Genomic DNA, 55,480 nt, shown 5'->3' with positions numbered 1-55,480 from the left:
GAGAGGGTGCGGGACAGGGCCTGCGTGGGCGCCTGGTTCTCGACCACGCCGATGACGCGGGCGGTGACGTGGTTGGCGCCCTGGGGCGCGGCGATCTCGAAATCCTGGGCGGAGAGGTCGCGGGCCATGTTCACCGTCTGTCGCGCGCTGTCGGGCCAGTCGTAATGCGGGCAGTCCACGGTGCAGGTGCCGTCGGTCGCCACGACCTGCCCGCGCGCGATCACCGTCTCGATCGGCAGGGTTGCGAGGTCGGAGGTCAGGATCACGTCGGCGCGGCGACCGGGCGCGATGGAGCCCAGTTCGCGTTCCAGCCCGAAATGGGTGGCGGTGTTGAGCGTCGCCATCTGCAGCGCCACCAGCGGGTCACAGCCGCAATCGATCGCGTGGCGCACCACGCGGTTCATATGGCCGTCATTGACCAGCGTGCCGGAATGGCAATCGTCGGTGCACAGGATGAACCCGCGCGGGTCGAGCCCCTTTTCGGTAATGGCGGTGATCTGTGCCTCGACATCGTACCACGCGCTGCCCAGCCGCAGCATCGCGCGCATGCCCTGCCGGGCGCGGGCGATGGCGTCGGCCTCTTGCGTGCCTTCGTGGTCATCCGCCGGGCCACCCGCCGCGTAGGCGTGGAAGGCGGGGCCGAGGTCGGGGGAGGCATAATGCCCGCCGATCGTCTTGCCCGCGGCGGAGGTCGCGGCCATTTCCGCCAGCATCTTGTCGTCGCCGGCGACCACGCCGGGGAAGTTCATCATCTCTCCCAACCCGATGATGCCGGGCCAAGTCATCGCCTCGGCCACGTCGGCGGGCGTGATTTCGTGGCCCGTCGTCTCAAGCCCCGGCGCGGAGGGCGCGCAGGAGGGCATCTGGGTGAAGATGTTGATCGGTTGCAGCGCGGCCTCGTCATGCATCATGCGCACGCCGTCGAGGCCCAGCACGTTGGCGATTTCATGCGGGTCGGTGAACATCGTGGTGGTGCCGTGGGGGATCACCGCGCGGGCAAACTCGGCCGGGGTCAGCATGCCCGACTCGATGTGCATGTGCCCGTCGCAGAGGCCCGGCACCATGTAGCGCCCGCGCGCCTCGATCACCGTGGTGTCGGGGCCGGTGCAGTGCGACGCGTCCGGCCCGACATAGGCGATGCGCCCGCGGGCGATGGCGATGTCATGGTCGGGGAGGGCTTCGCGCGTGTGGACATTGACCCAGATGCCGCCCCTGATCACGGTGTCGGCAGGCGCGCGGCCCGCCGCGACAGCGACCAGATCGGCGGCACATTCGGCCCATGTGGGAAAAGTCGTCGGCTCCATGTCGTAAACTGGCATGGGGCCAGCGCGGGTTCAAGCGATGCTGGCCGCGTGTCATGGAGGTTTCATGGATTACGAGACGATCTCTGCCGAGGCGTTTGGTGCGGGCCTGACGGGGTTCGGCGTGAACCTGCTGGTGCGCGATGTCGTGGCCGAGGTTGCCTTCCTGCGGGACGTGTTCGGGATCGTGGCGCATCGGGTGAGCGCGGATTTCGCCATCCTCGCCTATCACGGGCATGTCCTGCAGCTGCATTCCGACGGCACCTATCATTCCAACCCGCTGCCGTCGCTTCTGCCCGAAGCGGGCGCAAGGGGTGGCGGGATCGAGTTGCGGCTGTTCCACACCGACCCGGACGAGGCGGTGAAAAAGGCGAGGGCGGCGGGCGCGATGATCCTCGCGGAGGCGGAAAACAAGCCACATGGCTTGCGCGAGGCCTATATCCTCGACGACAACGGGTATGCGTGGGTGCCAAGCCGCCCGACAGACGACGAGTGACCAGAAACGCAGCAGGGAGGGTGCGATGGCCGTAACCGAGTTGAGACCGAACATGGATCACTGGCAGGAGCGGGTCGATCTGGCCGCAGCGTTCCGCTGGACCGCGCGGCTGAACATGCACGAGGCCGTGGCCAACCATTTCTCGTTGTCGGTGAACGAGGACGGGACGCAGTTCCTGATGAACCCCAACCAGGTGCATTTCAGCCGGGTGCGCGCGTCGGACATGCTGTTCCTCGATGCCAACGATCCCGACACGCTGAAAGGCCCCGACGCGCCCGATCCGACGGCTTGGGGGCTGCATGGCAGCATCCACCGGCGCTGCCCCCATGCGCGCTGCGCGATGCATGTCCATTCGGTTCATGCGACGGTGCTGGCCTGCCTGCAGGACAAGATCCTGCCGCCGCTCGATCAGAATGCGGCGATGTTCTATGACCGGCAGGTCGTGGATGACGAATATGGCGGGCTCGCGTTCGAGGAAGAGGGGGAGCGCTGCGCCGCCCTGTTCGCGGACCCGAAGAAGACGGTGATGGTGATGGGCAATCACGGCATCATGGTGATCGGCCAGACCGTCGCGCAGACCTTCAACCGGATGTATTTCTTCGAACGCGCGAGCGAGGTCTATGTCCGCGCATTGCAGACCGGCCGCCCGCTGGCGATCCTGCCGGACGAGATTGCGGCCAAGACGGCCGACGAGATCGAGAACTATCCCGAACAGGACATCCGCCATCTGGCAGAGCTGAAGGCGATCCTTGACGCGGAAGGGTCGGACTATGCCGCGTGAGCGCCTATGACGTGGTCATCGTGGGGGCCGGGTCGGCAGGCTCGGTCCTTGCCAACCGGCTGAGCGAGGACCCGACGCGGAGCGTGCTGGTGCTGGAGGCCGGGCCGGTCGACCGGGACCTGATGATCCATATCCCGGCAGGCGTGCATTCGGTATGGCACAAGCCGGGGCTCAACTGGAACGACACGTCCGAGGCGCAGGAGGCTCTGGGAGGGCGTGGCGTGTTCCAGCCACGGGGCCGGGTTCTGGGCGGATCGTCTTCGATCAACTCGATGGTCTACATGCGCGGGCATCCGCGCGATTACGACGAATGGGCGCAGGCGGGGCTGACCGGGTGGTCCTATGATCGCTGCCTGCCCTATTTCCGCGCGGGCGAGGCGCGGGCCGAGGGTGGCGATGCCTGGCGCGGGGCCGACGGGCCGCTGGGCGTGTGCCGGTCGTCCTATGACAACCCGTTATACGATGCGTTTCTGGAGGCGGGAGCGCAGGCCGGGCAGGGCCGGTCCGACGATCTGAACGGGTATCAGCCCGAAGGCGTCGCGCGGTTCGACGCGACCAAGCGGCACGGGCGGAGGTGCAGCGCGGCGGTGGCGCATCTGCGCCCGGCCCTGCGGCGGCCCAACCTGACGCTGAAGACCGGCGCGCAGGTGGACCGGGTGGAGATCGAGAACGGTCGCGCGGTTGCGGTCCGCTTTCACCATCGCGGGCGCGCGGAACGGGTGGAGGCGGGGGAGGTCATCCTGTCGGGCGGGGCCTTCAACTCGCCTCAGCTTCTGATGCTGTCGGGCGTGGGGCCCGCCGATCATCTGGCCGAACACGGGATCGACGTGGTGGCCGACCTGCCGGGCGTGGGCGGGAACCTGATGGATCACGCGACGGTCGTGGTGCAGTTCGAATGCCGTAAACATTTTCCCATTCACCGCATCGACCAACCCCTGCCCAAGCTGCGCGCCGGTGCGCGGTGGGTGTTCTTCCGCGACGGGGTGGCAGCGTCGAACATCTGGGAGGCGGGTGGCATCGTGCGCGGCAACGACCGGGTCGCGCGGGGCAACCTGCAATACCATTTCGCGCCGGTCGGTTTCGCCTACGAGGGCGACCGCCTGAGCGTCAGCCAGGCCTTTGCCGTGCATATCGACCTCTTACGCCCCGAAAGCCGGGGGGAGGTGCGGTTGGCCTCTGCCGATCCACGGGCGCGGCCGGCGCTGCGGTTCAACTACCTCGACCAGGCGGAAGACCTGCGGCAACTGGTCGAAGGGGTGCGGGCCTTGCGTGCGCTGGTGTCGCAACCGGCGTTCCACGGCCTTGCCGGGGCCGAGATCGCGCCGGGGGCCGGGGCGACGACGGATGCCGACATCGCCGCATGGGTGCGCCGCGCGCTGGAAACCGATTTCCACCCCTGCGGGACCTGCGCGATGGGTGACGTGGTGGATGACGAGATGCGGGTGCGGGGGGTCGCGGGCCTGCGGGTTGTCGATGCCTCGGTTATGCCGCGGATCGTGGGAGGCAACCTCAACGCGCCGGTGCAGATGATCGCGGCGCGGGCGGCGGACATGATCCGGGGCCGCGCGCAATTGCCGCCCGAACGCCCGCCCTTCGCGTTCGACAGCGACACCAAGGTCGCATCCTGACAGGCGCACCCCGGACCGTGCGGCGCAGGATGGCCCGGAACGGAAGGGAGGACGCACCATGAGCGACACGTCACTGGGCACCGAGACGGACCGCTGGAACCACCATCCGGGGCGCGTGGCGCTGAACCCGCTGTTCAGCTGGCCTCCACGCCCGATGGCGGTGCTGCGCTGGTACGCGGCCTATTGGCTGGTGGTGTCGACGACGACGCTGGCGGTTGCCTTGGCCTTTGCCTTCTACTGGCTGCTGTTGCCGCCCTTGGCCGAGATGCAGACATGGGCGCCGGGCTGGATGCTGCACGTCTGGCTCGCCAACCTGATCCCGCATTGCACGCTCGCCGGGGTGCTGCACCTGTGGCTCTACCGATGGCGCGCGCAGGAGAAGCGGTTCAAGTTCGATCCGCGCGACCCGGCGACGGACAATGGCAGCTTCACATTCCGCAACCAGGTGCATGACAACATGTTCTGGACCATCGCCAGCGGCATCACGCTGTGGACGGTGGCGCAATGGTTGGTCTTCTGGGCGATGGCAAACGGCTGGGCGCCGGTGATCCATCCGCGCGAGAACCCGGTCTGGTTCGTGGCGATGTTCCCGGTGCTCGTTGTCTGGAGCTCGTTCCACTTTTACTGGGTGCACCGGCTGCTGCACGTGCCGGTCGTCTACAAGCGCGCGCATGCGCTGCACCATCGGAACGTGAACGTGGGGCCGTGGTCGGGCATCTCGATGCATCCGCTGGAACACCTGCTGTTCTACACGAACTTTGCGATCCACCTCGTCCTGCCGTCCTCACCAATCCACGTGCTGTTCCATGGCTACATGCAGTCGGTGCACCCGATCTTTTCCCATTCGGGGTTCGAGCAGTTGTACGTCGCCGATGCGAAGCGGGCGAAAATGGGGGATTTCTTCCACCAGCTGCACCACCGCTATTTCGAGTGCAATTACGGCACGGTGGAGATGCCGTGGGACCGCTGGTTCGGGTCGTTCCATGACGGGTCGGAAGAGGCCACGCGGGAGACGCGGGCGCGGAAGACGCAGATGTATACCTGAGGCCGCGCGCCCGTCAGCGGTCGGTCAACATCGTCCAGCCATAGGCGGGCCACAGAAGGTGGCGGCGGAATCGCCCGCCCGGAAAGCGGGGCGGCGGTTGTGACAGGAAGGCGGCATGGGCGCGGTCGGTGCGGCCACCTGTCACCATGTCGGCAAGGATCGCGCCGCAATGGCTGCCCATCGCCACCCCGTTGCCGTGGTAGTTGAGCGCGGCCCACAGCCCCGGCTGGTCGGGCACCGGCCCGCAGAAGGGCGCCATGCGGGCGGACAGGCTCACCAGTCCCGACCAGACGTGCCGGGCGGGGAGTTGCGCGAAGCGGGGAAACAGGGCGGCGAAGTGCCGGCGCAGGCGTGCCTCGGCCCGTGCATCGGCGCGGGTGCTGGACAGGAGCGAGCCGCGCATCCCGAACAGCATCCGCCCGCAAGGCATCCGCCGCAGGTAGTGCAGGAAGGTGCGCGTGGTGTAGGCCATCTGGCCGCTCGTCCAGCCCTGTTCGGTTGCGATGTCGTCGGGGATCGGATCGGTCACCAGCACCGCCGATTGCGCGGGCAGGAAGCGCCCGCGCAGCCAGTCGGGCAGGTCGTCCGAGGAATAACCGTTGGTGGCGACGATCACCTGATCGGCGGTGATCTCGCCACGCGGCGTCGTCACCCGCCAGCCGCCGGACTGCCGGGTGATGCCCGTCGCGGGCGTGTCGCCAGACAGGCGTGCCCCGGCAGAGGTGGCGGCGCGGGCGAGGCCGGTGAGGTATTTGAGCGGGTTCAGACCAAAGCCGATGGGCACGGTCAGCGCCCCGTGAAACGGCCCGGCCATGCCGGCGGCGTGCATTGCGTCTGGCGGGATCAGTTCCGGCGTGATGTCGTGCAGGGCGGCAACCTCCTCTGCGTGCCTGCGCGTTTCGTCCCATGCGCGGGGTGAATGGGCGAGCATCGTCTCCCCCCGTGAGTGGCGGTCGATGTCGAGAGAGAGGCGGGTGACGAGCGCATCCACCGTGGCGACCGCGTCGCGTTCGGTTGCGGCCCAGTCGCGCCCCGCGCCGTCGCCGAACTGCCTGTCCATCTGCGCGTGGGGCAGCATCGCGCCGCCAAGGCAGCAGAACCCGCCGTTGCGCCCGGACGCGCCCCAGCCGGGCTGCCGCGCGTCGACCAGCGCGACCGACACGCCCTGTTCGACGAGGTGCAGCGCGGCGGAAAGGCCGGTGAAGCCTCCGCCGATGATGGCGACATCGGCCTGTGCGGGGCCGTCCAGCGGCGACCATACGGGAGCGTCGATGGTCGTGGGCCAGTAGCAGGCGGCGCGCGGGGCGTCGCCATAGGCATGGGCGGGATAGGGCCGCCTCACGCGCGGGCGGCGGCCGCGTCGTCCCGCGCGCGCGCCACTGCCGCGCGTTTCGAGACGAGCGAGGCGATGATGACCCCCACCGTCACGACGGCGATCATCAGGGTCGACAGCGCGTTGATCTCGGGGCTGACGCCCAGGCGGACGGCCGAGAAGATCTTGATCGGGAGGGTCGTCGCGGCAGGGCCTGACGTGAACGAGGCGATCACGAGGTCGTCGAGCGAGAGCGTAAAGGCCAGCAGCCAGCCCGAGATGACGGCAGGCGCGATGATCGGCAGGGTCACCAGCCGGAAGGCCTGGAACGGTGTGCAGCCAAGGTCCAGCGCGGCTTCTTCCAGCGAGCGGTCGAACGAGGTCAGGCGCGAGGACACCACGACCGACACGTAGCACATCGAGAAGGTGGTATGCGCCAGCACGATGGTCAGCACGCCCCGGTCCAGCCCGATCCCGATGAAGAGCAGCAAAAGCGACAGGCCGGTGATGACTTCGGGCATGACGAGCGGAGCGTAGATCATGCCAGTGAAGAGCGTGCGTCCGGTGAACCGCCCGGCCCGGACCAAGAGGTAGGCGGCCATGGTGCCGAGCACGGTGGCAATGGTCGACGACATGACCGCGACCTTGATCGTGACCCACGCGGCGTCGAGAAACGCCTCGTTCTGCATCAACTCGCCGTACCAGCGGGTCGAGAAGCCCGCCCAGACGGTCACCAGTTTGGAAGCGTTGAACGAGTAGATCACGAGGATGACCATGGGCAGGTAGAGAAACGCGAAGCCCAGCGTCAGGGACGTGGCGTTGAACCATGTGAAGCGCTTCATTCGTCCATCTCCCGCGCGCGCTGTTCGTTGCGCTGAAACAGGATGATCGGGACGATCAGGATCAGAAGCAGGATCACGGCGACGGCCGAGGCGACGGGCCAGTCGCGGTTGTTGAAGAACTCCTCCCACAGGACCTTGCCGATCATCAGCGTCCCCGACCCGCCAAGAAGCGAGGGGATGACGAATTCGCCGATCACCGGGATGAAGACGAGGAAGCACCCGGCGATGATCCCGTTCTTCGATAAAGGTATCGTGACCAGCCAGAAGGCCGACATGCGCGAGCAGCCGAGGTCGGTCGCGGCCTCGATCAGGCTGTCGTCCATCCGTTCAAGGGCGGCATAGATCGGCAGGATCATGAAGGGCAGGTAGGTGTAGACGATGCCGATATACACGGCGGTGTTGGTGTTCAGGATCGTGAGCGGTTCCGAGATGATGCCGGTCCAGAGCAAGAGCTGGTTGAGCAGCCCTTCCTGCGCGAGGATGCCCATCCACGCGTAGACGCGGATGAGGAAGGACGTCCAGAAGGGCAGGATCACCAGCATCAGGAGCGTCGCGCGCCATTCGTCGGGCGAGCGGGCCATGGCGTAGGCGATGGGGTAGCCGACGACCAGCGTGATGGCGGTGGACGATGCCGCGATCCAGAGCGAGGAGAGGTAGGCTTTCCAGTAGAGGTCATCCTCAGTTAGCCAGACGAAGTTCTCGAAATCGAGGCCGGTGAGGAAGGCGCGGAAGCTGGCCCATCCTTCGGACAGGTCGATGGTGGGCGTATAGGGCGGGATCGCCAGCGCCGTGTCGCTGAGAGAGATCTTCAGGACGATCAGGAACGGGACGAGGAAAAGGGCGAGCAGCCACAGGTAGGGGATCGCGATCAGGAGGCGGCGCATGGGTGGGCCTCCGTTCGCAATGGAGCCGGGTGCAAGCCGTGGCATTGACGGGCCGCGGCGCGTCGATCCGACCGTGACGCGAAGCGATTTATGTCAGCCGGATCCTTCTGGCTTTCCCGCGATCTTGCAGCACCAGCCAAATCGACGTGCCGTGGAGGCGGCCCGTCGATGGCGCGGCGGCCTGCGGCCTTGATTCCGCGCCGAATGGGTGGCGCGCATGTCATCTCAAAAGCACCACGCCTGCCGTATCGGTCCAGCCGATCCAGACGGTATCGTCCCACGTGAAGGCGCGGGCCGATATGCGGCGGGTGTTGGCGGTCTGCGCCTTGACGATCTGCCCGGTGGGAAGTTCGACATGGTAGGTCGACACGTTGCCGAGATAGGCGATGTCGATCACCTTGCCCTGGAACGCGTTCGGCAGGTCGGGCCGGTCGGCGCTGACGGCGATCTTCTCGGGGCGGATGGCGAAGGTGACGGCACCGCCATCGAGCCCTTCGGTCGCGTTCGACACGACGATCGGGTCGGCGCCTTCGGCCCAGTCGATTTCCAACCCGTCGGGGCGGGGCAAGAGCGCGGGTCCGTCGGGCGCGCCGGACTTGCCGTCCGCACCCTCCCCGAAGATCGGGCTGAGGCGGGAGACGAGCCACCCGGCAGCCTCGTTCGCGGGCGGCTGGGACTCGGACTTCGCGGCGGCGGGTGCCGTGCCGTCCGGTGGTGCGGGCGGGTCGGTGCGACGGGCGGTGCCGGGGAACAGGTTGATCTCCCCGATGAAGTCCGCGACGTAGGTGGAATTCGGCAACTCGTAGATACGGTCGGGCGTGTCCACCTGCTCGATCCGGCCCTCGTTCATCACCGCGACGCGGGAGGCGACGGTCATCGCCTCTTCCTGGTCATGGGTGACAATGACGAAGGTGGTCCCGGTCGTTTCCTGGATTTCCATCAGCTCGAACTGCGTGTCCTGCCGCAGTTTCTTGTCGAGCGCGCCCAGGGGTTCGTCCAGAAGCAGGAGCTTGGGCGCCTTGGCCAGCGACCGGGCCAGCGCCACGCGCTGTCGCTGACCGCCCGAGATCTGGTGCGGCTTGCGCGCGCCGAAGCGTTCGAGCCGGGTGAGTTTCAGCATCTCGTCCACGCGGGCCGCGATGAAGGCCGCATCGCGGCCTTCGCGTTTCAGCCCGAATGCGATGTTGTCGCGCACGGTGAGATGCGGGAACAGCGCGTAGGACTGGAACATCATGTTCACGGGTCGCTTGTTCGCGGGGCGGTTTGCCATGTCCTCTCCACCCAGCGTGATGGTGCCGGAGGTCGGGGCTTCGAACCCGGCGAGCATCCGCATCAGGGTGGTCTTGCCACAGCCCGACGGGCCGAGAAGGGCGAAGAATTCCTGTTCGTAGATGTCGATGGTCAGGTCGTCGATGGCGGTGAATTCGCCGAACCGTTTGGTGACGTTCTGGAAGCGGATCAGCGGGACGGCGTCAGGGTCCGACCATGGTTCGAACTCGGCGGCATTGACCATGCAGGGCAGCGTCCTTGAAGTGCTGGGATCGGGGCGGCGCGCGGCCGCCCCGGAGGATCAGGCTCAGGTGCCCGATTTCACCTTGGTCCACAGGCGCGTCACGACGCGCTGGGTTTTCGCGTCATAGGGCGTCGTGGTGTAGAGGTTTTCGAGCGTCGCCGCGTCCGGGTAGATCGCGGTGTCGCCGATCACGTCCTCTTCCAGCATCGGCTGCGAGGCGAGGTTGCCGTTGGCGTAGTAGACGTAGTTCGACGCCGCCGCCATGTTCTCGGCGTCCATGATGAAGTTCAGGAACTTGTGCGCGCCGTCGGGGTTCGGTGCGTCGGCGGGGATCGCCATCTGGTCGAACCACATCAGGGCACCTTCGGAGGGCGCGTTATACGCGATCTCGACGCCGTTATCGGCCTCGGCCGCGCGGTCGCGGGCCTGCAGGATGTCACCCGACCAGCCGAAGGCGACGCAGATTTCGCCGTTCGCCAGCGCGTTGATGTATTCCGACGAGTGGAATTTCTGCACGTAGGGGCGGATGCCGGCAAAGACCGCTTCAGTCATCTCGATATCGGCCTTGTCGTGGCTGTCGGGGTTCTTGCCCAGGTATGCCAGCGCGGCCGGGATCATCTCGGCCGGGGCGTCGAGGAAGTGCACGCCGCATTCGGCCAGCTTTTCCATGTTGGCCGGGTCGAAGATCAGCGACAGCGAGCCCATGGGCGCGTCCTCGCCCAAAATTTCCTTTACCTTGCCGACGTTCACGCCGATCCCGGTCGAGCCCCACATGTAGTTGATCGAATACTCGTTGCCGGGGTCGTACTGCGCGGTGCGCGCTTCGATCACGTCCCACATGTTGTCGGCGTTGGGCAATTTCGACATGTCGAGTTTCTGGAACGCGCCTGCCGCGATCTGGCGTTGCAGGAAGGTGCCCGAGGGTACGACGACGTCATAGCCCGAGCCGCCGGCCAGCATCTTGGTTTCCAGCAGTTCGTTGGAATCGAACACGTCGTAGATCAGGTCGATCCCGGTCTCTTCCTCAAACTTGGTCAGCAGGTCCTCGTCGATATAGTCGGACCAGTTGTAGACGCGGACCTCTTCGGCGAAGGCCGCGGTGGCGAGCGCCAGCGTGGAGGCGGCGCAGAGTGCCAGGTGTTTCATGTAAGTCTCCCCTTGTCGCCGGGCGCGTTGTGCCGGCCCGAATCCTGCCTGATAACATCAAAGTAGCAGGCGCTTCGCAATGGGAAGCGGTGGCGAGGTCCGCAATGGTGCCGTGGATGGTTCGAAATACGTGCACCGCGGGATGCGCATCAGTCGGACGCGGGCGGGCCGAGAAGCTGGTGCAGGGCGTGGGCCATGACCTTGGCGCTGTCGATCATGTCGTCGACGCCGACCCATTCATCGGGCTTGTGCGCCAGTTCCAGAACGCCGGGGCCGTAAGCGATGCAGTTCTGCAGCTTGCCGATCCGGTCGATGTGCTTCTGATCATAGGTGCCGGGTGAGGCCACGTAGTCGGGCGCACGGCCCAGCACCTCTTCAATCGCCTTGTGCACCGTCGTCACCACGGGTGCATCCCGGTCGGTCATCGACGGGGCGACGTGGTTGATCTCGTCCAGCGTGTAGTCGAATTTCGGGCGGCTTGTTTTCAGCCCGTCCAGAAGCGCCTCCACTTCGCCCCTGACACTGTCATAGCTTTCCTCGGCCAGGTAGCGGCGGTCGATCTGGATGCGGCAGCGGTCGGGGACGTTGTGGGCGGGCAATCCGGTGAAATCGGCATCCTGTTCGGGCTGGCCGCCGTGGATGGCGTTGATGTTCATGGTTGATGACCGCGCGCCTTCGGGCACCACGGGCATGTCGGTGCGGCGCCGGGCCATGGCGGGAAAGAGCTTGTCCTCGAACTCGGCCAGCACCGCGCCCATGTGGCGCACGGCGCAATCGCCGAGGAAGGGCATGGAGCCGTGTGCGATCTCTCCCTTGGTCTCGATCTCGGCCCACCAGCCGCCCCTGTGGCCCAGGCAGATGCGGTCCTTGTGCAGGGGCTCGGGGATGATGACGTGATCGACATGGGCGTAATGGCCCTGTTCGGCGAGGTAGGCGACGCCGCCATAGCCCCCGGATTCCTCGTCTGCCGTTGCGCTGATCTCGACCGCGCCCTGCCAGTCGGGGCAGGCGGCGATGAAGGCTTCGGCCGCGATGATCGACGCGGCCAGCCCGCCCTTCATGTCGCATGCGCCCCGGCCATAGATGCGTCCGTCGATCAGGGGGGCGGTGAAGGGATCGTGGGTCCAGCCTTCGCCGACGGCGACGACGTCGTGATGGGAGTTGAAATGCACGCAAGGCCCGCCGCGCGCGCCTTCGCGCCGGGCGACGATGTTCCAGCGGGGGTAGCGGTCGCTGTCTCCCGGCGTGCCGGTGGCGCGGATCATGCGGGTTTCGAACCCGGCGCCGCGCAGTCGGTGGTCGAGGTATTCGCAGATCTCGAGATACGCGTGACCCGGCGGGTTCAGCGTGGGGATGCGGATCAGGTCCTGCGTCAGCGCGATCAGGTCGTCGCGGGCGGCGTCTATGCGGGCGAAGGTCGCGGCGGTCATGTCCGCAGCGTGGCGCGCGGCGAGGCCAAGATCAAGCGCGCCGCCATGCTCTCTTGACGGCGGGGCGGGGCGGCTCTCATATCGGCGCGACTGGAGGCACCATGAACAAGATCACCAACCACCTGCCCACGGCGGAATTGCAGGCGCTGGACGCCGCGCATCACATGCATCCCTTCACGGCCAATGCCGAGCTGGCGGCCAAGGGCGCGCGGGTGATCAAAAGCGCGTCGGGCGTGTGGCTGACGGACAGCGACGGCAACCGCTACCTTGATGCGATGGCGGGGCTGTGGTGCGTGAACCTTGGCTATGGCCGCCACGAACTGGCCGAGGTCGCCGCCGCGCAGATGCGCGAACTGCCCTATTACAACACCTTTTTCCAGACGACCCACGTGCCCGCCATCGCGCTGGCCGAACGGCTGGCGGAACTGGCGCCCGGCGATCTGAACCACGTCTTCTTCGCCGCCGGCGGGTCCGAGGCGAACGACACCAATATCCGCCTTGTCCGCACCTACTGGGCGGCGCAGGGCAAGCCCGAGAAGCAGGTCATCATCTCGCGCAAGAACGCCTATCACGGGTCGTCGATGGGGTCGGCCTCGCTGGGCGGGATGACCTACATGCACGAACAGGGGGCGATGCCCATTCCGGGGATCGTGCATATCGACCAGCCCCATTGGTGGGCCGAGGGCGGCGACATGAGCCCCGAGGAGTTCGGGATCGCAAGGGCGCGGCAGCTGGCCGAAAAGATCGACGAGATCGGCGAGGACAAGGTCGCCGCCTTCATCGCCGAACCGATCCAGGGCGCGGGGGGCGTGATTGTCCCGCCCGACAGCTACTGGCCCGAGGTGAAGCGCATCCTGGCCGAGCGTGACATCCTGTTCATCGCGGACGAGGTGATCTGCGGCTTCGGGCGCACCGGCAACTGGTTCGGCAGCCAGACGCTCGACCTGCAACCCGACATCATGACCATCGCCAAGGGCCTGTCATCGGGCTACCAGCCGATCGGCGGATCGATCGTCAGCGACCGCGTGGCCGAAGGTCTGTCGCGGACCGAGTTCAACCACGGCTACACCTATTCCGGACACCCCGTCGCTTCGGCCGTGGCGCTGGAGAACCTGCGCATCCTCGACGAGGAAGGCATTGTCGAGCGGGTGGGGACCGACACCGCGCCCTATCTTGCCGAGCGCTGGGCGACATTGGCCGAGCACCCGCTGGTCGGTGAGGCGCGCATCTGCGGGATGATGGGATCGCTGGCGCTGACCCCCGACAAGGCAGCGCGCGCGCCTTTTGCCAAGGTGGGCGAGGCTGGAATGGCGGTGCGGGAGGCCTGTTTCGCCAATGGCCTCGTGATGCGGGCGGTGGGCGACCGGATGATCATCTCTCCGCCGCTGATCATCAGCCGGGACGAGATCGACCTGCTGATCGCGCGGGCGACCATGGCGCTGGATGACGGACAGGCGGAACTGTCGCGGCGCGGAATGCTGTGACGCGATAATCGCGATTGCCCGAGGCGCGCGCACGCCGCTAAGGTTGCGGCATGACGGGGGCGCGGGCATGATCGGACGTCTGACGGGATTTCTTCTGGGTTTGAGCCTTGCGGGCGCGGCCAGCGCCGATGCCTTTGACGAAAGCCGTGCCAAGCTGGCGGCGGAGGATATCCACGTCACGACAGGTGCGGCCGCGGGATACGTGCCCGATGAGACCTGTGAATTGTGTCACGAGGGGATCGCGGCGAGTTATGCCGAGGTCGGGATGGCCCGCGCCTTTCACAAACCGCGCCGGTCGCGGGTGATCGAGGACCTTGAAGCGATCCCGTTCGTGCACGAGGCCACGGGGCATCGGTACACGATGCGCTGGCAGGACGGGACCTACCTGTTCTCGCGCTGGCGGGAGGCGGCGGACGGGACCGAGCTTGACCGGTTCGACGCACCCGTCGACTGGGTCATGGGATCGGGTAATCACAGTCGGGTCTACCTGATCCAGGAACCGAGCGGGAAGCTCCTGCAGCTGCCGCTGGCGTGGTACAGTCAAAGCGGGACATGGGCGATGCCGCCGGGGTTCGAGGATGCCAACCACGCGGGCCTTGCCCGTCCGGTGCAGCGCAACTGTATGACCTGTCACAACGCCTATGCCGAGGTGCCCGAGACCGCGGACCGGGCCGGGTATCCAAACGTCTTCCCGACCGCTCTGCCCGAGGGGCTGGGGTGCCAGCGGTGTCACGGGCCGGGGGCCGATCACGTGCGGCTGGCGCTGGTCGACAAGGCCCCGATCGCCGAGACGATCGCCGCCATTGTCGATCCCGCCGACCTGCCGCGCGACCGGGCGCGGGACGTCTGTTATGCCTGCCACCTGCAACCCGGTGTGACGATCCAGGGACAGGTGCGGCACGGGCAGGGCTTTTACAGCTTCCGCCCCGGCGATACGCTGACCGATCACTTCCTCAACATGGATTTTCAGGATGGCGACCGGGAGAAGGCCGACCGGTTCGACATCAACCACCATCCCTACCGGCTGGAACAGTCGGCGTGCTTCATCGAAAGTGAAGGCGAGTTGGGGTGCACCACCTGCCACAACCCGCACCGCAAGATCGCGGTGGAGGATCGCGCGGAGTATTACCGGACCAAGTGCCTGAGTTGTCACGAAACGGATACCGAGGGCTTGCCGGTGATGGCGAGCGCGGAGCCGCATCCCGCCGTCGCGGCGGACGCGGATTGCACCACCTGCCACATGCCCGAACGCCGGACCGAGGACGTGATCGAGGTGACGATGACCGATCATCTGGTCACCCGCGATCCCGGCCCGCTGGAGGCGCTGGTCGCGCGGCTGCCGAAACACGCGCCGCAGGTCGTCAACGTCGATCTGCATGATGCGCTGCCCGGCATGGAGCAGAACACGCGGATGCAATACATCCTGAGTTCGATCCTGACCTATGACGGCGCGCGCCAGACCGGCGCAGCCACCACGCTGGCCAACCTGATCCGGTCAGAGAAGACGACCGCCTATGAACCGTGGTTGCTGGCGTTGAAGTCGCTGGTGAAGCAGAAGCGGTATCGCGACGCGGCGGCCATCGCCGACGAGGTGCTGGCCCGCGCGCCCGACGTGCCCGACGTGATCGCCAATGTGGGGCTGGTCCGCTATGCGGCGGGGCGCAAGGCGGAGGGCAAGCGGATGCTGGCCGATCTGGCCCGGACGCATCCCGAGATGACCACGCCCTTGATGAACCTCGCCTCGATTCTGCGGCAAGAGCAGCAACTGGGTGACGCGCGTACCATCCTCAACCAGGTTCTGGCGCAAGAGCCGACGAACTGGCGGGCGTGGGCGATGCTGGGCCTGATCGAGCGGACGGTGGGCAATGAAGGTGCGGCGATCGAGGCCTATTTCGCCTCTCTCCGCATCGAACCGCGGGCAAAAGGGAATCGCGCGGCGCTGGCCGATCTGCTGGATCGGGTGGGCCGCGCAGGGGAGGCTCGACTTTACCGCGAGTAGCCGTGGGCAGGCGTTCGCCCTGAAATCCAACAATGCGCGGGCAATCTGCCCAAAGCGCGGATGAAAACTTGCCATTCGGGTCAACAGGCGTTCTATTCCCCTGCAGCGAGGCGCGCAGACCACGCGAACAGGGGAGAACCACTTGACCGACACCGCTTTCGTCGAATTCGATCGCGTGCAGAAAAGCTATGACGGCGAAGTGCTTGTCGTCAAAGACCTGAACCTGACGATGCCCAAGGGCGAGTTCCTGACGATGCTGGGGCCGTCCGGTTCCGGCAAGACGACCTGCCTCATGATGCTCGCCGGGTTCGAGACCGCGACGCATGGTGAAATCCGCCTCGACGGGCAGGAGATCAACAACATCCCGCCGCACAAGCGCGGCATCGGCATGGTGTTCCAGAACTACGCCCTGTTCCCGCACATGACGGTGAACGAGAACCTCGCCTTTCCGCTGGAAGTGCGCGGCATGGAAAAGTCCGTGCGCGAGGACAAGGTGCGCCGCGCGCTCGACATGGTGCAGATGGGCGCGTTCGGCAATCGCCGCCCGGCGCAGCTGTCAGGTGGCCAGCAGCAGCGGATCGCACTGGCGCGCGCGCTGGTATTCGAGCCCGAGCTTGTCCTGATGGACGAACCGCTGGGTGCGCTCGACAAGCAGTTGCGCGAACAGATGCAGTTCGAGATCACGCGCCTTGCGCATGACCTGGGGATCACCACCGTCTACGTGACCCACGACCAGACCGAGGCGTTGACGATGTCCGACCGCGTCGCGGTGTTCAACGATGGCGTGATCCAGCAACTCGCCCCGCCCGACCAGCTGTACGAAGAGCCGGAAAACAGCTTCGTCGCCCAGTTTATCGGCGAGAACAACACGTTGGAAGGCCGCGTGAAGGCGATCAGCGGCGGCATCGCCGAGGTCGAGCTGCACGATGGCCGGATCATCGACGCCAAGCCGGTCAACGTGCACAATCCCGGCGAGCGCACGCGCGTGTCGATCCGTCCCGAACGGGTGGAGATGAACACGGCGCGGCTGCCCGAGGGTGCGCACACGCTGGAGGCCGAGGTGCAGGAATTCATCTACATGGGTGATATCTTCCGCACGCGCCTGTCCGTCGCGGGCAACGACGATTTCATCGTCAAGACCCGCAACGCGCCCGGACAGACCCGCATGGAGCCGGGTCAGAAGATCCAGATCGGCTGGCTGGCCGAGGATTGCCGCGCGCTCGACGCGGCCTGAGTTCACTTGCGCGGGCGGGGTCCACTTCCCCGCGCGCCGTTCACGACCGGGGCCATGCAGCCCAGACCCGGTCAGACGTTCCAAGGGCTGCAAAGGGAGAAGACAATGAAACTCAAGACTGCATTGCTGGCGACCGCGCTTGGCGGTGTTGCCTTCGGCGCAGCGGCACAGGAAGTGACCGTTATGTCGTGGGGCGGCGCCTACACGAAGTCGCAGGTTGAAGCCTATCACAAGCCGTTCACCGCGGAATTCGGCATCGCCGTGAACTCGGTCGACAGCGACAACCCGGCGACCCCGATCAAGGCGCAGGTCGAAGCGGGCAACGTGACCGTGGACGTGGCCGACGTGGAATTCTCGGACGCCGTGCGTCTGTGTGACGAAGGCCTTCTGGAAGAGATCGACCTGTCGATCCTGCCCGACGCGCCCGACGGCACCTCGGCCGAGGACGACTTCATCGAAGGCGCGCTGCAGGATTGCGCGGTGGCCAACATCGTGTGGTCGACCGTCTATGCCTACAACACCGCCAACGTCGACGGCACGCCGACTACCATCGGTGATTTCTTCGACACCGCGAAATTCCCCGGCAAGCGCGGCCTGCGCAAGTCGGCCAAGGCAACGCTGGAAATGGCCCTGATGGCCGATGGCGTGCCCGCGGGCGAAGTCTATGACCTTCTGGAAACCGACGAAGGCGTCGACCGTGCATTCGCCAAGCTTGATTCGATCAAGGGCGACATCGTCTGGTGGGAAGCCGGCGCACAGCCGCCGCAACTGCTGGCAGACGGCGAAGTCGTCATGTCGACCGCGTATAACGGCCGTATCTTCAACGCCGCCGTGGCCGAAGGCCAGCCGCTCGAAGTGGTCTGGGACGGTCAGATCCTCGACTTCGACCTGTTCGTGATCCCGAAAGGCGCGCCGAACAAGGAAGAAGCGCTGAAGTTCATCGCCTTCTCGACCGACACGCAGCGCCTGGCCGACCAGGCGTCGTGGATCTCCTACGGTCCCGCGCGTAAGTCGTCCGGTGCTCTGGTGGGCCTCTTCAACGACGGCAAGACCGAGATGGCTCCGCACATGCCCACGGCAGCGGCCAACCTCGAGAACGCCCTCGTGAACAACTTCGAGTTCTGGGTCGACAACGACGCCGAGCTGAACGAGCGCTTCAACGCCTGGCTCTCGCAATAATCCCGGTTGGGGCAGGCCCGTGCGGCCTGCCCCTCCTTCGCCGTGGAGCGCGTGTCGCTCCATCGCCAAGGACGCCATCCGGAGGCCCACATGGCCGACATGACCGCCGATGTCGCGCAGATGCGCGGATCACAGGAAAAGCTGACAACTGCCGACGGCAAGCCGCTCAAGGTCGCGTTGGCCGCGGCGCAGGCGCGCTCCAAACGCCGCGCGTTCTACCTTGTCGCGCCGCTGCTGTTCTTTGTCCTGCTGACCTTCGTCGTGCCCATCGGGCAGATGTTGCACCAGTCGGTCTACAACCCCGATTTCGTCTACAAGACGGACGTGACGACCAAGGAAACGACGCCCATCATGGTCAACCTGCGCAACTGGTTCGACGAGAACCCGCGCGGGACCGAACCGGAAGAGGCGGCTTACGAGGCGCTGGCCAAGGACCTCGTCGTGCTGCGCGAGGTCAAGGCGGCGGGCATCGCGGGCACGCGGATCAACTACGAACGCTCCGGCTCGCGGTCGCTGTTCACCAAGTCCGCGCGCAAGGCCAAGAAGCTGGAAGCGCCCTACAAGGAGGCGCTGCTCGACGTCGATGACGAATGGGCCGATCCCACGGTCTGGGCCGCGATGCGCAACGCCTCCTCGGCCTACACGATGAACTTCTACCTCGCCGCCATCGACAAGGCCCGCGCCGTCGACGGATCGGTCGAGGCGGTGGACGAGAAACGCAAGCTCTACGTCAAGCTGTTCATGCGCACGCTGATGCTGTCGATCCTCATCACCTTCCTGACCTTCGTCCTCGGCTATCCGATCGCCCACATGCTGGCGACGCTGCCGCTGCGCTACTCGAACCTGTTGATGATCCTCGTCCTCCTGCCCTTCTGGACGTCGCTGCTGGTGCGGACGACGTCATGGATGGTGCTGCTGCAAAGCCAGGGAGTGGTGAACGACGCGCTGGTGGGCACAGGCCTGCTCGCGGACGAGAACCGCATCCAGATGATGTACAACCAGATCGGCACGATCATCGCGATGACGCATATCCTGCTGCCCTTCATGGTGCTGCCGCTCTACTCGGTCATGCGGCCGATCAACCCGTCCTATGTCCGCGCCGCGCGGTCGCTGGGCGCGACTTCGTGGACGGCGTTCCGGCGCATCTACTTCCCGCAGACGATCCCCGGCATCGGCGCCGGTGCGCTGCTCGTCTTCATCCTCGCGGTCGGCTACTACATCACCCCCGCCCTCGTGGGCGGCGCCGATGGCCAGCTGATCTCGAACCTGATCGCCTTCCACATGACGAAATCGCTCAACTGGTCGCTCGCCGCCGCGCTTGCGGGTCTGTTGCTGGCGGGGATCCTTGTCCTCTACTGGCTCTACGACCTGCTGATCGGCATCGACAACCTCAAGCTGGGATAACCAAGATGCGCGCGTCCGTCCTTCTTCGGTTCAGAAATACCTCGGGGTCCGGGGCAGCGCCCCGGCGCTCGCAACAGGGAGCCTGCTGATGGCCCTTCCGACCCACGCCTCCACGCTCGAACGCGTCTGGCACCGCGCCTACCAGGTGATCTGCGCGCTGATTTTCCTGTTCCTGATCGCGCCGATCCTCATCGTGATCCCGCTCAGCTTCAACGCCGAGCCGTACTTCACCTTCACCGAGGGCATGCTGAAGCTCGATCCCGAGGCGTATTCGACCCGCTGGTACGACCTGCTGCTGACCTTCGGGATGCAGGCGCCCGAGGCACCGCGGGACGGCAACTGGTGGTCGGATGCGTGGGAGAATGCACAGTGGATCAACGCTGCGAAGAACTCGGTCATCATCGGCTTCTTCTCGACGCTGGTGGCCACGGCGCTGGGCACGTTGGCGGCGCTTGGCCTGTCGCGTCCTGAAATGCCGTTCCGCCGCGCCATCATGGCAGTGCTGATCTCGCCCATGATCGTGCCGATCATCATCACGGCGACGGGGCTGTTCTTCTTCTACTCCAAGACCGGGCTGGCCAACTCCTATGCCGGGATCATCCTTGCGCACGCGACGCTGGGTATCCCGTTCGTGATCATCACGGTGACGGCGACGCTGGTGGGGTTCGACCATTCGCTGACCCGCGCGGCGGCGTCGCTGGGCGCATCGCCGTCGAAGACCTTCTTCTCGATCACCCTGCCGCTGATCCTGCCGGGCGTGATCTCGGGTGCGCTCTTTGCCTTCGTGACCTCGTTCGACGAGGTGGTGGTGGTGCTGTTCATCGCGGCGCATGACCAGCAGACGATCCCGCGCCAGATGTGGAATGGCATCCGCGAACAGATCAGCCCCGCGATCCTGTCGGTTGCGACGCTGCTCGTGATCATCTCGATCGCATTGCTGACGACGGTGGAACTGCTTCGCCGCCGCTCTGAACGTCTGCGCGGGCTGTCTCCGGGCTAGGTTGGGTGCGCGGCGCGCGCGCACCCCGCCTGTTTCAGACGTTCAGCTTGCGGCGCATCCGGCTGATCTTGCCCTTGAACGCGTTGCCCTTCTTGGCCTTCGTGTCGTCCTTGATCGGCTGAAGCCGCCACCAGTCGGTATCGTCGTTCCAGCGGCGCCAGATGTTGCCCTCGGCATCGGTGACATGGGCGATACAGTTCGGGCGGTCTCCGGGTTTGGACCCGACGCCGCTGCCTTCCTTCCAGAACCATGTCAGGTTGGAGCAGATCACGCCCTTCTTGACCGACCATTTGCCCACCGCGACCGCGGGGCCCTGCTTGTTGCAATAGGCCGTGGCCTCGAACCCGCCGCCGAAATAGACCCCGCCCTTGCAACCGGTCCAGATGCGCGAGGTCCCGGCGTAGAAATTGGCGACCGTCTGGCTGTCGGTGATCTTGGCGTTCTTGGGCTTGGGGTCGGCAAAGGCCGTGGCGGCGCCGAGAACCAAGGCGGCGGAAATGATTGAAATCCTGGTAATGGACATGGCGAACCCTTTCTTGAAAATGTGGGTTCAGTGTACGCCAGAGGCCGTTTTCCCGCCACGCACCCCGCGGCAAGCGTGAATACAGCGTGAATCCGGCGGTCCGCGCCGGAGCCGCTCAGGCGGTGTTCAGTCCACGACAAGGCATGTTGCGTCCAACTGGCACGAGTTGCGCCAAGCCATTGATGTCTCGGGCCGCATCTGCGCCCCGAGACCAGTTTCACAAACCTGCGGCGGGTTATTCCGCGGCGCGTTTGGGCAGCACCCAGTTCGGGCGCGGGAAGTGGCAGGTGTAGCCGTTGGGGAAGCGTTCCAGGTAATCCTGGTGCTCCGGCTCGGCCTCCCAGAAATCGCCCACGGGTTCGACCTCGGTCACCACCTTGCCGGGCCAGATGCCGCTGGCATTGACGTCGGCGATGGTGTCGAGCGCGGTCTCTTTCTGGGCCTCGTCGGCATAGTAGATGGCCGAGCGATAGCTCATGCCCACGTCGTTGCCCTGCCGGTTCAGCGTGGTCGGGTCGTGGATCTGGAAGAAAAATTCCAGCAGTTCGCGGAAGCTGATCCTCGACGGGTCGAAGATGATCTCGATCCCCTCGGCATGGGTACCGTGGTTGCGGTAGGTCGCGTTCGGCACGTCGCCGCCGGTATAGCCCACCCGCGTCTTTTCTACCCCCGGCAGCCTGCGGATCAGGTCCTGCATGCCCCAGAAGCAGCCTCCTGCCAGAACGGCGCGTTCGGTCGTCATGTCACGTCCTCCACTTGGTCGAGATACTTGCCATAGCCTTCGGCTTCCATGTCATCGCGGTGAATGAAGCGCAGCGAGGCCGAGTTGATGCAATAGCGCAGCCCGCCCCGGTCCTGCGGTCCGTCGGGGAAGACGTGGCCGAGGTGGCTGTCGCCGTGTTTCGAACGCACCTCGACCCGGACCATGCCGTGGCTGAGGTCGCGGTGTTCGGTCACGTTGTCGATCGGCTTGGTAAAGGACGGCCATCCGCAGCCCGACTCGTACTTGTCGGACGACGCGAACAGCGGCTCGCCCGAGACGATGTCGACATAGATGCCCGGCTCCTTGTTGTTCAGAAGCTGGCCCGTGCCCGGACGCTCGGTGCCGCTTTCCTGCGTGACCCAGTATTGCTCTTCGGTCAGCGCGGCGATGGCGTCGGGGTCCTTGTGGTAGTCGGTCATGCAGCCCTCCTTCGGCGGTCGCCTCATTATGTGGCGTGGCGGAGCGAATTTCCAAGCGGCGATCACGCCGGGGTGAGGTCAGCGTTTGCGCCGCCCGCCGGTCGTGCGCGACGCGAAGGATGGCGGGCGCTTGGCCACCCAAGCCGCGAATTTCGCAAGCCGGGGATGGGCGCGCAACGCTTCGGGCGTGGCATAGTCGCGGGCCAGTTCCGCCTCGGTCAGGGTGGCGTGGATCTCGCGGTGGCAGATGTGGTGCAACAGCACCGTCGGCCCGCCCTTGCCGCCTTTCAGCTTGGGGACCAGGTGGTGCAGCGATTGCGGAACGCCGGGCGGGATCGGGCGCAGGCACAGGGGGCAGACGGGGTCGCTCATGGCGACGGATAGGGCCGCAGCGCGGACGCCGCGTCAATCCTTGGCTTGCCATTCGTGGGACCGGTAGACATAGCATAGACGCACGCGGGACCGCGGGGGGACACGTTATGGAATTCGATCTGGCCAGCCAGCCGGAATTCGTGCAGCAGGCGGTGGGCTATGCCCAGCAGGCCTGGGACATCTCCAAGACCTGGCTTCTGAGCCCGGCGGCATGGTCGCAGTTCGGGCTGCTGCTTGCAGCGTTCCTCCTCGCATGGTTCGTCAACCGCCAGGTTCAACCGGTCCTGTCGCGCCTGCTGACACCGGCCGAGGACCAGACGGGCATCCTTGCCACGATCCGGCGGTTCATCGGTGGCTTCCTGCCGCTTCTGCTGCCGCTTCTGGCCTTCGTCTTCACCGCCATCGGCGAACAGATCGTGCGGTCGATCTTCGAATCCGGTGCGGTGATCGCGTTCGGCAAGCGGGTCTTCCTGTTCCTCGCCGTGCGCGCCTTCGCGCGCGACATGGTGCGCGACCCGTTCCTGAAGCTGATCGCGCGGTTCTTCTTCGTGCCGGTCGCGGGGCTGTATGCCCTGGGCCTGCTCGACCTCGTGATCGAGAAGCTGCGCACCACCATCGTGCCGCTGGGCAACATGTCGTTCGACCTGCTGTGGATGGTGCAGTTCATCATCATCGGCGGGCTGATCTTCTGGATGGGCCGCTGGTCGAACGACCAGTCGAGCGGTTACATCAACGCGCAGGACGAGATGCGCCCGGCGCAGCGGCAGCTGGCCGTCAAGGCGGCGGAGATCGCGATCTTCGGCATCGCCTTCCTTGTCCTGATGAACATCATGGAGATCAACCTCGCCTCGCTCGCCGTGCTGGGTGGCGCGGTGGGTGTCGGGCTTGGCTTCGGTCTGCAGAAGATCGCGGCCAACTTCATCTCGGGCGTGATCCTGCTTCTCGAAGGGCAGGCGACGGTCGGCGATTACGTCGAGCTGGATGACGGGCAGTCGGGCACGATCGTCAAGACGACCGCGCGGGCGATGTTCCTGGAAACCTATGATGGCAAGTGGATCGTCGTCCCGAACGAGGATTTCATCACCACCCGCGTCACCAACTATTCCGACCAGGGCAGTTCGAACCGCTACGAGGCGCCGTTTTCCGTCAGCTACGACACCGACATCAACGAGGTGCCCGCGCTGGTCGAGGCGGCGGTGGCCAAGCATCCCGGCGTTCTGGACGAACCCTTCCCGCCGGATTGCGAGTTGCGGGGCTTCGGCGAGTCGGGCGTGGATTTCGCGGTCGAGTTCTGGGTGAACGGGATCGATGACGGCCCCAACAAGTACACCTCCGACGTGCTGTTCCTGATCTGGAACGCGCTCAAGGCCGAAGGGATCGAGATTCCCTATCCGCAGCGCGTGGTCGAGTTGAAGGGCATGGACAAGGTGCCGGGCACCTGAGGCGGGGACGGCGTCTGCCATGACCAGAGCAACGGCACTCGTGATCGGCGCGGGCCCGGCTGGCCTGATGGCGGCAGAGGTCATGGCCGGGGCCGGGCTGGCGGTCACCGTGGCCGATGCCATGCCGTCGCCCGCGCGCAAGTTCCTGATGGCGGGCAAGTCCGGGCTGAACCTGACCAAGGACGAGTCCGGCGATGCCGTGCTGGCGGCCTATCACGGCGCGGGCGTCACGCCGATGGTCGCGCAGTTCGGCCCTATCGAGGTGATGGAATGGGCCGAGGACCTGGGACAGGCGCTGTTCGTCGGATCCTCGGGCCGGGTCTTTCCCAAGGCGATGAAGGCCTCGCCGCTGTTGCGGGCATGGCTTGCGCGGCTCGACGGGATGGGCGTGGTGCTGAACCGGCGCTGGCGGTGGATCGGCGCGCCGGGAGAGGCGCTGTTCGACACGCCTGAGGGCGAGGTGCGGCTGGAGCGGGACGTGGTGGTCATGGCGCTGGGCGGCGCGTCTTGGGCGCGGTTGGGATCGGACGGCAAGTGGGCCGCGCGGATGGGCGACCGCGTCGCGCCCTTCCAGCCGTCGAACATGGGTCTTCTGGTCGACTGGTCGGACAAGATGGCCGAGCATGCGGGCACGCCGGTCAAACCCCTGCGGCTGAGCGCGGGGGATGTGAGCCTGCCGGGAGAGATCGTCATCACCGCTCGCGGGATCGAAGGCGGGGGCCTTTACGCCGTGTCCCGCCCGGTACGCGAGGGCGCGACCCTTACGCTTGATCTGATGCCTGATCTGTCGGTCGACGCGGTCCGGGCGCGGCTGGCGCGGAAGCGCGGCAAGGCGAGCCTGTCGACCCACCTGCGCAAGACGCTGGGCCTGCCTGCCGTCAAGCGCGCTCTCATGTACGAATTCGGGCGGCCATTGCCGGACGAACTTGCCCCGCTCCTCAAGGCCTTGCCGGTGGCGCACAAGGGCCCGCCGCCGATGGACGAGGCGATCTCGACCGCCGGTGGGCTGCGGTTCGACGCGCTGACGGGCGGGCTGATGCTGCGCGACGTGCCGGGGTGGTATGCCTGTGGCGAGATGCTGGATTGGGAAGCGCCCACGGGTGGCTACCTGTTGACGGCCTGCCTTGCGACCGGGCGCTGGGCCGGACGCCACGCCGCCGCGCGGGCCTTGCGGTAAGAGACCGCCCGCCCGGCATTGACCTTCGTTGCCCGTGCGGCAAGTGTCGGCGCATGTCTCCCCTGCGCGGTATCGCACTGAAACTCACCGCCGTGTTCCTGTTCATGATCATGGCGTCGCTCATCAAGGCGACCGCGGATGTCGTGCCGCCGGGCGAGGCTGTGTTCTTCCGCTCTTTCTTTGCCATTCCGGTGATCCTTGTCTGGCTGGTCCTGCAGGGCGAGGTTGCGACCGGGCTGCGGGTCAAGTCGCGCTGGGGGCATTTCTGGCGCGGCGCGTCGGGAGCGGCGGCGATGGTTTTGAGTTTCGCCTCGCTCGGGATGCTGCCGCTGCCGGAAGTTACCGCCATCGGCTATGCCGCGCCGCTCATCACCGTGGCGCTGGCCGCGTGGCTGTTGGGAGAGCGTGTGCGGCTGTTTCGCTGGTCGATGGTTCTGGTGGGGCTGGTGGGTGTCCTGATTGTTCTGTCGCCGCGCCTGAGCATCGGGAGCGATGTGGAACGGCTGGCGGCGATAGGGGCGGCGCTGGCGCTGGCATCCGCCGCGCTGCGGTCGCTGGCGCAGGTGTATATCCGCAAGCTGGTGCAGTTCGAGACGACCTCGTCCATCGTGTTCTACTTCTCGCTCACCTGCACGCTGTTGTCGCTCGTGACGTTGCCGTGGGGCTGGGTGATGCCCGGCCCGGCGGATGCGGCGATGCTGATCGGTGCCGGTATCGTGGGCGGGATCGCGCAGATCTTCCTGACGACCGCCTATCGCCACGCGCCGGCCTCGCTGATCGCGCCGTTCGATTACGCGTCGATGCTGTTCGCGCTGATCATCGGCTACGTGGTGTTCGAAGAGGTGCCGACGGCGGTCATGCTGGCGGGGTCCACGGTGGTGATCGGGGCCGGCGTGGCGATCATCTGGCGCGAACGCGCGCTGGGGCTGAAGCGCGGGACCGCGCGGAGCCTGAAATCCCCGCACGGGTAAGGGGGCGGGTCACGCCCGGCGCTTGGCTTCCTGCGCATCCAGCGCTTCGGAAAAGGCGCGGGCGGTGATCCCGGCATCAAGGCTTTCGCGCATCAGTTCTGGCTGCGTCTTGGGGGCAAGGCCACCCACGGGCGGGTCGGTGTCGAGGTTCGTGGGAAAGCTGTAGCCATAAGTGGAGGCGGCGATCACGGCGTCGCGCTGCGCCTCGGTCACCGCGCCCGACCGGCAGGCTTTCAGGAGAGCGGGGTAGAGCGCGTTGCACATCGCGACCCGGTCGATCTCTTCCATCGCGCAGCCGAAGGGAGAGGAGATCTGCAACAGGTTCACCAGCCGCTTGAGGTCGGAGGTGCGGTTCTCTCCGGCGGCGTGGAAGAGCGCGGGCGAGAAGAACACCGCGTCGCCCTTGGCCAGTGGCACCTGCACGCAATGCTTTTCGAAATGCGCGCGGAAATCGTCGCGGCGCCACGCGGCGTATCCGGGGCGGTAGGTTTGTGAGAAGGGCAAGAGCTTGGTCGGGCCGCCTTCGACGGGGGTGTCGACATGGGCGATCCCGCCTTGCAGCGTCATCAGCGGTGACAGGTCGTGCACATGCGCCGGATACCGGGCCGAGCGTTCGGCGGTCTGGAAGCCGAGGTGGTAATCGCGGTGCGCCTGCTGCGCCGCGCCGCCGGGATAGACGAGGTTCACCTGCGCGGTCATCTGGTATCCCGGCCCCAGCCACGCCTCGCACACGGCGTCGATTGCGGGGGTGGCGAAGTAGGCGGCAAAGACCTCGGGCGCGGCGAGGCAGAGTTTCTGGAGCGAGTTCCAGATACGGTCATTGGTGCCGGCGGCGAAGTGGTCGGCCTTGGCGCCGCTTTCGGCTTTTTCGGCGGCGATGATGCGGGTGTAGATGTCGGTCGCCGCGTCGATGGCAGCCATGTCGGGGCAGCCGCCACGCAAGACCAGCGCGCCGGGGCCGTTCAGCAGAACCTGCGCCCATTCCGCCATGATCTGTTGCCGGTGCTCGGCCAGCGGCAGAGCGGCCATGTCGTAGACGGGAATGCGGTGGATGACGTCTGCCGCGTTCGGGATCATCGCGGCGTCCACCTCTTGCGCGGTGATCGCGGCGAAGTCTTCCAGCTTGCAGGCATCGGCCGTGTAATATCCGGCGGTCATGGCGGCTCCTCCAGTGCGTGCTGCGATGATCCTAGCAGCGGAGAGGTTGATCGGCGCTTCAAAACACATCAGAAACACATCAAATGACCCATCGCTTCCCCATCAAGGAAATCGCGCGTCAGGCGGGCCTTGGCCCCGCGACGGTAGACCGGGTGTTGAACGGGCGCGCGCATGTGAGCCCGCAGGCGCGGGCGCGGGTGGCGGCGGCCTTGGACGAGCTGGCGACGCAGGAGGCGCAGCTGGCCGCGCGCGGGCGGCGCGTGTTCGTCGACATCATTGCCGAGGCGCCGCACCGGTTTAGCCGCGAAATCCGCAAGGCCGCTGAAAGCATCGCGCCGCAGGTGCCCGGTGCCGTGATCCGCCCGCGTTTCGCCTTCCAGGAGGTGATGACGGTAGGAGAGGTCGTGGACATTTTGGAACGGGTTCTAAAGCGCGGGACGCAAGGTGTGTGCCTCAAGGCGCGGGACGTGATGGAGGTGCGCGCGATGGTGGCGCGGCTCGAAGGGGCGGGTATTCCGGTGGTGACGCTGGTGACCGACCTTACCGGGACGGAACGTGCGGGCTACGTGGGCCTCGACAACGCCAATGCGGGGCGCACGGCGGCGTTCCTGATCGCGCAGGCGCTGCGTGGTGAAGGGACCGTGCTTGCCTCGCGCAGCCAGGAGGATTTCACCGGGGAGGCGGCGCGGTTCGCGGCCTTTCGGGAGACGTTGCACGCGCTCGCCCCCGGTTTGCGGATCGTGTCGTTCAGCGGGGGCGGCGGGGTGGAGGGCGAAACCACCCGTGCGCTTGCCAACGCACTGGCGGATCAGTCGAGGATCGACGCGGTCTACTCGATGGGGGGCGGCAATCGCGCGATCCTGCGGGTGCTGGACGATCTGCGCATGACGCCCGCCACGTTCGTCGCGCATGATCTTGATGCGGACAACCGGGCGCTGCTGGCCGAGGGGCGGTTGGCCTATGTCCTGCACCACGACCTAACGGCGGATATGGCGCGCGCCTTCGGCCTGATCACAGCGCGGCATGGTCTGGCGCCTGCGCAGGCAACGGGCATGGCCGAGGTGCAGGTTGTCACGCGGTACAATGTCCCTGCCTAACCGCCGCGCTTGCATGGGCCACGGGATTCGGGCTTTGATACCGGCATGAGCACGCGCAAGGACTGGAACCACACGCCCGAGGATATGCCGATCCGGGTCAGCCCGTTATGGCGGCGTCCGCTTGTCCTGCGGGACGTGCTGGCGTGGTACGCGGGGGCGTGGCTGCCGTGGACGTCGAATGTCGCGATCCTGCTGCTGGCGATCCTCGCCTATACCTATGCCAGCCCGACCCTGGCCGAGGCCGCGACGCCCGGCCTTTGGATCGGGGTGATCTGGCTGCGCAACCTCGCGCTGGCATTCTGCGTCGCGCACGGGCTGCACCTGGTCTTTCACGGGCGCGGCTGGCAGGGCCCCGATCACAAGTACGACCCGCGCCCCTATCCGCGCCGGGGCCGCATGTTCACGCTGGACGACCAGTTGAAGGACAACATGCTGTGGACGCTGGCCAGCGGCGTGACGCTGTGGACGCTGTACGAGGCGCTGATCTGGTGGGCGATGGCGAACGGGTACGCGCCGGTGACGTCATGGTCGCAATCGCCGGTCTGGTTCGTGGCGGTGTTCTTCCTGATCCCGATCTGGGAGAGCTTTTACTTCTACTGGATCCACCGGCTGCTGCATTGGGGGCCGTTCTACCGCTTTCACGCGCTGCATCATCGGAACACCGATGTCGGCCCGTGGTCGGGCCTGTCCATGCACCCGGTTGAACATGTCCTCTATTTCGGCACTGCGCTGATCCATTTCGTGGTGCCCACCCACCCGCTGCACCTTGTCACGCACCTGATGTTCTACGCGCTTTACGCGATCACGACGCATACCGGGTTCGAAGGGTTCTGGGCCGGTGGGCGCAAGCGTCTGCATCTGGGCAATTTCCACCACCAGCTGCATCACCGGTATTTCGAGGTGAATTACGGCACGCTCGAAGTGCCGTGGGACATGTGGTTCGGCACCTTCGACGATGGCACGCCGGAGGCGCGGGCGCGGTTGCGCGGACGCAAGCGGCAGGCGGGGTAGACGCCTCAGGCGCGGCGGAAGATCGTCATGCGCGTCAGGTCACCCGCATGGTCACCCTTGGCACCGGCGCCATAGATCGGTCGATCCTCGAACATCAGGTCGGTGACGGGCAGGGCGTCCAGCGCCGTGTCGAACCCGTGGGCGGCGAAATGTTCGGCGTTGATGGACAGGATGAACAGCGCACCGGGTGCGGCGGCTTCCAGCAGGTGCGGCAGGGCGTCGGGGCCGACATGGCCATGGGTGAAGGTGCCGGAACTGACCAGCGTGGCATAGCCGCCGGGCAGGTCGAGCGGCCGGGTCACGTCGGCGGCATGCAGCGCGCGGTAGACGCCCTTGGCCCGTGCGACTTCCAGCATCTCGGGCGACAGGTCGATGGCGTCGACCGGGCCTATGCCCTCGGCCGCAAGTGCCTCGCCCACCAGCCCCGTTCCCGCGCCGATATCCAGAACCGGGCCGCGCGCCCCGTGTCGCGCGCAAAGGTCCCGCACGTGACCGGGGATCAGGAACGCCATGTCGGCGGCGAAGGTGATGTCATAGGTCTCGGCCCACTCGGCATATAACCGGCGCGAGGCATCCGCACCGTCGAGCGCGTAGGCAGAGGACAGGTCTGGTGAATTCCTGGGCATGTCCGGACCATGGCAGCACCGCTGCCCCGCGATCAAGCCTTGCGCGCGCCCATGCCGGGCGTCATGTACCGTGGGTATGTCACAGACACTTCTTTCCTTCGGGCACGGATATTCCGCGCGGGCGCTGCACCGCGTCCTTGGCGACGACTGGACGGTGATCGGCACGACCCGGTCGGCCGACAAGCTGGCCGACCTTGCGCGCGAGGGGGTCGAGCCCCGGCTCTGGCCGGGCACCGACCTGACCGCCGACATCCGCGCCGCGACGCATCTCCTGATCTCGGCCGGGCCGGGGGATGCCGGGGACCCGGTGCTGCGTGATTTTGCCGACGCGATCGCGGAAGAGGCGCCGCGACTGACTTGGGTCGGGTATCTGTCCACCACCGGGGTCTATGGCGATCACGGTGGCGGTTGGGTGGACGAGGACAGCCCGCTGCACCCCGGTACCAAGCGCGGGCAGATGCGGCTTGAGACCGAGCGGCGCTGGCAGGCCATCCCTGGGCTGCCGCTGCACATCTTCCGGCTGGCGGGCATCTATGGTCCGGGTCGTGGCCCCTTTGCCAAGGTGCGCAACGGCACGGCACGGCGGATCGTCAAACCGGGGCAGGTGTTCAGCCGCATCCATGTCGAGGATATCGCACAGGTGCTGGCCGCCTCCATCGCGCAGCCGTCGCCGGGGCGCGTCTACAACGTGTGCGACAACGACCCGGCCCCGCCGCAGGACGTGATCGGCCACGCCGCAGAACTGCTGGGCCTGCCGCTGCCGCCGGAAGAGGATTTCGCCACCGCCGAGATGTCGCCCATGGCGCGCAGTTTCTACGCGGATTCGAAGAAGGTGAGCAACGCGCGCATCCGCGAGGAACTGGGCGTCACGTTGCGCTATCCCAGCTACCGCGAGGGGTTGGCGGCGATGCTTGCCGAAGATGACGGCACCTTGCCGCAACGCGATCACTGACCGCCCGACGCGCCCTTGCGCGCCCCGCACCCACGCGCCATATCGCGGGGCGACGAGCGGAGGGTTTGATGCGGGCACGGATCGCGGCATTTCTGGAACAGGCATGGGTGCGCAACGGGATCATCGGGGTGATCCTGTTCAACGCGGCGATCCTTGGGCTTGAAACCTCGGACGAGGTGATGGCGCGGGCGGGTGGCTTGATCGAGTTGCTCGACCGGCTGTGCCTTGCCATCTTCGTGGCCGAGATCGGGGCCAAGCTGGTGGCCTACGGCACGCGTTTCTTCCGCAACGGCTGGAACATCTTCGATTTCGTGATCGTGGGCGTCGCGCTGATCCCCGCCGCGCAGGGCCTGTCGGTGCTGCGGGCGCTGCGGATCCTGCGGGTGCTGCGCGTGATCTCTGCCGCGCCGCGCCTGCGGCGGGTGGTCGAGGGGTTCGTGACCGCGCTGCCGGGCATGGGCAGCGTGTTCCTGCTGATGGCGATCATCTTCTACATCGGGTCGGTCATGGCGACGAAGCTGTTCGGCAGCGCCTTCCCCGAATGGTTCGGCACGCTGGGGCTGAGCGCCTATTCGCTGTTCCAGATCATGACGCTGGAATCGTGGTCGATGGGGATCGTGCGCCCGGTGATGGAGGTCTACCCCTACGCCTGGATGTTCTTTGTCCCGTTCATCATGGTGACCACCTTCGCGGTCGTGAACCTTCTGGTGGGTCTGATCGTGAACTCGATGCACGACGCGCATGCCGAAGAGTCGAACGCGGCGACCGACACCTACCGGGACGAGGTTCTGCGGCGGCTTGAAGCGATCGAGAAGCGGCTCGCCGAAAAGTAGGACGGAACGGAGGGCGGGCCGGGGGCATTGATCCTGCAAGACCTACAGGAGAGGCCATGTCCTTCAAATCCGCCCTCGCCCGCCTCGTGCACCCGATCGAGCAAGTGATCGACAGCCTGCGCCCCCGCGCCATGCCGGAAAAGCCGGTGATCGAGGCCTATGATGGGTTCGCCGGGCCAGACGCGCTGCATCTTCAGGGCCGGGTCCTCAGCCATGTCGCGCGCTCGGACGTGCGGTCCGGCCAGTCGAAGCGGGAGAATGCGTGGCAGATGCTGCGGCTGTTCTTCACCGACGAGGTGCAGGGGGTGGAGGTCTGTGCCGGGGACGTCTGCACCCTCAGCGACGAGGAAGGCTATGTCCGCCTGTCCATCCCGCGCCGGGGCCTTGCGCCGGGCTGGCACGACATCGACGTGACGCTGCCGGCCTACCCGCACATGCGCGCGGCGTTGCCGGTGCGGGTGCCCGGACCCGATGCGCCCTTCGGCGTGATTTCGGACATCGATGACACGGTGATGCAGACCGGCGCCTATTCGCTGAAGCGAAACCTCTGGACCACCTTCACCGGCAATGCGCAGACGCGGCACGTCTTCCCCGACGCCTTGGCACTGATGCAGCGTGCGGAGGAGGCCGGCGCGCCTGTCTTCTATGTCTCGTCCTCGCCGTGGAACCTGTTCGGGTTTCTCAGGGAGGTCTTTGCCCGCGCGGGATTGCCGCGGGGGCCGATGTTCCTGCGTGACCTCGGCATCAGCGAGCGGCAGTTCATCACCGGCACCCATGGCGATCACAAGGGCGCGGCCATCGACAGGATCCTTGCCGCCCATCCCGGCCTGCCCTTCGTGCTGGTGGGCGATACCGGCCAGCACGACGCCGAGGTCTATCACGCCGCGCACCTGCGCCATCCGGGGCGCATCGTGCAGGTCATCCTACGCGAGCCCGGTCCCGGCCCGTCAGACGAAGCGCGGGCCGAGATCGACGCGATGCGCGCCGCCGGCCTGCGCGTGACGACCGGGCAAACCTTCGTCGGGATGACCTTGCCGCCGGCGCGGCCCGGTCAGGAACGTACCAGCTTGTCGTAGCTTTCCGTCATGTCGCGGCACAGCTCGCCAACTTCGAACATGTGCTCGCCGATCTGGGCGACGGGGGTGACCTCCGCCGCGGTGCCGGTCAGCCAGCATTGTTCGAAACTGTCGAGTTCCTCGGGCATGATGTGGCGTTCGTGCACCTTGATCTGGCGGTCTTCGAGCATGCCGATGACGGTCTGCCGGGTGATGCCGTTCAGGAAGCAGTCGGGCAGCGGCGTGTGCACCTCGCCATCCTTGACGAAGAACACGTTGGCGCCCGTCGCCTCGGCCACGTAGCCGCGGTAATCCATCATCAGCGCGTCCGAACATCCCCTGGCCTCGGCTTCGTGCTTGGACATGGTGCAGATCATGTACAGGCCTGCCGCCTTGGCGTGGGAGGGGATCGTTTCGGGCGAGGGGCGCTTCCATTTCGAGATGTCGAGCTTGGCACCCTGCATCTTGGCATCGCCGTAATAGCTGCCCCATTCCCATGCCGCGACGGCCATGCGCACGGGGTTGCGTTTGGAACTGACGCCCATGTCCTCGCCCGACCCGCGCCACGCGATCACGCGGACATAGGCATCGTCCCAGCCATTGGTCTTCAGCACGTCGTACTTGGCCTTCTCGATCTCGTCGACCGAGTAGGGGATCGGCATGTCCAGCTGTTCGCCGGAGAAGTGCAACCGCTCGGAATGCTTGACGGATTCGAATATCTTGCCGCCGTAGGCGCGTTCGCCCTCGAACACCGAAGAGGCGTAATGCAGGCCGTGGGTCAGGATGTGTACGTTGGCTGCGCGCCAGTCCACCAGCTCTCCGTCCAGCCAGATCGTGCCGTCGCGATCATCATATGCACCCGCCATGCCAAGTCCTCCGGTTTGCGAATGTTGCGCAGGTTAGGTCCGTATCGGACATTTAGTTGCGCGAAAACTGTGATTCGATACCTATTGCGCCTTGGAATGTCAACAAGGCTGACGTAGTGTCGAAGAAAGACGTCAGACCGGGCGAGGGAGAGGATGCCGGATACTTTGGGCGCGCCGCGCGGCGAGGCGCTGTTGTTCCTGACCGATGAACAGCTTCGGCAGGGGATCGAGGCGATGTTCTTTGCCTATCGCGGGTTCACCGCCGATCCCGATCGCATCCTGTCGACGCTGTCCTACGGTCGTGCGCATCACCGGGCCATCCACTTCATCAACTGCGCTCCCGGCACGACGGTCAACAACCTGCTGAACATTCTCGGCGTGACCAAGCAGTCGCTGAACCGCGTGCTGCGCACCCTGATCGAGGACGGGCTGGTCGAGAGCCGCGTGGGCCGCGCGGACAAGCGCGAACGCCATCTCTACCTGACCGAGGAAGGCAAGGCGCTGGAGCGCCAGCTGTCGGATGCGCAGCGTGCGAGGATGCGCGCCGCCTACCGCGCCGCCGGGCCCGAGGCGGTGGTGGGCTTCCGGCAGGTGCTAGAAGCGATGATGGACCCCGAGATGCGCCGCAATTACATGAAGCTGCGGGAGGGGCGCGAATGAGCGAACCCGATCCGCATCTCCTTGTCGTCGATGACGACGAACGCATCCGGGGATTGCTGCAGAAATTCCTGATCCGCAACGGGTTCATCGTGTCCGCCGCGCGGGACGCGGCGCATGCGCGGCGGCTGTTGTCGGGGCTGGAATTCGACCTGATCGTGCTGGACGTGATGATGCCGGGTGAAGACGGCGTGTCGCTGACCCGCGATCTGCGGGAAACGCTGGCGACGCCGATCCTGCTGCTGACCGCCAAGGGCGAGACCGAGGACCGGATCGCGGGGCTCGAAGCGGGGGCGGACGACTACCTCGCCAAGCCGTTCGAGCCGAAGGAGCTGCTGCTGCGGATCAACGCGATCCTGCGGCGGATGCCCGACGCGGACGTGGCCGAGGCCGCGCCGAAGGTGCTGAGCCTTGGCCCCGTCCGGTACGACGTGGATCGCGGCGAGATCTGGCAGGGCGACACGCAGGTCCGCCTGACGGCGACCGAGGCGCAGCTGATGCGCATCTTCTCCGCGCAGGTGGGGGAGGCGGTGAGCCGGTCGGAACTGGTGGAGAAGCTGGGCCGCGACGGCGGGCAGGCGCAGGAGCGCGCGGTCGACGTCCAGATCACCCGCCTCCGCCGCAAGATCGAGGCCGACCCCAAACAGCCCCGCTACCTGCAAACGGTGCGCGGCGCGGGCTACATGCTGGCGAGCGATTGACGCAGCGGGCGGGGTCGGCTGTAAATCAGCCGACCTACGGCGCCGCGCCAGATGTAGGTCGGCTGCTTGCCAGCCGACCCCCTCCCGAAAAGGACGACGCGCATGACAACAGCATTGATCACACACGACGCGTTCGACGGGCATGTCACGCCGGACGGGATGCCGGAACGGGTGGCGCGGCTGGAGGCAGTCCGGGCCGCGCTGGAGGACCTCGATCTTCTCCGGGTCGAGGCGCCCCTTGCCACCGACGACGACGTCACCACCCTGCACACCGAAGGCCATGTCGCACGCATCCGCGCGTCGGTCCCACAAAGCGGGTTCGCCGCGCTTGATTCCGAGACATTTCTGGCGCCCGGTTCCGAAGAGGCGGCGTTCCGCGCGGTGGGCGGGGCGCTTAAAGCGGTGGACATGGTGATGGCGAAAGAGGTGAAGAACGCCTTTGTCGCCGCGCGCCCGCCCGGCCACCATGCCGAACAGGCGACGCCGATGGGGTTCTGCATCTTCGGCAACGTCGCGTTGGCGGCGCGGCACGCGATGGACGCGCATGGGCTGGACCGGGTCGCCGTGGTCGATTTCGACGTGCATCACGGCAACGGCACGCAGGCGCTCTTGTGGGACGAACCGCGCGCGCTGGTCGTAACCTCGCACCAGATGCCCCTGTGGCCCGGCACCGGTTATCCCGACGAGCGCGGGCCGCACGATACGATCGTCAACGTCCCGCTGGCGCCGGGAACGGATGGCGGCGCCATGCGCGCGGCCTATACCCAGCAGGTGTTCCCGCGCCTGCGCGCATTCCGGCCAGAATTGATCCTGATCTCTGCCGGGTTCGATGCCCACGCCGCCGACCCGCTGGCTCAATTGCGCTGGGTCGAGGGGGACTTTGCCTGGGTCACGCGCGAATTGTGCGCGCTGGCGGCGGAGTTGTGTGACAGCCGGGTGGTATCGTGCCTTGAGGGTGGCTATGATCTGGACGCCCTTGGCGCGTCGGCGCGGGCGCATGTGCTGGAACTGATGGAGGCTCCATGAGCGACACTCCGGTCGAAGAAATGACGTTCGAGCAGGCCATGGCCGAGCTTGAACAGGTCGTGGGGCAACTGGAGCGTGGTGACGCGCCGCTCGACCAGTCGGTCAGCCTGTACGAGCGCGGCGTGGCCCTCAAGAAACGCTGCACCGATGAGCTGAAGCGGGCCGAGGAAAAGGTGGCCGCGATCACGCTGGACGGTGACGGAAACCCGACGGGTACGGCGCCGCTGGATGTCGGTTGATCTGAAGCGCGACCTCGCGGCGGCGCAGGCGCGGGTCGAGGCGCGGCTGGACAGGGCCTTGCACCACGACAGGGGCGATCTGGCCGACGCGATGCGCCACGCGATGATCGGCGGCAAGGGTCTGCGCGGGTTCCTCGTGACGGAAAGCGCGCGGTTGCACGGCGTGGCCGAGGACGATGCCGTGCACGCCGCCTGCGCGGTCGAAGCGCTGCATGCCTACAGCCTCGTGCACGACGATCTGCCCTGTATGGACGACGACGACCTGCGCCGTGGTCAGCCGACGGTGCATCGCAAGTGGTCCGAAGCGGTGGCCGTGTTGGCGGGCGACGCCTTGCAGACCCTGTGTTTCGAATTGCTGGCCGAGGCACCGAACGCCGTGGCGATGGTGCGCAGCATGGCCGAAGCGGCGGGCCGGGGCGGCATGGTCGGCGGGCAGATGCGCGACATCGCGGCGGAAACCGCGGCAGAGCCGCTGAGCCTCGAAGAAATCACCCTGCTGCAGGCGGGCAAGACCGGCGCGCTCCTGACATGGGCGGCCAGCGCCGGGCCGCGCATGGCGGGTGCGGATGAAGGCGCGTTGCTGGAATACGGCCAGTGCATCGGGCTCGCCTTCCAGATCGCCGACGACATTCTCGATGTCGAAGGTGACGCGGGCACTGTCGGCAAGGCGGTCGGAAAGGATGAGGCCGCGGGCAAGGCGACCTTCGTGTCGATCCTCGGGCTGGACGAGGCGAAACGCCGCGCGGCGGATATTGTCGACGTCGCGGTCAGCGCCCTATCTGTTTACGGGGAGGATGCGGCCAAGTTGCGCGAACTGGCGCATTTCGTTATCTCCCGCAAATCCTGAAGCCGGGAACCCCGCATGACCGACCGCCCTGAAACCCCCTTGCTCGACCGCGTCGCGCGGCCTGCCGACCTCAAGCAATTCTCGGATGCCGAGCTGAAGCAGGTGGCCGAGGAATTGCGTGCCGAGGTGATCTCTGCCGTGTCCGAAACCGGCGGGCACCTGGGCGCGGGGCTGGGCGTGGTCGAATTGACGGTGGCGCTGCATGCCGTGTTCGACACGCCGCGGGACAAGCTGATCTGGGACGTGTCGCACCAGTGCTACCCGCACAAGGTGCTGACCGGACGGCGCGACCGCATCCGCACGCTGCGCCAGAAGGACGGATTGAGCGGGTTCACCAAGCGGTCCGAGTCGGTGTTCGACCCGTTTGGCGCGGCTCATTCCTCGACCTCGATCAGTGCGGCCCTGGGCTTTGCCGTGGCGCGCGACCTCGGTGGACAATGCGAAGGTGGTCTGGGCGACGCGATTGCCGTGATCGGCGACGGGTCGATGAGCGCGGGCATGGCGTTCGAGGCGCTGAACAATGCCGGTCACCTCGGCAAGCGGATGATCGTGATCCTGAACGACAACGAGATGTCGATCGCCCCGCCGGTCGGCGCGCTGTCGTCGTATCTGAGCCGCCTTTATGCCGAAGAGCCGTTCCAGGACCTGAAGGCCGCCGCCAAGGGCGCGGTCAGCTTCCTGCCCGAACCGCTCCGCGAAGGCGCCAAGCGCGCCAAGGAGATGCTGAAGGGCATGACCGTGGGCGGAACGCTGTTCGAGCAGCTGGGCTTTTCCTATCTCGGCCCCATCGACGGGCACGACCTTGACCAGTTGCTGCCGGTGCTGCGCACAGTCCGCGCACGGGCGACCGGGCCGATCCTGATCCACGCGATCACGCGCAAGGGCAAGGGGTATCACCCGGCGGAAAACGCGGCCGACCGGGGGCATGGCGTCGCCAAGTTCGACGTGGTGACCGGCAAGCAGAAGAAGGCGGCATCGAACGCGCCGTCCTATACCAAGGTCTTCGCCGATGCGCTGTTGCAGGAGGCGGCAGAGGATGATCGCGTCTGCGCCGTGACGGCGGCGATGCCGGACGGGACCGGCCTGAACCTGTTCGCTGAACGCTACCCGTCGCGCTGTTTCGACGTGGGCATTGCCGAACAGCATGGCGTGACGTTCAGCGCGGGTCTTGCGGCGGGCGGGATGAAACCCTTCTGCGCGATCTATTCCACATTCCTGCAGCGCGGCTATGACCAGGTGGTGCATGACGTGGCGATCCAGCGCCTGCCGGTGCGGTTCGCCATCGACCGCGCGGGGCTGGTGGGGGCCGATGGCGCCACCCATGCGGGCGCGTTCGACGTGGCCTTCCTTGCCAACCTGCCCGGCATGGTCGTGATGGCCGCCGCCGACGAGGCCGAGTTGAAGCACATGGTCGCCACCGCCGCCGCGCATGACGACGGCCCCATCGCCTTCCGCTACCCGCGGGGCGAGGGCGTGGGCGTCGAGATGCCGGACCGCGGCGTACCGCTGGAGATCGGCAAGGGACGGATTGTCCGTGAGGGCAGCCGCGTTGCGCTGTTGTCCTTCGGCACCCGCCTGTCCGAGGTGGAGACCGCCTGCGAGGCGCTGTCGGCCAAGGGCATCACGCCGACCATTGCCGATGCGCGCTTTGCCAAGCCGCTCGACCGCGACCTGATCCTGCAACTCGCCGCCGATCACGAGGCTCTCATCACGATCGAGGAAGGCGCGGTGGGCGGGTTCGGCAGCCACGTGGCGCAGCTTCTGGCGGACGAGGGCGTGTTCGACGGCGGGCTCAGGTACCGCTCCATGGTGCTGCCCGACACCTTCATCGACCAGGCCTCACCCCGCGACATGTACGCGATGGCGGGCCTGAACGCCGAGGATATCGAGGCAAAGGTGCTCGACGTTCTGGGCGTGGCGTCGCTGGCGGGCAAGCGCGCTTGACGTAGGGTCCTGATTGCTTTGCGGGCACGTTTGTCCAGAGTTGCGGCATGAAAGAGATCGACATCCATTCCCGCCCCGTCCTGTCCTATCGCTGGGCCGTGTTCCTGCTGGCGGCGGGCTATACCGTTTACAACATCCTCTTCAACGAGTGGACGGGGCCGGGCGGGCCGTTCCGGTACCTGACCATCTGGGCGCTGGTCCTGTCGTTCTATGCGGCAAGCCGCATGCTGGCGCGGAGCGAGAAGCGGATCGAGCGCAAGCACGAGGTCACTGCGATGGTCGCGGCGGTGCTGAACGGGATGGTGGCGCTGCTCTACTGGCGGCTGTTCCTGATCGATCCGAGCCTCGTCAATGGCGGGAACGAGATTATCTGGTGGCAGGAATACTACCTGCACGGCCTTGGACCTGCGCTGCAGATCATCGACGCGCTGTTCATCGGCCGGGTGTTCCGGCGCATCTGGCGGGCGGTGCTGCCGCTTGTCGCGGTGATCGGCGCCTATATCCTGTGGTCGGAGCTTTTCGTCCAGCGGTTCAACGACAGCCCCACCGGGTCGGTCACCAGCGGCCTGCCCTACCCGTTCATGAACAGCATGGAACTGGCCGAACGCGGCATGTTCTATGGCTCGAACATGGTGGTGGCCCTGCTGATGCTGGCGGGCTTCGCCGCGGTCGGCTGGGTGATCCGGCGGTTCCTCTAGGCCGGGTCCTTTTCGGAAATGATGCGCGCGGGGATGCCCGCGACCGTGGCACCGGCGGGCACGTCGCGGGTGACCACGGCATTTGCGCCCACGCGGGCATGGTCGCCGATCGTCAGGGGGCCGATGATCTTGGCGCCCGCGCCGATATCGACATGACCGCCCAGCGTCACCGGCCCGGCCAGCGTGACCTGGTGGAAGATCATGCAATTCGGTCCGATCCGCGATTGCGGGTGGATCACGATGCCGGTGGGATGGGTGAGGCGCAGCCCGCCCGCGATCTCGGTCGTGAGGTGGATTTCGCACTGGGTGACCGTGGACCAGACAAGGTGCGACAGCGCCCAGCGCTTGGCGGCGATCCGCCCGGTGATCCCGCCGCGCGCGCGGGCCGCCTGGTAGCGGCGGATCGCGCGCAGCAATTTCTGGCCGGGATCCCAGAAGCGCCGCACGTCCTCGCGCGACCAGTCGGGGATCGTGGCCGAAACGCCCTCTTCGTGGCCCAGATCGGCGGCAGTCCGGTGCGGGTGGGTGTCGTCGGCCATGGCGTCAGTGTCGGGATTTTGCGACCCGCTCACAATCCTGCGGATGTGCGCCTGTGCCAATGTGCGTCGGCGCTGCAACGGTCCGGGCCAAGTGCGGCGGGCCGCTTGACAGGATCGGCCCCCCTCCCGCAAACCCGGAACGCGCGACGGGGGGCCGCGCGTGACGCCATGAACGAGGATCGACACGTCGATGCCCGCCCCCGATCACCACGATTACCGGCCCGAGATCGACGGGCTGCGCGCCATCGCGGTGATGTCGGTGGTGCTGTACCATTTCGGCGTGCCGGGCCTGTCGGGCGGTTTCGTGGGCGTCGACGTCTTCTTCGTCATCTCCGGGTTCCTGATCGGTGGCCTGTTATGGGCCGAACACCGCGACACCGGCACGCTGCGCATCGGCGCCTTCTACGTCCGGCGTTTTCGCCGCCTCGCGCCCGCTTTCTTCACCATGGCGCTTGTCACGGCGGTGGTCGGGTGGTGGGTTCTGCTGCCCTTCGAATACCGCGAGTTCGGCAAGGCGCTGATCGCCTCGGCGGTCTACCTGTCGAACGTGCTGTTCTACCGCTCGGCCGGTTATTTCGACAGCGCGGCCGAGGAAAAGCCCCTGTTGCACACGTGGTCGCTGAGCGTGGAAGAGCAGTTCTATATCGTGCTGCCGCTGGCCCTTCTGATCCTCGCACGCTGGCCGCGGCTGTGCCTTGCGGTGCTGGTGGGGATCGCAACCGCGTCGCTCGCGCTGTGCATCCTCGTGACACCGGTGGATCAGCCGGCGACCTTCTATCTCTTTCCCTACCGCGCTTGGGAGCTTCTGGCGGGTGTGCTGCTGGCCATCTGGGGCCACGGGCGGGCGCAGGACTGGGACGCGCATCCCGCGCTCAGCTGGCTTGGGCTGGCGCTGGTGCTGCTGGGCATCGCGCTGATCCAGCCGGGGCCGGGATTTCCGGGTGTCGCGGCGCTGCTGCCGGTGCTGGGGACGGTCCTGCTTTTGCTGAACGGGCGCAATGACAACCCGGTGAACAGTGTGCTGTCGATGAAGGTGCCGGTGTTCATCGGGCTGATTTCCTACTCGCTCTACCTCTGGCACTGGCCGGTCGTCACGCTGGGCGGCTACTGGCTGGGCGGAGAGGCGAGCGCGCTGCAGGCCCTTGTCGGGATCAACCTGTCCTTCGGGCTTGCCATCCTGTCATGGGCCTTTGTCGAGCGCCCCGTGCGCCGGTCGCGGAAGATCACGCCGCGCAGGCTGGTGACGGGCGTCGTGGCAAGCTCGGCCACGTTGCTGGCGATCGGGGGGGTGCTGTTCGTGCGGGATGGCGTGCCGGAACGGTTCGATGCGGTGGTGGCGCGGCATATCGAGGCCTCGGGCGATTTCCTGCAGGATTTCAGCCGGTGCCGCGTCGAGCCTGACGGGCCGCTTGCGGGGATCGAGGTTTGTCCCATCGGGCCGGAAGGCGCGCCGCGCGTCCTGGTTTGGGGGGACAGCCACGCGCGGGCGTGGCATGACGGGATCGCGCTGGCGGCGTCCGAGGCGGACGTGCCGGGCATCCTGATCTGGACGGCGGGCTGCCCGCCCTTCTTCGGGACCGACAAGACCGAAAGCGCCGCGACCCCGGCGCAGGACGCGCGCTGCTTCGCGATCAACGCGCAGATCGCGGCGGCGTTGCCCGCTTTGCCCGACATGGACAAGGTTCTGCTGATCGGGCGCTGGACCTATTACGCCGAGGGCGGCGGCGTCGGGCTGGATGCGGGGAACCGGATCGCGTTGCGCGCGCAGGGTGGTGAGGCGGATCCGTTCGCGGCGGGGTTCGAGCGGACCGTTGCCACGCTCCTCGATCATTTCAACGAGGTGCTGGTGCTGCGGCAGGTGCCCGAGATCGCCGGGTACCAGTCCCGCACCGTCGCGCGGGCGCTGGTACATGGGCGGATGACGGCGGAAGAGGCCGACGCGGCGATGGCGACCTCGCGGGAGGACTTGGCGGCGCGCAATGCCGGGGCGGATGGTGCCATCAACGCATTGGCGGAGGCGGGTGCAGTCACCCTGCTCGACCCGTGGCCCGACCTGTGCGACGACGCGGGTTGCCGCGCGGCGGGGGACGGGGCCGTTTGGTTTTTCGACAACAATCACCTCACCAACACGGGTGCGCGGGAATTGCGCGGGATTCTGGCCCCGCTTTTCGCGCGGGACGGCGGATGAGCGCGGAGCTGTTCAGCCGGGACTGGGACGTCGTCGTGATCGGGACCGGCATGGGCGGCGGCACGATGGGTCGCGCGCTGGCCGAGGCCGGTTTGAAGGTCCTGTTCGTCGAGAAGGGGCCGGCAGGTCACCGGACCGAGGAGCAGGCCATCGATCCCGGTATCTTCGATCCGCAGGCGCGGCTGTTGCGCGGAGCGTGGCCAGGCCAGATGCAGGCCACCATCGACGGTCGCGCCAGCCGGTTTCACGGGCCGGTCGGGGCGGGCTTGGGCGGGTCCTCGGTCTTTTACGCGGCGACGCTGGAGCGGCCCGAGCGGCATGATCTCGATGCGTCGAACACGCGGCCCCATCCCACCGGGGGCTGGCCGGTGTCGTTCGATGCCTTCCTGCCGTGGTTCGACGCGGCGCAGCGGATGTACCACGTCGCGGGGGGCGACGATCCGCTGTCGGACATCCCCCACGCTGTCGCCGAGGCGCACCCGATGGGCGCGGGCGACGCGGCCATGGCCGACAGTTTCCGCCGGTCCGGCCTGCACCCTTATGCGCTGCATTCGGCGGTGCGGCATTTGCCGGGATGCCGCGACTGTCTTGGCCACAAATGCCCGCGCCCCTGCAAGATGGACGGACGCTCGGCCGGGGTGGAACCGGCGCTGGCAACGGGCAATGCGGCGCTTGCCACCCGAACCGAAGCGGTGCGGTTCGAAGGGCAAGAGGCCGCGATTTCCGGCCTTGTCGTGCGCCATGACGGGGCGGAACACGTGATCCGCGCGCGGCGCTACGTGCTGGCCGGGGGCGCGTTCGGCTCGCCCCGGCTACTGTTCAACTCGGCCAGCGAGGCCTGGCCCGAGGGCTGCGCCAATGGTGCGGGGCAGGTGGGGCGGCACCTGATGTTCCATCTCAACGAGATGCTGGCGATCTGGCCGCGCCGGGGAGAGGCGTTCGCGGGGCCATCGAAGGCGATCGGCCTGCGCGACCTCTACCACCGGGATGACCAGCGGTTCGGCATGGTGCAGGCCATGGGGATCGAGGCGTCCTATGGCGATATCGTGCACGTGCTGAACGGGATGTACGACCGGTCGGCGCTGGCGCGGTTCCGGCAGCTGCGGCACCTGACACGCATCCCGGCGGCGATTGCGGCGCGCGTTCTGGGGGAGGCCAAGGTGTTCGTCGGGTTGATGGAGGACCTGCCCTATGCCGACAATCGCGTCCTGCCCTCGCCCGCCGACGATCCGGATGCGCTGCGGTTTACCTACTCCCTTCGGCCCGAGCTTCTGTCGCGGCGCAGGGCGTTCCGGCGGGCGATGAAGCGGGCGTTCCGGGCGCATCGCACCCTGTTCCTGACCCGCACGCCCGAGCTGAATTTCGGGCATGGTTGCGGGACGCTGCGGTTCGGCACCGATCCCGCGACGTCCGTTCTGCGCCCGGATTGCCGCGCGCACGAGGTTGCGAACCTGTATGTTGCCGATGCGTCGTTCATGCCGACCTCGGCCGGCGTGAACCCGAGCCTGACCATCGCGGCCAACGCCCTGCGCGTGGCCGATCACCTTGCAAAGGACATGGCCCATGACCCCTGATCCCGAGCTTCTGGACGGCGTCTGCGTCGTGACCGGCGCAAGCGGCGGATTAGGCCGTGCGCTGGCCCATTCGCTGGCCGCGCGCGGCGCGACGGTCGCCTGCCTCGCCCGGCGCGAGGACGCCTTGGCCGAGACCTGCGAGGGGCGTGACGGGCTGCATCCCTTCATCTGTGACGTGGGTGATCCGGCGTCGGTCGATGAAGCCTTCGCGGCGTTGCGCGCGCTGGGCCCGGTGCGCGTGCTGGTGAACAACGCCGCTGTCTACCCGCGCCGGGACGTGCTGGACGAGACGGCGGAGAGTTTCATGCAGACCGTCTCGGTCAACCTTGGCGGGACGTTCGCGGCGAGCCGCGCGGCGCTGGATGACATGGTGGCGGAAGGGCGCGGGCGGATCCTGAACGTGGCGACCTTCGCCGACATCGCACCCATCCCGCTGAGCGCCGGGTATTCGGTGTCGAAGGGTGCTGCGCGGATCCTGACCCGTGCGATGCTGGCTGATCTGGGGGACAGGTTCCCCGACATCGTCATCGGCGACTGGCTTCCCGGCATGTTGCGGACCGGGATGGGTATCCCCGACGGCGTCGCGCCCGAAGAGGCCGCCGAATGGGGCGCGACGCTCGCGCTGTGGCACGACCGGAGCCTCAGCGGCACGACGTTCGAGATGGCGACCGAGCTGTTGCCGGGGCGTGGCCTGAAGGGGCGGGTGAAGGACCTGTTGATGATGCGCCGCCGGGCGCAACCAAGGCGGCTGGCCTGACGCTCAGGCGCGTTGGGTGACGGCGCGGGCGATATGGCCCGGCAGGATCGCGATGCAGCGCGCGTAACGCGGCACCAGCCGCGCGGGTGACGACACCATCCGCCAGACCCATTCCAGCGCCAGCCGACGCACCCATGCCGGGGCCCGCGTCTGCGTCCCCGCAAGGAAGTCGAGCCCTGCCCCGATCGACACGAAACCCACCTGCGGCGTCAGCGACCGGCCACGGGCCGCCAGCATCTCCTGCTTGGGCGCGCCAAGGGCAAGGAAGCACAGGCGCGCGCCCGATTTCGCAAGCGAGTCATAGGTCGCATCCGCCGCCGGTGACATGGGGTCAAATCCCATCGGCGGTGCGATGCGTGCGGCCACCTTCAGGCCGGGGGCAAGCGCGGTCAGCGCCTCTGCCGCGTCGGCCAGCGCCTCGTCGGTCGTGCCAAGCAGGGCCACGGGCACGCCAAGGCGCGCGGCCTGCCGGGCGAGTGGGACGACCAAATCGGCACCCGGCACCAATTCCACCGGCTGGCCCGCCATCCTCGACATCCAGACAATCGGGTTGCCATCGGCCACCACGATATCCTGAGCGTCATAAGCCGCCTGGAACGCCGGATCACTGTTCAGCTTCACGAGGTGGTCGAGGTTCAGCGTGGCCAGCGCAAACCCCTCCCCCGCCGTCAGGCGTGCCTCGACCGTCGCCATCAGCGCGGCCTTGCTGGGCGTGTTGATCGTGACGTGGCCCTGCCCGGTGGTGAACTGCAACGGTGTCGCTCCCTTGTCTGCGCGTGCCTTGCCCGATCCGGCAGACCTTTGCACGGCCCCGCGCGGGCCTTTTTATGGCAAATCTCCCCCTATCGCACGGACATGATACAGGGTTTGATGCCGCCGGTGCGAGATGCCGAAATCTCGCCACTTTTCTATGATTTTGCCAGATCGTCCCGCGCAGGCGATATTCGGGACCAAGGTGTCGAGGAATTTGGGCAGATGAGCGCGGTGTCGATCATTGGATGCGGTTTCGTGGCCGACCTCTACATGGCGTCGCTCGCGACCTTCCCGCATGTGCGCGTCGTGGGCGCGTTCGACATCGACAACGCCCGCCTGTCCGCTTTCTGCGCGCATCACGGCGTCCCGGCCTATGCCTCGCAAGACGCTTTGCTGGCCGATCTGCCCGAGGGCGGCATCGTTCTGAACCTCACCAACCCCACCGCGCATTTCGAGGTCAGCCGCGCCTGTCTTGAAGCCGGGCACCACGTCTATTCCGAAAAGCCGCTGGCCGTGGCGATGGACGAGGCGCGCGCGCTGGTCGATCTGGCCGAGGCGCGCGGGCTGACGCTTGCCTCCGCCCCCTGTTCGGTTCTGGGAGAGACTGCGCAGACGCTGGCGCACGCGGTGCGGACGGGCGTCGCGGGCACGCCGCGCCTTGTCTATGCCGAGTTGGATGACGGGTTCATCCCGCAGGCGCCCTATCGCGACTGGGTCAGCGACAGCGGCGCACCGTGGCCTGCCGAGGACGAGTTTCGAACCGGCTGCACGCTGGAACATGCGGGGTATTACCTGACATGGCTGATCGCGATGTTCGGATCGGTGGAAACGGTTGTCGCCGCCTCGGCCGCCGTGCTGCCGGGCAAGACCGATCCCGATACCGCGACGCCGGACGTGTCCATCGGCACCCTTTTCTTCGCGTCGGGCATGGTCGCACGGCTGACCTGTTCCATCGTGGCCCCCCATGACCACGGGATCGCGGTGATCGGCGACGCGGGCGTATTGCGGGTGAAGGCGGCGTGGGACAACGCAGCACCCGTGCGCTTCCATCGCCGCATGCGCATCCGCCGCCGGTTGCTGGAACATCCCCTTGGCCGCCGCATCCGCCTGCGGGGTCAGACCCATCCCAAGGTGGGGCGGTGGGGCGCGGCCTCGATGAATTTCGCGCTGGGCGTGGTCGAGATGGCAGAGGCGATCGAGGTGGGCCGTGCGCCGCGCCTGGGAGCCCGGTTCGCGCTGCATCTGAACGAGGTCACGCTGGCCCTGCAATCGGCGGGCCGCGATACCGGCGCGCAACAGATGACCACCCGCGCCCCCGACATGGAGCCGATGCCATGGGCGACGTAGGCCGCCTGCTTGTCACCGGCGCGGGGGGGTTCCTGGGCCGCGCCGTCGTGGCCGAGGCCAAGGCGCGGGGCTGGCATGTCACCGGCCACGTGCGCAGCGGGCAGGTGCCCGAGGCACAGGCGAGCCTGTCCTGCGATCTCACCGCGCCCGAGGCCAAGGCAAAGCTGATCGAGGTGCTCCCGCGCGTCGACGCGGTGATCCATTGCGCGGCCTCGCTCAGCGGCGATCCGGTGATCCAGTCCCGCGATACCGACCGGGGGACGCAGGTGCTGATGCAGGCGCTGTCGGTCGTGCCCAAGCGACTGGTGCACGTCTCCTCCATCGCGGTGATCGGGGCGACCGGCCTGTCTGATGGGTCGACGGTGACCGAGGCGACCCCGATCGAAACCCTGCCCGCCGGGCGCGACGCCTATGCGCGTGCCAAGCTGGCGCAGGAATGGCAGGTGCGGGACGCCGCGCGCGATGTCGGCCTGCCGGTCTGGATCCTGCGCCCCGGCGCGGTGTTCGGCCCCGGACGTTTGTGGAACGCGCATATCGGGCCCGCTTTTGGCGATACCGTCATACGGATGGAGCGTTGCGGCGAGGTGCCGCTGGCCTTCATCGACCACACCGCGCAGGTGCTGGTCGCGGCGGCGGGCCTTGCCCCGCCCGAACTTGTTTCCGTGGTGCATGTGCTGGACGACGACCTGCCTGACCGGGCGCGCTTCCTTGCCACGATGCGCCAGACCGGCTGGCCCAGCCGCGTGGTGCCGTTCAACTGGCGCTGGCTGCGGCCAGCGGCGGCGGTGCTGGGGCAATCCGGTTCCGCCTCCAGCCTGTTCCAGGCACCGACCTTGCGGGCGCGGTACCAGCCCTTGCGCTATTCCAACACGCGGCTGCACAAACTGCTGGGCTGGACGCCCACGCATGATTTCGACGCGGCCTTTGCCGAAAGCCTGCGGAGGGAGGGCGCATGAAGATCGCCTATCTCACCGGCGAATACCCCCGCGCCACCGACACCTTCATCCAGCGGGAGGTCGCGCAACTCCGCAAGCTGGGGTTCGAGGTGGAGACCTGCTCCATCCGCCGCACCGACGCCGCCCATCTGGTGGGGCCGGAGCAGCGGGAAGAGGCCAAGCAGACGTTCCACGTCCTGCCCGCGTTCGCGTCCTTGCGCGGGCTTGGCACATTGCTGCGCAACCTCGGGCGCGGGTCGTTCTGGGGCGCGCTGGGCCTTGCGTGGCGGACCGCGCCCAGGGGCGTGAAAGGGCGGCTTTATAACCTCATCTACCTCGCCGAGGCGGCGGTGCTGGCCGACCGGATGCAGGCGCATGGCATCACGCATCTGCATAACCACATCGCCAAGGCTTCCTGCACCGTGGCGATGCTGGCGAGCCGGATCAGCGGCATCCCCTTCAGCTTCACTCTGCACGGGCCCGACATCTTCTTTGAACCGCATCACTGGCGGCTGGATGAAAAGATCGCGCGGGCGCAGTTCGTGGCCTGCATCAGCCATTTCTGCCGCAGTCAGGCCATGGTGTTTTCCGCGCCCGAACACTGGGCGAAGCTGCATATCGTGCATTGCGGGGTCGAACCCGACCGCTATGGCGCACGCGACCGCCCATCAGGGCGGGCAAGTGTCCTGTTCGTGGGGCGGCTTGCGGGCGTGAAGGGCGTGCCGGTCCTGCTGCGCACCTGCGCGGCGCTGCGCGCTTCGGGCCTCGAATTCGATCTGACGCTGGTGGGCGACGGCCCCGAACGCGCAAGTCACGAGGCGCTGGTGAGCGAGCTGGGCCTGACCGGTGTGACCTTCGCCGGGTACCAAAGCCAGTCCCGCGTGGCCGAGTTGCTGGCGGGTGCCGACATGCTTGTCCTGCCCTCCTTCGCCGAAGGTGTCCCCGTCGTGCTGATGGAGGCGATGGCGGCGCAGGTGCCGGTCGTCACCACCCGCATCGCGGGCGTGCCGGAACTGGTCGAGGATGGCGTGTCGGGCCTTCTGGTCCCGCCCGGTGACGACGTGGCGCTGGGCGTCGCCATGTCCTCCCTTCTGGACGATGCCGACCTGCGCGCGCGGATGGGCGCGGCGGGGCGCGAGAAAGTGCTGGCCGAATTCGACATCGCGCAAGAGGCGGCATGGCTCGGCCACCTCGTCACTGCGCATCACGAAGGCCGGACGCCGGGCCTGCGACCGGGGGCAGCGTGATGCGGCTCGGGATCGTTCTCATCGGTCGGAACGAGGGCGCGCGGCTTGTGCGGTGCCTCGACAGCGTGGCGGGGCAGGCGGCGCAGGTCATCTATGTCGACAGCGGCTCGACCGACGACAGCATGGCCGCGGCAGAGGCGCGCGGCGCGCAGGTGGTGACGCTGGATACCTCGGTGCCCTTCACGGCGGCCCGTGCTCGCGCGGCTGGCTACGCGGCGCTGGACGGCGTGGACGTGGTGCAATTCGTCGACGGCGATTGCGGCGTCGACGATGGCTGGCTGGAGGCGGGCCTTGCCGCGTTGGGAGCCGATGACCGCCTTGGCATGGTCACCGGCTGGCGGAGCGAGATCCACCCCGATGCCAGCGTCTACAACGCGCTTTGCCATTACGAATGGCGCCGTCCCGCAGGCGAGATCGAAACCTGCGGCGGCGACATGATGGTCCGCGTGGCCGCCTATGAAGAGGCGGGCGGATGGCGGGCCGACGTGATCGCGGCAGAGGATGACGAGTTCTGCCAAAGGCTGCGCAAGGCGGGTTGGCGGCTGGAACGCCTGCCGGTCGAGATGACGCGCCACGACGCCGCGATGACCCGCTTCGGGCAGTGGTGGCGGCGCGCGGTCCGGTCCGGCCACGGCTTTGCCCAGGTGGGCGATATTCATCCTGAATTCTTCCGCCGCGAGCGCAAGCGCGTCTGGGTTTATGGCCTTGTCCTGCCGGTCATCGCGGTGATCGGGCTGGCGTGGTCCGGCTGGCTCGTCCTTCTGGCGCTCGCCGGTTACGCCTACAACTACGCGCGCACCTTCCAGGGGTTGCGGCGCGATCTGCCCACGCGGCAGGCGGCGCATCACGCGCTGTTCATCACCTTGTCCAAGATCCCCAACATGATCGGCATGGCCACGTATCTGCAGCGCAAGCGGCAGGGCGCGGCGATGGAGATCATCGAATACAAGTAGCAAAGGCGCGTCCCATGTCCCCCATCCGCAGCGCCGTGATCGGCGCAGGTTACATCGCCGACTGGCACGCGGGCGCGATCAGGGCGACGCCGGGCGTCGATCTTGTCGCCGTCTGTGACGCGTCGCCCGAGGCCGCACAGGGCTTTGCCGCGACCTACGGGGTGGAGGCGTTCGGGTCGGTCGAGGACATGGCGGCCAGCGGTCGGGTGGATGCCGTGCACATCACGACCCCGCCGCAGGTGCACCGCGACATCGCGGTGGAATGTCTTGAAGCCGGGCTGCACGTGCTGGTGGAAAAGCCGGTGGCCGTGTCGGCGGCAGAGACGGCGGATATCGTGGCGGCGTCAGACGCGTCGGGGAAGCTTTTCGCCGCCGGTCACAACTTCATGGGCACGCCGGGATACCGGCGGCTGAAGGCCGCGCTGGCCAGGGGGAAGATCGGGCGCGTCGCGCAGGCCGATATCCGCTGGTGTTTCCCGCTGGGCCCCCTGCGTGCCGGGCCTTACGGCATCTGGCTGATGCGCGAGCCCCGCAATCTGCTGCTGGAGCTGGGCCCGCACCTCTACGGGTTCGCCGTTGACCTGTTCGGCGAGGTCGAGGTGCTGCATCTCGACATCTCGAACCCGGTCGACATTCCCGGCGACAGCTGGCGCCCGCAGACATGGCGCATCCTTGCGCGCGCGGGCGGGGTGGATGTGACGTTAACCCTGTCGCTGGTCGAAACCTACGACGACCGCTCGCTGACCCTGACGGGATCGGGCGGCATGGCGCGGTATGATTACGCGAATGACGTCCTGACCTTTGGCCGTGAAAACGCCGCCGACCTGATCGTGAACCCCTTCCTGCGGGAAATGGGCGCGGCGTGGCAGCATCTGCGCGAAGGCGGGGTGAACGTGGTACGACAGACCGCGTCGCTCAACCGGAAATCGGCCTATGGCGTCAGCTTCCGGGGGTTGGCAGAAGAATTCTATGCCGCCATCCGCGAGGGCCGTCCCCTCGATGCGCGGTTCTCGGGCGCAACGGCTTTGTCGGTGATGACGGCGCTCGATGCGACGCTGGACCGATTGCCAGCGGAGTTGGCGACGCCTTTCGTGCCGCCCAAGGCCAGCCGAGCGCCGAAGCCTTCGGCGGTGGTGATCGGCGGCACGGGGTTCATCGGGCAGGCGCTGACGCGGGCACTGGCCGCAAGCGGGACCGATGTGCGCGTCCTCAGCCGTGGAACGCGCGGGCCCTTCGCCGACCTGCCTGACCAGGTGGAAACGGTTGCCGTCTCCCTGCGGGACGAGGCCGCGCTGACCGAGGCGATGCAAGGCACGCAGGTCGTCTACAACCTCGCCCGGTCGCTGGAACGGACGTGGGAGGCGGCGCTGGCCAATGACGTTGGCGTGTCGGACACGATCGCGCGTGCCGCGCAGGCGGCGGGGGTCGAGAGGTTCGTCTTCACCGGCACCATCGCCAGCTATGACATGTCCGACCCGGCGGTCACGATCACCGAGGATACGGGATTTGCCGAGGACATGACCGACCGCAACATGTACGCGCGGTCGAAGGCGGAATGCGAACGGCGGCTGATGCGGATGTTCGCGGCGGGTGACCTGCCGCTGACCATCGCGCGGCCCGGTATCGTGGTCGGGCGCGGTGGCCCGCTGCAACACTGGGGCATCGGGCGCTGGCATGGCGCCGGTGCGGTGCGCATCTGGGGTCACGGGCGCAACATCCTGCCCTTCGTCCTGAACGACGACGTGGCCGACGGGCTGATCCGCATGGGATCGGACGAGGCATCGCTGGGCGAGTCGTTCAACCTTGTCGGCGATCCGATGTGGACGGCGCGGGACTATTTCGACGAAATCCACCGCCAGCTGGGCGCGCGAATCACGGTCCGGCCCGGCAACCTGACGGCGCTTTTCGCGGCGGAGCGGGTGAAATACGTGCTGAAGCGGCATGCGCTGGGTCGGGCGGATGCGCTGAAGGCCAGCCGCCGCGACTGGCAAAGCCGCGCGCATTTCTCCCCCTTCGACAATGCCAAGCCCAAGAAATTGCTGGGATGGCAGCCGGTCGCGGACCGCGCGGAGTTTGCCCGTATCGCGATCAATGAGGCAAACCTGTTGGGATTTTGATCGATTGCGACCGCCAATCACCCGACATTCGGCTTAATTTCGCCCGAAATTCTGGAGTATAACATAGGCGGGCGGCGTGCAGAATCTGTGCGCCGAAGAAGGGCATACGAATGAGCGAGCGCCAGAAATTCACACGCTCCCTTCGGGGTCGCACGGCAGAGCCTTCGCCTGCCGCGCCCAAGGTGCGTCCGACGGCCCGTGCCGAGGCGCCCCAACCCACGCCCAAGCCCGAGAAATCGAAATCCCGGTCCAAGTCGAAGTCGCGGTCGAAATCCAAGTCGAAATCGAGTTCGACCAAGTCGGACTCGTCGTCGCGCCGGACCGAAACCAGACAGTCGACCACGGCCACGCCGCAATCGAGTGCCACGCCGCAGGCCCCCGCAACGCCCCGGCGTCGCGTCGTGGTCAGCGAGATCAAGTCTCCGCCGCGACCCAAGCCGGCGCAGGCGCCGGTCGTGCTGCCTGCCAATGCGCGCACCGATGTCACGCCGCCGCTGATCCTGACCCCGCAGGACGTGCCGCACCCGGCACCCGGCCCGCAGGACGAAGAGCCCGCGCTGAAACTGCCCGAGTTCAAGGACAAGGTGGCGCAGACCGACCCGCTGCCGCCGGAACCGCAGACGGTTCCGCGTGTCCGGACCGGGCAACCGGCACCGGGCGACATCTGGCACAAGCTTCCCACCATGTCGCTGTCGGCGGTGCATCTCGAACGCAACCGCATCATCTCGGCCACGCGGCGGGACCCGGCGCATACGGCGTTCGACGTGTTGCGCACGCGGCTTTTGCAGGCGCTGTCGGAAAACGGATGGACGCGGGTGGCGATCACCTCGCCCACCAAGGATTGCGGCAAGACGTTCATCGCCGCGAACCTCGCCATGAGCCTCAGCCGGCAGGAAGCCTGCCGGACGCTGCTGATGGACATGGACCTGCGCGCCCCGTCGCTGGCCAAGGTGCTGGGCGCGTCGGATCCCGGCAGCATGGGTGATTTCCTGCGCGGCCACACGCAGGCCGAGGATTATTTCGTCCGCCTTGGCGATGCCGGGCTGAGCATCGGGCGCAACATCGCGGTGGGCCTGAACGGCATCCCCGAAGGCTACGCGTCAGAGCTTCTGCAACTGCCCGAAACCGGCGCGGTGCTGAAGCGGATGCACGACACGCTGCGCCCGGACGTGGTGCTGTACGACCTGCCTCCGGCGCTGTTCCACGATGACGTGATGGCCTTCCGCCCGCATATCGACGGCGTTTTGCTGGTGATCGGTGGCGGCATCACGAAAGCGAGCGAAGTGAAGGAAGTCGAACGCCGTCTGGGTGACTCGACCCCGCTTCTGGGCGTCATCATGAACAAGGCCGAAGGGCCGACCGTTTCATCCTACAGCTACTAGGGCAGGCCGGTCAGGGATCGGTGCGCATGCCGCGTCCGGCAACCATGCCGACCAGCCCCGACAGCTTGTCCTGAAGCATCCGGCCCGCAGCGACGGCGATTCCCAGCCCCGCGCCAAGCGCCAGCAACAGCCATGTCAGGCTTAGCCGTCGCGGATTGTGCGACTTGATCACCGGGACCGAGATCACGGGCTGCACGTCCAGCTGCTTTTCCAACTGAGCCGACGTGCGGATTACGGGGTTGAGCACTTCGAGCAGGAACGCCAGCCCCACCGCCGCGATCAGCGATGCGACCGCACCCATTAGCGCCGTCTGCTTGCGGGACCGCGACACCGGGTTCTCGGGCACAAGCGCGGTTTCCAGCACTTCGAACCGTTCGGTCTGTTGCTGGTCGGACAGGGCCTGCGCCATCTCGGCATCCGCCTTGCGCCGGGTGATGACGCTGTATTGCTCTTGATACTGGGTCTGCTGCCGCAACAGCGCGTTCAATTCCTTCTCGACGCCCGGACCGTTGGCGATCGCCGTTTCGATCTGCTCGACCCGCTCCATGATCAGGCGTTTCTGGTCTTCCAGCAGCGTGACCTGGCGATTCAGTTCCGCCTCGCGCACGCGGGAGCTGTTCGATTGCAGTTCGACGATCTGGCGGTCGATGTCGAGTTCGGTTTCCTTCAGCGTCGCCAGCCGGTCGCGTTGCGACGCGATGCCCGACGGCAGGCTGTCGGCATTGGCCTGCTTGAAATCGGCGATGCGCGATTCCAGCGCGAGGATTTCGTCGTTGATGCGGGCGTCTTCTCGCTGGAAGAAGGCCACCGCCTCGCGCGCGCGGACCTCGCCGCGCGTCTTGCCGAATTCCACAACCTGGCCAAGGAATTCGTTGGCGACGTCGGCGGCAAGCTGGGCGTCGTCCAGCTTCACGGTGATGATCAGGCCCGAGGGCGTGATCGTCGGCTGGAAGCTTTGCGCGGCGTTGGTGATCTGCGTCAGCGAGGCCGAGATGCGCAGGCGATAGACCTTGTCACCGATCGACAGGTCCGCCGGTTCCGGGAACAGGTCATACTTGTCGATGATGCGGATCAGGTTGTCGCGCGCCATCAGGCGTTGTTCGATCAGGCGCAACTGGTGCGCCGCATCCGTGCGCTGCGTTGTCGAGGTCGGCTCGGCGATCTGCGGGCTTTCCAGCTGGATGACCGCCGTGGCCTCGTAGATCTTGGGGCTGTTCAGGGCGAAGTTGAGCGCAACCGCGCAACCGACGACGAAGACGAGCGCGATCACCCACCAGCGGCGGCGCAACATCGAGAGTGCTTCGGTGACTGACCCGATCTGGTTCATGTCGTTCTCCGCAAAGGGCCCCCAATGCGCATCGATTCGGAAACCGCAGGGTTGCCCAAATCGTGACAAGATTTAAGCGATTTGCCGCAATTTTTCCATCTTTTAGCGGTGTTTCGCCGAGAAACAGCGCGTTTCCCCGGTGGAAATCCCTGCCACATTTCAGGGGCTTGGTGTGCCCCGCGTGGGTCTAGGCCCGTCGTCTTGCACGCATGGCGCGTCGTCGGGCCATCATGTCGCCTCGCGCCGCGGCGCGGGCATTGGCGGGCGGGTGCGCACCCTGTTCCGGCGCGGGTGCCGCATCCTGCC

General features: G+C 66.9%; 52 protein-coding genes (2 of these 52 running past the window's edge). 34 read left to right on the top strand and 18 right to left on the bottom strand.

Features of this window, described 5'->3' with window-relative positions; all coding sequences use genetic code 11:
• Positions 1 to 1,304, bottom strand: the 5' portion of a protein-coding gene (ade, locus tag ATO11_RS10200) for an adenine deaminase (protein ID WP_050530768.1). 502 nt of this gene lie to the left of the window's left edge; 1,304 of the gene's 1,806 nt are visible here — the first part of the coding sequence; the start codon lies at positions 1,302 to 1,304; its stop codon lies off the left edge, out of view.
• 64 nt (positions 1,305 to 1,368) lie between these two features.
• On the opposite strand from ade, the gene ATO11_RS10195 reads away from it, so the two are divergent.
• Genes ATO11_RS10195 through ATO11_RS10180 form a run of 4 tightly spaced genes read left to right on the top strand, consistent with a single transcriptional unit; the run spans position 1,369 to position 5,251 of the window.
• Positions 1,369 to 1,797, top strand: coding sequence for a VOC family protein (locus tag ATO11_RS10195; protein ID WP_050531093.1), 429 nt, complete (start codon positions 1,369 to 1,371; stop codon positions 1,795 to 1,797).
• Positions 1,798 to 1,822: 25 nt separating this feature from the next.
• The gene (locus ATO11_RS10190) at positions 1,823 to 2,578 is read left to right on the top strand and encodes a class II aldolase and adducin N-terminal domain-containing protein (RefSeq protein WP_050530767.1); all 756 of its coding nucleotides are present in this window, start codon (positions 1,823 to 1,825) and stop codon (positions 2,576 to 2,578) included.
• Complete coding sequence (locus ATO11_RS10185) at positions 2,575 to 4,206, top strand: choline dehydrogenase (protein ID WP_050530766.1); 1,632 nt, start codon at positions 2,575 to 2,577, stop codon at positions 4,204 to 4,206. Before ATO11_RS10190 ends, ATO11_RS10185 begins: the two co-directional genes overlap by 4 nt.
• Positions 4,207 to 4,264: 58 nt before the next feature.
• Entirely contained in the window at positions 4,265 to 5,251 is a 987-nt protein-coding gene (locus ATO11_RS10180) for a sterol desaturase family protein (protein WP_050530765.1), read from the top strand.
• Positions 5,252 to 5,264: 13 nt separating this feature from the next.
• Here ATO11_RS10180 and ATO11_RS10175 read toward each other — a convergent pair whose 3' ends face one another.
• The 6 genes from ATO11_RS10175 to ATO11_RS10150 form a co-directional block, all read right to left on the bottom strand.
• Positions 5,265 to 6,593: an NAD(P)/FAD-dependent oxidoreductase gene (locus tag ATO11_RS10175; protein WP_050530764.1), complete on the bottom strand. Its 1,329-nt coding sequence runs from the start codon at positions 6,591 to 6,593 to the stop codon at positions 5,265 to 5,267.
• Positions 6,590 to 7,405 (bottom strand): ABC transporter permease, encoded by an 816-nt coding sequence (locus tag ATO11_RS10170; protein ID WP_050530763.1) that lies wholly within the window; start codon positions 7,403 to 7,405, stop codon positions 6,590 to 6,592. The genes ATO11_RS10175 and ATO11_RS10170 overlap by 4 nt, the downstream gene beginning before the upstream one ends.
• The gene (locus tag ATO11_RS10165; protein WP_050530762.1) at positions 7,402 to 8,289 is read right to left on the bottom strand and encodes an ABC transporter permease subunit; all 888 of its coding nucleotides are present in this window, start codon (positions 8,287 to 8,289) and stop codon (positions 7,402 to 7,404) included. The genes ATO11_RS10170 and ATO11_RS10165 overlap by 4 nt, the downstream gene beginning before the upstream one ends.
• Positions 8,290 to 8,509: 220 nt before the next feature.
• Positions 8,510 to 9,802: an ABC transporter ATP-binding protein gene (locus tag ATO11_RS10160; protein ID WP_050530761.1), complete on the bottom strand. Its 1,293-nt coding sequence runs from the start codon at positions 9,800 to 9,802 to the stop codon at positions 8,510 to 8,512.
• Between the two features lie 63 nt (positions 9,803 to 9,865).
• Positions 9,866 to 10,948 carry a polyamine ABC transporter substrate-binding protein gene (locus ATO11_RS10155; protein ID WP_050530760.1) on the bottom strand — a complete coding sequence of 361 codons (1,083 nt, stop codon included), beginning with the start codon at positions 10,946 to 10,948 and terminating at the stop codon, positions 9,866 to 9,868.
• A 149-nt stretch (positions 10,949 to 11,097) separates the two neighbouring features.
• Positions 11,098 to 12,378, bottom strand: a complete 1,281-nt coding sequence (locus ATO11_RS10150) for an acetylornithine deacetylase/succinyl-diaminopimelate desuccinylase family protein (protein ID WP_050530759.1) — start codon at positions 12,376 to 12,378, stop codon at positions 11,098 to 11,100.
• A gap of 101 nt (positions 12,379 to 12,479) precedes the next feature.
• Here ATO11_RS10150 and ATO11_RS10145 point away from each other — a divergent pair, with 101 nt between their 5' ends.
• The 6 genes from ATO11_RS10145 to ATO11_RS10120 all read left to right on the top strand — a co-directional run bounded on the left by ATO11_RS10145 (position 12,480) and on the right by ATO11_RS10120 (position 20,678).
• Complete coding sequence (locus ATO11_RS10145; protein ID WP_050530758.1) at positions 12,480 to 13,862, top strand: aspartate aminotransferase family protein; 1,383 nt, start codon at positions 12,480 to 12,482, stop codon at positions 13,860 to 13,862.
• Between the two features lie 67 nt (positions 13,863 to 13,929).
• Entirely contained in the window at positions 13,930 to 15,861 is a 1,932-nt protein-coding gene (locus ATO11_RS10140) for a cytochrome c3 family protein (protein ID WP_134643092.1), read from the top strand.
• Between the two features lie 142 nt (positions 15,862 to 16,003).
• Complete coding sequence (locus ATO11_RS10135; RefSeq protein WP_050530756.1) at positions 16,004 to 17,095, top strand: ABC transporter ATP-binding protein; 1,092 nt, start codon at positions 16,004 to 16,006, stop codon at positions 17,093 to 17,095.
• A gap of 105 nt (positions 17,096 to 17,200) precedes the next feature.
• Positions 17,201 to 18,274: an ABC transporter substrate-binding protein gene (locus tag ATO11_RS10130; RefSeq protein ID WP_050530755.1), complete on the top strand. Its 1,074-nt coding sequence runs from the start codon at positions 17,201 to 17,203 to the stop codon at positions 18,272 to 18,274.
• 90 nt (positions 18,275 to 18,364) lie between these two features.
• Positions 18,365 to 19,678, top strand: coding sequence for an ABC transporter permease (locus ATO11_RS10125; protein WP_050530754.1), 1,314 nt, complete (start codon positions 18,365 to 18,367; stop codon positions 19,676 to 19,678).
• 88 nt (positions 19,679 to 19,766) lie between these two features.
• On the top strand, positions 19,767 to 20,678 hold the full coding sequence (locus tag ATO11_RS10120) for an ABC transporter permease (protein ID WP_050530753.1): 912 nt from the start codon (positions 19,767 to 19,769) through the stop codon (positions 20,676 to 20,678).
• A 34-nt stretch (positions 20,679 to 20,712) separates the two neighbouring features.
• Here ATO11_RS10120 and ATO11_RS10115 read toward each other — a convergent pair whose 3' ends face one another.
• The 4 genes from ATO11_RS10115 to ATO11_RS10100 form a co-directional block, all read right to left on the bottom strand.
• Positions 20,713 to 21,201, bottom strand: a complete 489-nt coding sequence (locus ATO11_RS10115) for a DUF995 domain-containing protein (RefSeq protein ID WP_082176247.1) — start codon at positions 21,199 to 21,201, stop codon at positions 20,713 to 20,715.
• Positions 21,202 to 21,436: 235 nt separating this feature from the next.
• On the bottom strand, positions 21,437 to 21,943 hold the full coding sequence (gene msrA, locus ATO11_RS10110) for a peptide-methionine (S)-S-oxide reductase MsrA (protein WP_050530751.1): 507 nt from the start codon (positions 21,941 to 21,943) through the stop codon (positions 21,437 to 21,439).
• Positions 21,940 to 22,383 (bottom strand): peptide-methionine (R)-S-oxide reductase MsrB, encoded by a 444-nt coding sequence (gene msrB / locus ATO11_RS10105; RefSeq protein WP_050530750.1) that lies wholly within the window; start codon positions 22,381 to 22,383, stop codon positions 21,940 to 21,942. Before msrB ends, msrA begins: the two co-directional genes overlap by 4 nt.
• A 78-nt stretch (positions 22,384 to 22,461) precedes the next feature.
• Positions 22,462 to 22,755 carry an HNH endonuclease family protein gene (locus ATO11_RS10100; protein ID WP_050530749.1) on the bottom strand — a complete coding sequence of 98 codons (294 nt, stop codon included), beginning with the start codon at positions 22,753 to 22,755 and terminating at the stop codon, positions 22,462 to 22,464.
• A gap of 107 nt (positions 22,756 to 22,862) precedes the next feature.
• Here ATO11_RS10100 and ATO11_RS10095 point away from each other — a divergent pair, with 107 nt between their 5' ends.
• Genes ATO11_RS10095 through ATO11_RS10085 form a run of 3 tightly spaced genes read left to right on the top strand, consistent with a single transcriptional unit; the run spans position 22,863 to position 26,345 of the window.
• Positions 22,863 to 24,197: a mechanosensitive ion channel family protein gene (locus ATO11_RS10095; protein WP_050530748.1), complete on the top strand. Its 1,335-nt coding sequence runs from the start codon at positions 22,863 to 22,865 to the stop codon at positions 24,195 to 24,197.
• A gap of 19 nt (positions 24,198 to 24,216) precedes the next feature.
• Positions 24,217 to 25,374 carry a TIGR03862 family flavoprotein gene (locus ATO11_RS10090; protein ID WP_050530747.1) on the top strand — a complete coding sequence of 386 codons (1,158 nt, stop codon included), beginning with the start codon at positions 24,217 to 24,219 and terminating at the stop codon, positions 25,372 to 25,374.
• Positions 25,375 to 25,427: 53 nt separating this feature from the next.
• On the top strand, positions 25,428 to 26,345 hold the full coding sequence (locus tag ATO11_RS10085) for a DMT family transporter (protein WP_050530746.1): 918 nt from the start codon (positions 25,428 to 25,430) through the stop codon (positions 26,343 to 26,345).
• 9 nt (positions 26,346 to 26,354) lie between these two features.
• Here the strand turns inward: ATO11_RS10085 and ATO11_RS10080 are convergent, their stop codons facing one another.
• Positions 26,355 to 27,503 carry a phytanoyl-CoA dioxygenase family protein gene (locus ATO11_RS10080; RefSeq protein ID WP_050530745.1) on the bottom strand — a complete coding sequence of 383 codons (1,149 nt, stop codon included), beginning with the start codon at positions 27,501 to 27,503 and terminating at the stop codon, positions 26,355 to 26,357.
• Positions 27,504 to 27,586: 83 nt separating this feature from the next.
• Here ATO11_RS10080 and ATO11_RS10075 point away from each other — a divergent pair, with 83 nt between their 5' ends.
• Positions 27,587 to 28,600 (top strand): LacI family DNA-binding transcriptional regulator, encoded by a 1,014-nt coding sequence (locus ATO11_RS10075; RefSeq protein WP_050530744.1) that lies wholly within the window; start codon positions 27,587 to 27,589, stop codon positions 28,598 to 28,600.
• A gap of 45 nt (positions 28,601 to 28,645) precedes the next feature.
• On the top strand, positions 28,646 to 29,611 hold the full coding sequence (locus tag ATO11_RS10070) for a sterol desaturase family protein (protein ID WP_050530743.1): 966 nt from the start codon (positions 28,646 to 28,648) through the stop codon (positions 29,609 to 29,611).
• A gap of 5 nt (positions 29,612 to 29,616) precedes the next feature.
• Here the strand turns inward: ATO11_RS10070 and ATO11_RS10065 are convergent, their stop codons facing one another.
• Positions 29,617 to 30,237, bottom strand: a complete 621-nt coding sequence (locus tag ATO11_RS10065; RefSeq protein ID WP_050530742.1) for a class I SAM-dependent DNA methyltransferase — start codon at positions 30,235 to 30,237, stop codon at positions 29,617 to 29,619.
• A 76-nt stretch (positions 30,238 to 30,313) separates the two neighbouring features.
• On the opposite strand from ATO11_RS10065, the gene ATO11_RS10060 reads away from it, so the two are divergent.
• The 3 genes from ATO11_RS10060 (at position 30,314) to ATO11_RS10050 (ending at position 33,098) form a co-directional block, all read left to right on the top strand.
• Complete coding sequence (locus ATO11_RS10060) at positions 30,314 to 31,189, top strand: SDR family oxidoreductase (protein WP_050530741.1); 876 nt, start codon at positions 30,314 to 30,316, stop codon at positions 31,187 to 31,189.
• A 68-nt stretch (positions 31,190 to 31,257) separates the two neighbouring features.
• Positions 31,258 to 32,022, top strand: a complete 765-nt coding sequence (locus tag ATO11_RS10055) for an ion transporter (RefSeq protein ID WP_050530740.1) — start codon at positions 31,258 to 31,260, stop codon at positions 32,020 to 32,022.
• 56 nt (positions 32,023 to 32,078) lie between these two features.
• A complete protein-coding gene (locus ATO11_RS10050; RefSeq protein ID WP_050530739.1) occupies positions 32,079 to 33,098 on the top strand; it encodes an App1 family protein in 1,020 nt (339 codons plus the stop codon).
• Here the strand turns inward: ATO11_RS10050 and ATO11_RS10045 are convergent.
• Positions 33,074 to 33,943, bottom strand: coding sequence for a branched-chain amino acid aminotransferase (locus ATO11_RS10045; protein ID WP_050530738.1), 870 nt, complete (start codon positions 33,941 to 33,943; stop codon positions 33,074 to 33,076). The two genes, ATO11_RS10050 and ATO11_RS10045, sit on opposite strands and share 25 nt — an antisense overlap.
• A gap of 153 nt (positions 33,944 to 34,096) precedes the next feature.
• Between ATO11_RS10045 and ATO11_RS10040 the strand changes: the two genes are divergently transcribed.
• The 7 genes from ATO11_RS10040 to ATO11_RS10010 all read left to right on the top strand — a co-directional run bounded on the left by ATO11_RS10040 (position 34,097) and on the right by ATO11_RS10010 (position 40,055).
• The gene (locus ATO11_RS10040; protein WP_050530737.1) at positions 34,097 to 34,603 is read left to right on the top strand and encodes a MarR family winged helix-turn-helix transcriptional regulator; all 507 of its coding nucleotides are present in this window, start codon (positions 34,097 to 34,099) and stop codon (positions 34,601 to 34,603) included.
• Positions 34,600 to 35,301 (top strand): response regulator, encoded by a 702-nt coding sequence (locus ATO11_RS10035; protein WP_050530736.1) that lies wholly within the window; start codon positions 34,600 to 34,602, stop codon positions 35,299 to 35,301. The genes ATO11_RS10040 and ATO11_RS10035 overlap by 4 nt, the downstream gene beginning before the upstream one ends.
• A 102-nt stretch (positions 35,302 to 35,403) precedes the next feature.
• On the top strand, positions 35,404 to 36,327 hold the full coding sequence (locus ATO11_RS10030) for a histone deacetylase family protein (protein WP_050530735.1): 924 nt from the start codon (positions 35,404 to 35,406) through the stop codon (positions 36,325 to 36,327).
• Positions 36,324 to 36,566: an exodeoxyribonuclease VII small subunit gene (locus tag ATO11_RS10025; protein ID WP_050530734.1), complete on the top strand. Its 243-nt coding sequence runs from the start codon at positions 36,324 to 36,326 to the stop codon at positions 36,564 to 36,566. The genes ATO11_RS10030 and ATO11_RS10025 overlap by 4 nt, the downstream gene beginning before the upstream one ends.
• Positions 36,556 to 37,413: a polyprenyl synthetase family protein gene (locus tag ATO11_RS10020; protein WP_050530733.1), complete on the top strand. Its 858-nt coding sequence runs from the start codon at positions 36,556 to 36,558 to the stop codon at positions 37,411 to 37,413. The genes ATO11_RS10025 and ATO11_RS10020 overlap by 11 nt, the downstream gene beginning before the upstream one ends.
• Before the next feature lie 15 nt (positions 37,414 to 37,428).
• The gene (dxs, locus tag ATO11_RS10015; RefSeq protein ID WP_050530732.1) at positions 37,429 to 39,357 is read left to right on the top strand and encodes a 1-deoxy-D-xylulose-5-phosphate synthase; all 1,929 of its coding nucleotides are present in this window, start codon (positions 37,429 to 37,431) and stop codon (positions 39,355 to 39,357) included.
• 47 nt (positions 39,358 to 39,404) lie between these two features.
• The gene (locus ATO11_RS10010) at positions 39,405 to 40,055 is read left to right on the top strand and encodes an androgen-induced gene 1 family protein (protein ID WP_050530731.1); all 651 of its coding nucleotides are present in this window, start codon (positions 39,405 to 39,407) and stop codon (positions 40,053 to 40,055) included.
• Here the strand turns inward: ATO11_RS10010 and ATO11_RS10005 are convergent.
• Positions 40,052 to 40,594, bottom strand: coding sequence for a serine O-acetyltransferase (locus ATO11_RS10005; protein ID WP_050530730.1), 543 nt, complete (start codon positions 40,592 to 40,594; stop codon positions 40,052 to 40,054). The genes ATO11_RS10010 and ATO11_RS10005 overlap by 4 nt on opposite strands.
• A gap of 190 nt (positions 40,595 to 40,784) precedes the next feature.
• Between ATO11_RS10005 and ATO11_RS10000 the strand changes: the two genes are divergently transcribed.
• Genes ATO11_RS10000 through ATO11_RS09990 form a run of 3 tightly spaced genes read left to right on the top strand, consistent with a single transcriptional unit; the run spans position 40,785 to position 45,113 of the window.
• A complete protein-coding gene (locus tag ATO11_RS10000) occupies positions 40,785 to 42,782 on the top strand; it encodes an acyltransferase family protein (RefSeq protein ID WP_050530729.1) in 1,998 nt (665 codons plus the stop codon).
• Positions 42,779 to 44,356 (top strand): GMC oxidoreductase, encoded by a 1,578-nt coding sequence (locus tag ATO11_RS09995; RefSeq protein ID WP_050530728.1) that lies wholly within the window; start codon positions 42,779 to 42,781, stop codon positions 44,354 to 44,356. The genes ATO11_RS10000 and ATO11_RS09995 overlap by 4 nt, the downstream gene beginning before the upstream one ends.
• On the top strand, positions 44,346 to 45,113 hold the full coding sequence (locus ATO11_RS09990; protein WP_050530727.1) for an SDR family oxidoreductase: 768 nt from the start codon (positions 44,346 to 44,348) through the stop codon (positions 45,111 to 45,113). Before ATO11_RS09995 ends, ATO11_RS09990 begins: the two co-directional genes overlap by 11 nt.
• Positions 45,114 to 45,116: 3 nt before the next feature.
• On the opposite strand, the gene ATO11_RS09985 is transcribed toward ATO11_RS09990, so the two are convergent.
• The gene (locus ATO11_RS09985; protein ID WP_050530726.1) at positions 45,117 to 45,866 is read right to left on the bottom strand and encodes a WecB/TagA/CpsF family glycosyltransferase; all 750 of its coding nucleotides are present in this window, start codon (positions 45,864 to 45,866) and stop codon (positions 45,117 to 45,119) included.
• Positions 45,867 to 46,088: 222 nt separating this feature from the next.
• On the opposite strand from ATO11_RS09985, the gene ATO11_RS09980 reads away from it, so the two are divergent.
• From ATO11_RS09980 to ATO11_RS22380, 6 genes are all read left to right on the top strand, one after another.
• Positions 46,089 to 47,213 (top strand): Gfo/Idh/MocA family protein, encoded by a 1,125-nt coding sequence (locus tag ATO11_RS09980; protein ID WP_050531092.1) that lies wholly within the window; start codon positions 46,089 to 46,091, stop codon positions 47,211 to 47,213.
• Entirely contained in the window at positions 47,201 to 48,169 is a 969-nt protein-coding gene (locus tag ATO11_RS09975) for an NAD-dependent epimerase/dehydratase family protein (RefSeq protein WP_050530725.1), read from the top strand. Before ATO11_RS09980 ends, ATO11_RS09975 begins: the two co-directional genes overlap by 13 nt.
• Positions 48,166 to 49,395, top strand: a complete 1,230-nt coding sequence (locus ATO11_RS09970; RefSeq protein ID WP_050530724.1) for a glycosyltransferase — start codon at positions 48,166 to 48,168, stop codon at positions 49,393 to 49,395. Before ATO11_RS09975 ends, ATO11_RS09970 begins: the two co-directional genes overlap by 4 nt.
• Positions 49,395 to 50,348: a glycosyltransferase family 2 protein gene (locus ATO11_RS09965; RefSeq protein ID WP_050530723.1), complete on the top strand. Its 954-nt coding sequence runs from the start codon at positions 49,395 to 49,397 to the stop codon at positions 50,346 to 50,348. The genes ATO11_RS09970 and ATO11_RS09965 overlap by 1 nt, the downstream gene beginning before the upstream one ends.
• Positions 50,349 to 50,362: 14 nt before the next feature.
• A complete protein-coding gene (locus tag ATO11_RS09960; protein ID WP_050530722.1) occupies positions 50,363 to 52,465 on the top strand; it encodes a Gfo/Idh/MocA family oxidoreductase in 2,103 nt (700 codons plus the stop codon).
• A gap of 110 nt (positions 52,466 to 52,575) precedes the next feature.
• Positions 52,576 to 53,847 (top strand): CpsD/CapB family tyrosine-protein kinase, encoded by a 1,272-nt coding sequence (locus ATO11_RS22380; RefSeq protein WP_242601398.1) that lies wholly within the window; start codon positions 52,576 to 52,578, stop codon positions 53,845 to 53,847.
• A 10-nt stretch (positions 53,848 to 53,857) separates the two neighbouring features.
• On the opposite strand, the gene ATO11_RS09950 is transcribed toward ATO11_RS22380, so the two are convergent.
• Positions 53,858 to 55,174, bottom strand: a complete 1,317-nt coding sequence (locus ATO11_RS09950; RefSeq protein WP_050530720.1) for a GumC family protein — start codon at positions 55,172 to 55,174, stop codon at positions 53,858 to 53,860.
• Positions 55,175 to 55,361: 187 nt separating this feature from the next.
• Positions 55,362 to 55,480: the final stretch of a MupA/Atu3671 family FMN-dependent luciferase-like monooxygenase gene (locus ATO11_RS09945; protein WP_050530719.1), read on the bottom strand. The gene runs 4,267 nt beyond the window's last position; 119 of the gene's 4,386 nt are visible here — the last part of the coding sequence; the start codon falls outside the window, past its right edge; it ends in the stop codon at positions 55,362 to 55,364.

Source organism: Pseudaestuariivita atlantica, from assembly GCF_001205715.1.
In the GTDB taxonomy this organism is placed as follows: Bacteria; Pseudomonadota; Alphaproteobacteria; order Rhodobacterales; family Rhodobacteraceae; genus Pseudaestuariivita; species Pseudaestuariivita atlantica.
The sequence above is the reverse complement of the archived record's forward strand: the minus strand, read 5'-3'. Positions and strand labels throughout refer to the sequence as shown.

What these genes read in the sequence shown, in the direction of transcription:
- ATO11_RS10195 (WP_050531093.1), top strand. Translation starts at nt 1,369, where the DNA reads ATGGATTACGAGACGATCTCTGCCGAGGCGTTTGGTGCGGGCCTGACG.
- ATO11_RS10190 (WP_050530767.1), top strand. Translation starts at nt 1,823, where the DNA reads ATGGCCGTAACCGAGTTGAGACCGAACATGGATCACTGGCAGGAGCGG.
- ATO11_RS10180 (WP_050530765.1), top strand. Translation starts at nt 4,265, where the DNA reads ATGAGCGACACGTCACTGGGCACCGAGACGGACCGCTGGAACCACCAT.
- ATO11_RS10170 (WP_050530763.1), bottom strand. Translation starts at nt 7,405, where the DNA reads ATGAAGCGCTTCACATGGTTCAACGCCACGTCCCTGACGCTGGGCTTC.
- ATO11_RS10165 (WP_050530762.1), bottom strand. Translation starts at nt 8,289, where the DNA reads ATGCGCCGCCTCCTGATCGCGATCCCCTACCTGTGGCTGCTCGCCCTT.
- ATO11_RS10160 (WP_050530761.1), bottom strand. Translation starts at nt 9,802, where the DNA reads ATGGTCAATGCCGCCGAGTTCGAACCATGGTCGGACCCTGACGCCGTC.
- ATO11_RS10155 (WP_050530760.1), bottom strand. Translation starts at nt 10,948, where the DNA reads ATGAAACACCTGGCACTCTGCGCCGCCTCCACGCTGGCGCTCGCCACC.
- ATO11_RS10150 (WP_050530759.1), bottom strand. Translation starts at nt 12,378, where the DNA reads ATGACCGCCGCGACCTTCGCCCGCATAGACGCCGCCCGCGACGACCTG.
- ATO11_RS10145 (WP_050530758.1), top strand. Translation starts at nt 12,480, where the DNA reads ATGAACAAGATCACCAACCACCTGCCCACGGCGGAATTGCAGGCGCTG.
- ATO11_RS10140 (WP_134643092.1), top strand. Translation starts at nt 13,930, where the DNA reads ATGATCGGACGTCTGACGGGATTTCTTCTGGGTTTGAGCCTTGCGGGC.
- ATO11_RS10130 (WP_050530755.1), top strand. Translation starts at nt 17,201, where the DNA reads ATGAAACTCAAGACTGCATTGCTGGCGACCGCGCTTGGCGGTGTTGCC.
- ATO11_RS10125 (WP_050530754.1), top strand. Translation starts at nt 18,365, where the DNA reads ATGGCCGACATGACCGCCGATGTCGCGCAGATGCGCGGATCACAGGAA.
- ATO11_RS10120 (WP_050530753.1), top strand. Translation starts at nt 19,767, where the DNA reads ATGGCCCTTCCGACCCACGCCTCCACGCTCGAACGCGTCTGGCACCGC.
- ATO11_RS10115 (WP_082176247.1), bottom strand. Translation starts at nt 21,201, where the DNA reads ATGTCCATTACCAGGATTTCAATCATTTCCGCCGCCTTGGTTCTCGGC.
- msrA (WP_050530751.1), bottom strand. Translation starts at nt 21,943, where the DNA reads ATGACGACCGAACGCGCCGTTCTGGCAGGAGGCTGCTTCTGGGGCATG.
- msrB (WP_050530750.1), bottom strand. Translation starts at nt 22,383, where the DNA reads ATGACCGACTACCACAAGGACCCCGACGCCATCGCCGCGCTGACCGAA.
- ATO11_RS10100 (WP_050530749.1), bottom strand. Translation starts at nt 22,755, where the DNA reads ATGAGCGACCCCGTCTGCCCCCTGTGCCTGCGCCCGATCCCGCCCGGC.
- ATO11_RS10095 (WP_050530748.1), top strand. Translation starts at nt 22,863, where the DNA reads ATGGAATTCGATCTGGCCAGCCAGCCGGAATTCGTGCAGCAGGCGGTG.
- ATO11_RS10090 (WP_050530747.1), top strand. Translation starts at nt 24,217, where the DNA reads ATGACCAGAGCAACGGCACTCGTGATCGGCGCGGGCCCGGCTGGCCTG.
- ATO11_RS10085 (WP_050530746.1), top strand. Translation starts at nt 25,428, where the DNA reads ATGTCTCCCCTGCGCGGTATCGCACTGAAACTCACCGCCGTGTTCCTG.
- ATO11_RS10080 (WP_050530745.1), bottom strand. Translation starts at nt 27,503, where the DNA reads ATGACCGCCGGATATTACACGGCCGATGCCTGCAAGCTGGAAGACTTC.
- ATO11_RS10075 (WP_050530744.1), top strand. Translation starts at nt 27,587, where the DNA reads ATGACCCATCGCTTCCCCATCAAGGAAATCGCGCGTCAGGCGGGCCTT.
- ATO11_RS10070 (WP_050530743.1), top strand. Translation starts at nt 28,646, where the DNA reads ATGAGCACGCGCAAGGACTGGAACCACACGCCCGAGGATATGCCGATC.
- ATO11_RS10065 (WP_050530742.1), bottom strand. Translation starts at nt 30,237, where the DNA reads ATGCCCAGGAATTCACCAGACCTGTCCTCTGCCTACGCGCTCGACGGT.
- ATO11_RS10060 (WP_050530741.1), top strand. Translation starts at nt 30,314, where the DNA reads ATGTCACAGACACTTCTTTCCTTCGGGCACGGATATTCCGCGCGGGCG.
- ATO11_RS10055 (WP_050530740.1), top strand. Translation starts at nt 31,258, where the DNA reads ATGCGGGCACGGATCGCGGCATTTCTGGAACAGGCATGGGTGCGCAAC.
- ATO11_RS10050 (WP_050530739.1), top strand. Translation starts at nt 32,079, where the DNA reads ATGTCCTTCAAATCCGCCCTCGCCCGCCTCGTGCACCCGATCGAGCAA.
- ATO11_RS10045 (WP_050530738.1), bottom strand. Translation starts at nt 33,943, where the DNA reads ATGGCGGGTGCATATGATGATCGCGACGGCACGATCTGGCTGGACGGA.
- ATO11_RS10040 (WP_050530737.1), top strand. Translation starts at nt 34,097, where the DNA reads ATGCCGGATACTTTGGGCGCGCCGCGCGGCGAGGCGCTGTTGTTCCTG.
- ATO11_RS10035 (WP_050530736.1), top strand. Translation starts at nt 34,600, where the DNA reads ATGAGCGAACCCGATCCGCATCTCCTTGTCGTCGATGACGACGAACGC.
- ATO11_RS10030 (WP_050530735.1), top strand. Translation starts at nt 35,404, where the DNA reads ATGACAACAGCATTGATCACACACGACGCGTTCGACGGGCATGTCACG.
- ATO11_RS10025 (WP_050530734.1), top strand. Translation starts at nt 36,324, where the DNA reads ATGAGCGACACTCCGGTCGAAGAAATGACGTTCGAGCAGGCCATGGCC.
- ATO11_RS10020 (WP_050530733.1), top strand. Translation starts at nt 36,556, where the DNA reads ATGTCGGTTGATCTGAAGCGCGACCTCGCGGCGGCGCAGGCGCGGGTC.
- dxs (WP_050530732.1), top strand. Translation starts at nt 37,429, where the DNA reads ATGACCGACCGCCCTGAAACCCCCTTGCTCGACCGCGTCGCGCGGCCT.
- ATO11_RS10010 (WP_050530731.1), top strand. Translation starts at nt 39,405, where the DNA reads ATGAAAGAGATCGACATCCATTCCCGCCCCGTCCTGTCCTATCGCTGG.
- ATO11_RS10005 (WP_050530730.1), bottom strand. Translation starts at nt 40,594, where the DNA reads ATGGCCGACGACACCCACCCGCACCGGACTGCCGCCGATCTGGGCCAC.
- ATO11_RS10000 (WP_050530729.1), top strand. Translation starts at nt 40,785, where the DNA reads ATGCCCGCCCCCGATCACCACGATTACCGGCCCGAGATCGACGGGCTG.
- ATO11_RS09995 (WP_050530728.1), top strand. Translation starts at nt 42,779, where the DNA reads ATGAGCGCGGAGCTGTTCAGCCGGGACTGGGACGTCGTCGTGATCGGG.
- ATO11_RS09990 (WP_050530727.1), top strand. Translation starts at nt 44,346, where the DNA reads ATGACCCCTGATCCCGAGCTTCTGGACGGCGTCTGCGTCGTGACCGGC.
- ATO11_RS09980 (WP_050531092.1), top strand. Translation starts at nt 46,089, where the DNA reads ATGAGCGCGGTGTCGATCATTGGATGCGGTTTCGTGGCCGACCTCTAC.
- ATO11_RS09975 (WP_050530725.1), top strand. Translation starts at nt 47,201, where the DNA reads ATGGGCGACGTAGGCCGCCTGCTTGTCACCGGCGCGGGGGGGTTCCTG.
- ATO11_RS09970 (WP_050530724.1), top strand. Translation starts at nt 48,166, where the DNA reads ATGAAGATCGCCTATCTCACCGGCGAATACCCCCGCGCCACCGACACC.
- ATO11_RS09965 (WP_050530723.1), top strand. Translation starts at nt 49,395, where the DNA reads ATGCGGCTCGGGATCGTTCTCATCGGTCGGAACGAGGGCGCGCGGCTT.
- ATO11_RS09960 (WP_050530722.1), top strand. Translation starts at nt 50,363, where the DNA reads ATGTCCCCCATCCGCAGCGCCGTGATCGGCGCAGGTTACATCGCCGAC.
- ATO11_RS22380 (WP_242601398.1), top strand. Translation starts at nt 52,576, where the DNA reads ATGAGCGAGCGCCAGAAATTCACACGCTCCCTTCGGGGTCGCACGGCA.
- ATO11_RS09950 (WP_050530720.1), bottom strand. Translation starts at nt 55,174, where the DNA reads ATGAACCAGATCGGGTCAGTCACCGAAGCACTCTCGATGTTGCGCCGC.